The organism is Synergistales bacterium, from assembly GCA_021736445.1.
Taxonomy (GTDB): domain Bacteria; phylum Synergistota; class Synergistia; order Synergistales; family Aminiphilaceae; genus JAIPGA01.
Map to the genome: position 1 here is coordinate 1 of JAIPGA010000009.1, position 49,940 is coordinate 49,940.

At 62.2% G+C, this 49,940-nt stretch carries 45 protein-coding genes and 3 tRNA genes; 13 read left to right on the top strand and 35 right to left on the bottom strand.

Annotation, left to right across the window (positions count from 1 at the left end):
* Positions 1-39: 39 nt before the first annotated feature.
* The 4 genes from K9L28_02740 to K9L28_02755 all read right to left on the bottom strand — a co-directional run bounded on the left by K9L28_02740 (position 40) and on the right by K9L28_02755 (position 4,980).
* A complete protein-coding gene (locus tag K9L28_02740; protein ID MCF7935248.1) occupies positions 40-918 on the bottom strand; it encodes a phosphate butyryltransferase in 879 nt (292 codons plus the stop codon).
* Positions 919-948: 30 nt separating this feature from the next.
* On the bottom strand, positions 949-2,085 hold the full coding sequence (locus tag K9L28_02745) for a hypothetical protein (GenBank protein MCF7935249.1): 1,137 nt from the start codon (positions 2,083-2,085) through the stop codon (positions 949-951).
* Positions 2,086-2,376: 291 nt separating this feature from the next.
* Entirely contained in the window at positions 2,377-3,240 is an 864-nt protein-coding gene (locus K9L28_02750) for a 2-oxoacid ferredoxin oxidoreductase (GenBank protein MCF7935250.1), read from the bottom strand.
* A 12-nt stretch (positions 3,241-3,252) separates the two neighbouring features.
* Positions 3,253-4,980, bottom strand: a complete 1,728-nt coding sequence (locus K9L28_02755; protein MCF7935251.1) for a 2-oxoacid:acceptor oxidoreductase subunit alpha — start codon at positions 4,978-4,980, stop codon at positions 3,253-3,255.
* A gap of 290 nt (positions 4,981-5,270) precedes the next feature.
* On the opposite strand from K9L28_02755, the gene K9L28_02760 reads away from it, so the two are divergent.
* The 3 genes from K9L28_02760 (at position 5,271) to K9L28_02770 (ending at position 6,375) form a co-directional block, all read left to right on the top strand.
* Positions 5,271-5,975: a DUF554 domain-containing protein gene (locus K9L28_02760; GenBank protein ID MCF7935252.1), complete on the top strand. Its 705-nt coding sequence runs from the start codon at positions 5,271-5,273 to the stop codon at positions 5,973-5,975.
* Positions 5,976-6,080: 105 nt separating this feature from the next.
* The gene (locus K9L28_02765; GenBank protein MCF7935253.1) at positions 6,081-6,242 is read left to right on the top strand and encodes a hydrogenase maturation nickel metallochaperone HypA; all 162 of its coding nucleotides are present in this window, start codon (positions 6,081-6,083) and stop codon (positions 6,240-6,242) included.
* 58 nt (positions 6,243-6,300) lie between these two features.
* A tRNA-Val gene (locus K9L28_02770) sits at positions 6,301-6,375 on the top strand.
* 358 nt (positions 6,376-6,733) lie between these two features.
* Here K9L28_02770 and rimI read toward each other — a convergent pair.
* From rimI to K9L28_02845, 15 genes are all read right to left on the bottom strand, one after another.
* On the bottom strand, positions 6,734-7,225 hold the full coding sequence (rimI, locus tag K9L28_02775; GenBank protein ID MCF7935254.1) for a ribosomal protein S18-alanine N-acetyltransferase: 492 nt from the start codon (positions 7,223-7,225) through the stop codon (positions 6,734-6,736).
* Between the two features lie 14 nt (positions 7,226-7,239).
* Positions 7,240-8,535, bottom strand: coding sequence for an adenylosuccinate synthase (locus K9L28_02780; GenBank protein MCF7935255.1), 1,296 nt, complete (start codon positions 8,533-8,535; stop codon positions 7,240-7,242).
* Between the two features lie 18 nt (positions 8,536-8,553).
* Positions 8,554-9,570, bottom strand: a complete 1,017-nt coding sequence (locus K9L28_02785; GenBank protein MCF7935256.1) for a divergent polysaccharide deacetylase family protein — start codon at positions 9,568-9,570, stop codon at positions 8,554-8,556.
* Between the two features lie 6 nt (positions 9,571-9,576).
* Positions 9,577-10,839 carry a S41 family peptidase gene (locus K9L28_02790; GenBank protein ID MCF7935257.1) on the bottom strand — a complete coding sequence of 421 codons (1,263 nt, stop codon included), beginning with the start codon at positions 10,837-10,839 and terminating at the stop codon, positions 9,577-9,579.
* Between the two features lie 83 nt (positions 10,840-10,922).
* A complete protein-coding gene (locus K9L28_02795) occupies positions 10,923-12,182 on the bottom strand; it encodes a peptidoglycan DD-metalloendopeptidase family protein (protein MCF7935258.1) in 1,260 nt (419 codons plus the stop codon).
* A 94-nt stretch (positions 12,183-12,276) separates the two neighbouring features.
* Positions 12,277-13,167 (bottom strand): ABC transporter permease, encoded by an 891-nt coding sequence (locus K9L28_02800; protein MCF7935259.1) that lies wholly within the window; start codon positions 13,165-13,167, stop codon positions 12,277-12,279.
* On the bottom strand, positions 13,154-13,849 hold the full coding sequence (locus K9L28_02805) for an ATP-binding cassette domain-containing protein (protein ID MCF7935260.1): 696 nt from the start codon (positions 13,847-13,849) through the stop codon (positions 13,154-13,156). Before K9L28_02805 ends, K9L28_02800 begins: the two co-directional genes overlap by 14 nt.
* On the bottom strand, positions 13,849-14,817 hold the full coding sequence (locus K9L28_02810; GenBank protein MCF7935261.1) for a transketolase: 969 nt from the start codon (positions 14,815-14,817) through the stop codon (positions 13,849-13,851). The genes K9L28_02805 and K9L28_02810 overlap by 1 nt, the downstream gene beginning before the upstream one ends.
* Positions 14,814-15,665 (bottom strand): transketolase, encoded by an 852-nt coding sequence (locus tag K9L28_02815; GenBank protein MCF7935262.1) that lies wholly within the window; start codon positions 15,663-15,665, stop codon positions 14,814-14,816. The genes K9L28_02810 and K9L28_02815 overlap by 4 nt, the downstream gene beginning before the upstream one ends.
* On the bottom strand, positions 15,655-16,683 hold the full coding sequence (gene csaB / locus K9L28_02820) for a polysaccharide pyruvyl transferase CsaB (protein ID MCF7935263.1): 1,029 nt from the start codon (positions 16,681-16,683) through the stop codon (positions 15,655-15,657). Before csaB ends, K9L28_02815 begins: the two co-directional genes overlap by 11 nt.
* Positions 16,684-16,692: 9 nt before the next feature.
* Entirely contained in the window at positions 16,693-18,606 is a 1,914-nt protein-coding gene (locus K9L28_02825) for a DUF5693 family protein (GenBank protein MCF7935264.1), read from the bottom strand.
* Positions 18,603-19,220, bottom strand: coding sequence for a Maf family protein (locus tag K9L28_02830; GenBank protein ID MCF7935265.1), 618 nt, complete (start codon positions 19,218-19,220; stop codon positions 18,603-18,605). The genes K9L28_02825 and K9L28_02830 overlap by 4 nt, the downstream gene beginning before the upstream one ends.
* Positions 19,217-19,450 (bottom strand): DUF4321 domain-containing protein, encoded by a 234-nt coding sequence (locus K9L28_02835; protein ID MCF7935266.1) that lies wholly within the window; start codon positions 19,448-19,450, stop codon positions 19,217-19,219. The genes K9L28_02830 and K9L28_02835 overlap by 4 nt, the downstream gene beginning before the upstream one ends.
* A 13-nt stretch (positions 19,451-19,463) precedes the next feature.
* Positions 19,464-20,270 (bottom strand): undecaprenyl-diphosphate phosphatase, encoded by an 807-nt coding sequence (locus tag K9L28_02840; protein ID MCF7935267.1) that lies wholly within the window; start codon positions 20,268-20,270, stop codon positions 19,464-19,466.
* Positions 20,271-20,330: 60 nt separating this feature from the next.
* Entirely contained in the window at positions 20,331-22,070 is a 1,740-nt protein-coding gene (locus K9L28_02845; protein MCF7935268.1) for a ribonuclease J, read from the bottom strand.
* A 284-nt stretch (positions 22,071-22,354) separates the two neighbouring features.
* Between K9L28_02845 and K9L28_02850 the strand changes: the two genes are divergently transcribed.
* From K9L28_02850 to K9L28_02870, 5 genes are all read left to right on the top strand, one after another.
* Positions 22,355-22,429: transfer RNA gene (locus K9L28_02850), tRNA-Gln, on the top strand.
* 10 nt (positions 22,430-22,439) lie between these two features.
* Positions 22,440-22,515, top strand: a tRNA-Glu gene (locus K9L28_02855).
* A 68-nt stretch (positions 22,516-22,583) separates the two neighbouring features.
* Positions 22,584-23,123, top strand: a complete 540-nt coding sequence (gene lspA / locus K9L28_02860) for a signal peptidase II (GenBank protein ID MCF7935269.1) — start codon at positions 22,584-22,586, stop codon at positions 23,121-23,123.
* Positions 23,124-23,203: 80 nt separating this feature from the next.
* Entirely contained in the window at positions 23,204-23,692 is a 489-nt protein-coding gene (gene ybaK, locus K9L28_02865) for a Cys-tRNA(Pro) deacylase (protein ID MCF7935270.1), read from the top strand.
* Positions 23,689-25,839 carry an RNA-binding transcriptional accessory protein gene (locus tag K9L28_02870; GenBank protein MCF7935271.1) on the top strand — a complete coding sequence of 717 codons (2,151 nt, stop codon included), beginning with the start codon at positions 23,689-23,691 and terminating at the stop codon, positions 25,837-25,839. The genes ybaK and K9L28_02870 overlap by 4 nt, the downstream gene beginning before the upstream one ends.
* Here K9L28_02870 and K9L28_02875 read toward each other — a convergent pair.
* From K9L28_02875 to K9L28_02890, 4 genes are all read right to left on the bottom strand, one after another.
* The gene (locus tag K9L28_02875; GenBank protein MCF7935272.1) at positions 25,823-27,112 is read right to left on the bottom strand and encodes a Y-family DNA polymerase; all 1,290 of its coding nucleotides are present in this window, start codon (positions 27,110-27,112) and stop codon (positions 25,823-25,825) included. The two genes, K9L28_02870 and K9L28_02875, sit on opposite strands and share 17 nt — an antisense overlap.
* Positions 27,113-27,349: 237 nt before the next feature.
* A complete protein-coding gene (locus K9L28_02880) occupies positions 27,350-28,045 on the bottom strand; it encodes a cytochrome c biogenesis protein CcdA (protein ID MCF7935273.1) in 696 nt (231 codons plus the stop codon).
* 13 nt (positions 28,046-28,058) lie between these two features.
* Positions 28,059-28,289, bottom strand: coding sequence for a thioredoxin family protein (locus K9L28_02885; protein MCF7935274.1), 231 nt, complete (start codon positions 28,287-28,289; stop codon positions 28,059-28,061).
* A gap of 24 nt (positions 28,290-28,313) precedes the next feature.
* Positions 28,314-28,616, bottom strand: coding sequence for a hypothetical protein (locus K9L28_02890; GenBank protein ID MCF7935275.1), 303 nt, complete (start codon positions 28,614-28,616; stop codon positions 28,314-28,316).
* Between the two features lie 192 nt (positions 28,617-28,808).
* Here K9L28_02890 and K9L28_02895 point away from each other — a divergent pair, with 192 nt between their 5' ends.
* Positions 28,809-29,282, top strand: coding sequence for a hypothetical protein (locus K9L28_02895; GenBank protein ID MCF7935276.1), 474 nt, complete (start codon positions 28,809-28,811; stop codon positions 29,280-29,282).
* A gap of 7 nt (positions 29,283-29,289) precedes the next feature.
* Here the strand turns inward: K9L28_02895 and K9L28_02900 are convergent, their stop codons facing one another.
* From K9L28_02900 to K9L28_02955, 12 genes are all read right to left on the bottom strand, one after another.
* Positions 29,290-29,583 carry a hypothetical protein gene (locus K9L28_02900; GenBank protein ID MCF7935277.1) on the bottom strand — a complete coding sequence of 98 codons (294 nt, stop codon included), beginning with the start codon at positions 29,581-29,583 and terminating at the stop codon, positions 29,290-29,292.
* A gap of 201 nt (positions 29,584-29,784) precedes the next feature.
* Positions 29,785-30,789: a D-cysteine desulfhydrase family protein gene (locus tag K9L28_02905; GenBank protein MCF7935278.1), complete on the bottom strand. Its 1,005-nt coding sequence runs from the start codon at positions 30,787-30,789 to the stop codon at positions 29,785-29,787.
* 50 nt (positions 30,790-30,839) lie between these two features.
* Positions 30,840-32,033 carry a YgeY family selenium metabolism-linked hydrolase gene (locus K9L28_02910; GenBank protein ID MCF7935279.1) on the bottom strand — a complete coding sequence of 398 codons (1,194 nt, stop codon included), beginning with the start codon at positions 32,031-32,033 and terminating at the stop codon, positions 30,840-30,842.
* 16 nt (positions 32,034-32,049) lie between these two features.
* Positions 32,050-33,378 (bottom strand): aspartate aminotransferase family protein, encoded by a 1,329-nt coding sequence (locus tag K9L28_02915; protein ID MCF7935280.1) that lies wholly within the window; start codon positions 33,376-33,378, stop codon positions 32,050-32,052.
* 151 nt (positions 33,379-33,529) lie between these two features.
* On the bottom strand, positions 33,530-34,534 hold the full coding sequence (gene dctP, locus K9L28_02920) for a TRAP transporter substrate-binding protein DctP (GenBank protein MCF7935281.1): 1,005 nt from the start codon (positions 34,532-34,534) through the stop codon (positions 33,530-33,532).
* A 172-nt stretch (positions 34,535-34,706) separates the two neighbouring features.
* The gene (locus tag K9L28_02925) at positions 34,707-36,005 is read right to left on the bottom strand and encodes a TRAP transporter large permease (protein MCF7935282.1); all 1,299 of its coding nucleotides are present in this window, start codon (positions 36,003-36,005) and stop codon (positions 34,707-34,709) included.
* A gap of 76 nt (positions 36,006-36,081) precedes the next feature.
* Complete coding sequence (locus K9L28_02930; protein ID MCF7935283.1) at positions 36,082-36,654, bottom strand: TRAP transporter small permease; 573 nt, start codon at positions 36,652-36,654, stop codon at positions 36,082-36,084.
* 59 nt (positions 36,655-36,713) lie between these two features.
* Positions 36,714-37,841, bottom strand: a complete 1,128-nt coding sequence (gene alr, locus K9L28_02935; GenBank protein ID MCF7935284.1) for an alanine racemase — start codon at positions 37,839-37,841, stop codon at positions 36,714-36,716.
* Between the two features lie 51 nt (positions 37,842-37,892).
* Positions 37,893-39,305, bottom strand: a complete 1,413-nt coding sequence (locus K9L28_02940; protein ID MCF7935285.1) for a PLP-dependent lyase/thiolase — start codon at positions 39,303-39,305, stop codon at positions 37,893-37,895.
* Positions 39,306-39,313: 8 nt separating this feature from the next.
* Entirely contained in the window at positions 39,314-39,619 is a 306-nt protein-coding gene (locus tag K9L28_02945; protein ID MCF7935286.1) for a 2-amino-4-ketopentanoate thiolase, read from the bottom strand.
* A 370-nt stretch (positions 39,620-39,989) separates the two neighbouring features.
* The gene (locus K9L28_02950) at positions 39,990-41,162 is read right to left on the bottom strand and encodes an MFS transporter (protein ID MCF7935287.1); all 1,173 of its coding nucleotides are present in this window, start codon (positions 41,160-41,162) and stop codon (positions 39,990-39,992) included.
* A gap of 120 nt (positions 41,163-41,282) precedes the next feature.
* Positions 41,283-41,792 carry a rubrerythrin family protein gene (locus tag K9L28_02955; protein ID MCF7935288.1) on the bottom strand — a complete coding sequence of 170 codons (510 nt, stop codon included), beginning with the start codon at positions 41,790-41,792 and terminating at the stop codon, positions 41,283-41,285.
* 330 nt (positions 41,793-42,122) lie between these two features.
* Here K9L28_02955 and K9L28_02960 point away from each other — a divergent pair, with 330 nt between their 5' ends.
* The 4 genes from K9L28_02960 to K9L28_02975 form a co-directional block, all read left to right on the top strand.
* Complete coding sequence (locus tag K9L28_02960) at positions 42,123-44,111, top strand: alpha-1,4-glucan--maltose-1-phosphate maltosyltransferase (protein MCF7935289.1); 1,989 nt, start codon at positions 42,123-42,125, stop codon at positions 44,109-44,111.
* Positions 44,112-44,131: 20 nt separating this feature from the next.
* Positions 44,132-47,485, top strand: coding sequence for a maltose alpha-D-glucosyltransferase (treS, locus tag K9L28_02965; protein MCF7935290.1), 3,354 nt, complete (start codon positions 44,132-44,134; stop codon positions 47,483-47,485).
* Positions 47,472-49,409 carry a 1,4-alpha-glucan branching protein GlgB gene (glgB, locus tag K9L28_02970; GenBank protein ID MCF7935291.1) on the top strand — a complete coding sequence of 646 codons (1,938 nt, stop codon included), beginning with the start codon at positions 47,472-47,474 and terminating at the stop codon, positions 49,407-49,409. The genes treS and glgB overlap by 14 nt, the downstream gene beginning before the upstream one ends.
* The coding region (locus K9L28_02975) for a hypothetical protein (protein MCF7935292.1) at positions 49,406-49,940 on the top strand (535 nt) is incomplete at its 3' end. The genes glgB and K9L28_02975, both read left to right, overlap by 4 nt.

The window sequence follows — 49,940 nt, forward strand, 5'->3', positions numbered from 1 at the left end:
CGTCTCCACGGTGCCGTCGTCTCTCTACGAGCAGGGAGGTTACTGGTTCAGACGACTCGCCAGCCCGATGGAGCTCAATTTCGTCGCGGCGCTGTCGAAACGGCTGGTCATCACCACCGGGCAGCGCGCTCCCAGGAGCACCCCCGCTCCGGTATCGCGGGACAGAAAGAGCAGGACCTTGGCGATCATGTTGGCGGCTTCGATATGCGGAGCCACCAGGATATCCGCAGGCGGGCCCATCTCCCGGGGAGGAGCCACCGCCTGATCCAGGGAGAGCGGCCCGGTCAGCGCGCAGTCTGCGATCTGCCCGCGGCGGTTCATCTGGGCGAGGGCCGCTGCATCCAGGGTGGAGGAGGCCTCCGGGTCCACCTCGCCGGAGGCGGAGAGAATGGCTACATGCGGCTGGGCGACCCCAAGCTTCCGGAAGGCTTCGGCGGCATTCTCCACAATGTGTCGCTTGTTCTGCAGATCCGGATAGGTGGCCATCCCTGCATCGGAGACGGCCACCACCCGCCCCAGCCGTTTGATGGAAAACATGATCAGGTGCGAGAGGAATTGGCCGGTCCGGAGCCCCCAGTCGCGGTTCAGCACCGCCTTGAGCAGCGTCGCCGTCTTCACACGGCCCTTCATGAGAACATCGGCGTCTCCGGAGGAAACGGCCTGCACGGCCTTCGCGGCGGCGCTCTTTTCGTCAGGGGCATCAACAATGGGAAATGCCTCCGGCTCGGAACCTATTTCGGCGAGGGCCTCCCTGACGAGGCGGGCCTCCCCAAAAAGCAGAGGCGAAACCAGACCACCTGCAGCAGCCTCCCGAACGGCGCCGAGGACATCCTCTCCATAGGGGCCGACGACGGCCAAACGCTTGCGTTTGTGATCGCTTGCAGCGCACTGGAATGTATCGAAATGCTCGAATCCCACCGGAACACTCCTTTCGGCAGCACCTCTTGTTCAGGCCTGCATCCGCAGCCTCGGAACCACGGGGTGAAAGACCGATTCCGCCACAGCCAGCCACCGTTCGACAGCCAGGGCATTCAGGAGATTCTGCGCCGTCAGGCGGGAATCCTCGATGCTCCGGCAGGCGTCCACCTGTACTGCATCGGCGAAGACGGACTGCGGGAAGGACATCACCACATCATCGTCGGGAGGTGAACGCCTGGGAAGGAAGGAACAGAGGACAACCTCCTCTCCCCCGCCCTCGAACCGGGTGATCTCGGTTTTCCTGCTGTTGAGGTAGGTCGCCCCGGCACGGAAACGCTCCTTGCGGGTATAGCCTTTCTCTTTCAGCGTTTCCTGGGCCTCCGGCTCGAAGGAAACCGTAGAGGCGGCAAGCACGGGGAAGTGCCGGACATAGAGGCGGATACCACGAAAGAGGGCATCACCGGCATCCTGCACCGCATCCCGCGAAAGCTCCTCGCCATCGCCAAGCAGCGGCATCCAGAGCGCCTCAGCCAGGGCGTTCTCCCCGGAGCCCGAGAAATCGCTCATGCAGAAGAGGCCGGCCAGGGCGGTGAGCATGATCGGCCGGTACCAGCGGTCTGAGGCCGCCGCCGTAAGGGAGGCGACAATGCCCCGTTTGCGGAGCAGGGCGAGAGGGTCTTGCTCCCTGGTTGTGGCGATGGCTTCGCCCAGAGGGGGGCCCTGGTCCTCCATCTGGCGGGCGATGGCACGCCGCTCTTCTTCCATGAGACCGAAGCAGGGCACAAGCCAGGCCTCCTCCTGCTCGGGACGCTCCCGGACCTGGAGCCACAGCGAATCGCGCTTGTCCTCCCCCAGCACCCGAAGACGGTCGAGACTCGGAATAAGCCGCGGACAGAGGATACATTCGCCGAAGAGGCGGTACATCCCCCACAGCCGCCTCCGCAGGACGGTATGGGACATGGCCTGTTCGACCATCTTGGAAAGGCTCTCCACCACGGTCTCGGCCGAGTAGGCGTGTGTTTCGGAATGCCCTTTGATCTGGAGATCCTTCGCCCCTTCGACCCAAGAGAGACGGGTTGACTTCGTCCGTCCCGTGTCGAGGTTCTCGATAAGCAGATGTGGTCCCCTGCGCCCCGCTTTGAGCGCAAAGGCCAGGTGCTCATCCACATGAAACGTCGATAACAGCTGATTGGGAGAAAACACCGGCTCCCCCTCCCTTTGCAGAATACCGCGCCGATCTGATACCTCGAGTCCTGCTCTCATGAGTACTGTGTACCAATCGCCCTCCCCTTCTCCCGTGACGTAACGGAAATCGTTGCAAGGAACAGAGTCCCATAGCGTTTCTCCAACTATACCATATAGCTCAGTCTACAACGCCCATAAAAAGAGGGAAGGGGGGAAGGATCGACGATCCTTCCCCCCTTCCCCGGTTCCGCTGTCCCCCGCGGTCAACAGCCTTCAGACATAGGTCTCCTCAATAAAGCGCTGCACCTTCCCGGGGTCCGGACGCCCTTTGTAGAGGGCCTCGCGACGTTCTCCGTAGGGCGCGAGCTGGTATTCAAACACGGGACGTTCGCATCTGTAGAGGATCCCCAGGGCGAAACGCTCCTGCTCGAAGGCCTTCTCCAGCGCCGCCGTTCTGTCCCATGGATCGTAGGACTCCTCCAGATAGTAGGTATGATCCTTGAACCACTTGAAGGTGTTCACCTTGTTGAAGGAAACGCAGGGCTGGAAGATATCCACCAGGGCGTAGCCTTCGTGCTGCATGGCGGCCTTGATGGTCTCCTTGGTCTGCTCCACGTCGCCGGAAAAGGCCCGGGCGACAAAGGATGCGCCCAGGGAGACGGCCAGCGCAATGGGGTTCACCGGAGCGTTCACGACGCCCTCCGGTGTGGTGGGGGTCTGGAAGCCCAGCGGACTGGTCGGTGAAGCCTGGCCTTTGGTCAACCCGTAGACCATGTTGTTGTGCACCAGATTGGTGATGTTGGGGTTGCGGCGGATGGTGTGGAGAAAGTGATTGCCGCCCTCGCCGTACATGTCGCCGTCTCCGCCGATCGCCAGGACAGGCATGGTGGGATTGGCCATGCGGAATCCCGTGGCGTTGGAGATGGAGCGGCCGTGCAGCCCGTTGAAAAAGTGGGCCTTCATGAAGTGGGGCAGCTTGGCGGCCTGCCCTATTCCGGAGGCCAGGAGCACATCGGAGGGCTTCAAATCCTGTTCGGCCAGCGCCTTCTTCAGCGCCTCCATGATCTGGAAATCCCCGCAGCCGGGGCACCAGGCGACATCCACCACGTCCAGTTCGTATTCCTTGAGATCTCTCATCGATACCCCTCCTCACGCCAGGTGTTCCCGGAGTCCCGCCTGCACTTCCTCCACGGAAAACTGCAGGCCCTTCCAGGTCAACACCCTGTCTTCCACCAGGAATCCCGTCTCCTGACGCAACAGGTTGCACAGCTGTCCGGTGGCGTTGCCCTCCACCGCCACCACATGCTCCGCCTGCTGCAGATAGCCTTCCGTTTCCGCCGGCAGCGGATAGACCTGGGACAGGTGCAGCAGCGCCGTATCGGGAAGCTGCAGCTGTCGGAGCGCCTCCTCGACAATATGGAGCGTGGAACCCCAGCAGAGCACCAGCCGGGTGTAGTCCTTCGGCCCCACCAGCGTCGGCGGCACCGTTTCGCTGCGGATTCCCTCCATCTTTTTGAGGCGCTTGGCGTTCATCCGGGTACGCAGCTCGAAATCCTCCCACACGTGTCCCTCTTCGTCGTGTTCGTGGCTGTCCACCCCGACAATCCCCTCTCCGTAGCCGGGCACGCTTCTCGGAGAGACACCGTCTTCGGCCATCTCGTATCTCCTGTAGGAGGGACCGGCTTCCACGATGTGCCGTTCCACCTCCCAGGATCCGCACTCGGGGACATCCAGGTCGTAGTAGGAGTTGATGAAGTACTGATCCGTCAGGACAAAGACCGGCGTCTGATAGCGGTCGGCCATGTTGAGCGCCCTGTGGGTAAGACGCACCGCCTCCTCCAGGGAACCGGGGGCGTAGACCAGCCGGGGGAACTCGCCGTGGCCGCCGTAGACAGCCAGTTCGAGGTCACCCTGCTCGGTTCGCGTGGCCATGCCGGTGGCCGGCCCCGGTCGCTGGGCCAGATGGACCACTACGGGCAGTTCGGCCACCCCGGAGAGGCTGATCCCTTCGCACATCAGCGAGACACCGCCGCCGGAGGTGGTGACCACCGGCCTGGCGCCGGCGAAGGAGGCGCCGAGGGCCATGTTGATGGCTGCGATCTCGTCTTCCACCTGCTCCATAGCAACACCGAAGGTGTGGGCGTTCTGGGCCATGAAGGTCAACACCCCAGTGGCGGGCGACATGGGATAGCCGCAGCAGAAGTCGCACCCGCCGGAGACGGCGCCCAGCGAGACGGCGTGGGCACCGTCGAAGACCACCCGCTCTTCCACCGAGGGATCGGGCTGCAGGGCGAAGGCCAGTGTCCCTTCGGACGCAAGCTCCTTCCCGCGCTCGATCCCCATGCGGGCGGCCTGCATGTTCCTGTCCACCGTTTCCCGGCTCTTGTGGCCGAAACGCTTCCGGAAGTAGCGTTCCATGATCTCCTCCGGCGCCTCGAAGAGCCCCGCCATGACACCGGCGGCGATGACATTGGCGAAGACCCTCCCCCCGGCCTCCCTGGCCAGTGATGCCAGAGGGATATGGAGAAAGGTCCCCGGCAGTTCGGCAAACTCCTCACCCAGCGCCTCCCGGTCGCCGACAATCACCGTCTCGTCGTCCAGCCGAGCCCGGATGTTGTCCCGGATGCCGCCGCTCATGGGGATCAACACATCGATCCGGTCCACCAGTGCACGGACCGGCTGGGAAGAAACCCGGATCTCCGTGGAGTTGTTCCCGCCCCGCACCCGGGACATGTATTCACGGTTGGCGAAGACGTGATAACCGGCCCCCTTCACCAGCTTCACCAGCAGCTGCTCGACGGTCTGCACCCCCTGTCCGGCTGCGCCGCAGAGCACAATAGAGATGTCGCGCCTCTCTCCCACGGGAAATCGTGCCATGTGCTTCCCTCCTTGCATGTCATAGGTCATACTCGCCTTAGCCGTATGCACACACCGCTTAACTGTAATCTATTTGAAGTTTAGCAGCTGCAGCAATGGTGTCAATCGGCGCCACGCTGACCAGGTGTCCATGATACCAGGAATACCGCCCTGGCCGGAGAGATCTGTGGCCCGAACAGGCAGTCCCGGATCATCCCTCGCCCCGGAGGTATGACAGCGGGGGCTGTTTTTGCTACCATGCCGTATGTTTATCTCTGACAAGCGCTTCCATTTCGAAGGGGTGGGAAATTATGGATGAACTGATACGCGCTATCCCGATATTCGGCACCATCGTCAACGCCCTGGCCATCGTGGCCGGAGGCACCCTGGGGTTGCTGCTCCACAAGCGCTTTCCCAAGGCCTGGACGGAGATCACCTTTCAGGGCATCGGTCTCTTTACCATCGTACTGGGAATACGGATGGCCATCAGTTCCCAGAGTGTCCTGATCCTGGTGTTCAGCATTGTCGTGGGCGGGGTCTTCGGCGCTGCCGCCAAGCTCGAAGACCGTTTGAACACCGCCGTAGGGAGGATCCAGCGGCGCTTCGCCGCCTCCAGCGACCGTTTTGTCGAAGGGGTGATGACGCCTTTTTTGCTCTTCTGTACCGGTTCCATGACCATCCTCGGGGCCATCGAGGAGGGTCTGGGGGGCTTTCCCAACCTGCTGCTCGCCAAGTCGCTGCTGGACGGCATGTCTTCCATCGCCTTCGCCGCCTCCCTCGGTGCGGGGGTGCTCCTCTCCGCGGTGCCGCTGCTTCTCTTCCAGGGGGGGATCACGCTCTTCGCAGCCTTCCTCGAACCGATACTGACAGAGGCCGTGATCACCGAGGTAACCGCCGTCGGCGGGCTGATGCTTCTGGGATTGGGGTTGAACATCATGGAGTTGAAAACGATCCGGGTCCTGGATATGCTCCCCTCTCTGGTGGCGGCCGGCGTGCTGGCCTCCCTGTTTCTGTAGATCCGGGGGATGACAGACCTCTTGGCCGCACCTGCGGGGCGTGCTATACTTTCCCCGAACGTAGCTATTCACTGATGAAACAAGAGCAGGGAGGTGTGGTGAACAGTGCGCACGTTTCGTTGCCTTGAATGCAAGCACGAGTTCTCCGTTGAGGAGCTGCCCCCGATTCTCAAGTGCCCCAAGTGCCTGAGCCACTATGTGGAGCTCGTCTCCGGGGAACCGCTGAAGGGGAAACCCTATGGGGGCAAGAGCTACAGCGTCAAGTAAGACCGCTGGATTCCGTATTGCGCCAATCGGGAAAGCACGGTATAATGCCACCTGTTGCGGGCGACTAGCTCAGCGGAAGAGCGCTTCCCTCACACGGAAGAGGTCACAGGTTCGAGCCCTGTGTCGCCCACCAGGAAGAGACAAACCCCTGTGCCGCAAGGCATGGGGGTTTTTGTTCGCCTTGCGGAAATACCCCTCAAAATTGGCGACCGTTTCCCGTCCCGTTTTCTCCATTGTCAGAAAATTGACCCTTCTCCTCCTCGGGGCTTATTTGTCAACCCCTCCATGTCTCCCGCCGAACGTCTCTCCGAAACAATAACCCGTCAATTTTAATAGTCATTCTCCATCCTGACTTCCCTCACTTTCTCCTTTCAAATCCACTGTTTGCCCAGCTCCGGAGAGAACCCTCCCGCCTTTCCCCGCGGGGCACACGCCATTTCCGCCTGAGCCGCTCTGCGGACCACCGGAGCCAGGAGCCATGGAACCTTGTGCTACGACTCTTCCTCTTCTCCCTCCGGGGGGGTGCTGGGGAGCGGCAGGAGCGCCCTGAGGACCAGGGCGTCCTCGCCATCCTGCTTGTAATAGCCAACCCGCTTCCCCGCAGGCGCAAACCCGAACTGTTTGTAGAGCCTCAGTGCAGCGGAGTTGGAGGGGCGGACCTCCAGCGCAGCGTACCGGCAGCCGGCCAGCTCGCCGATTCCGCTCTGGGCGACAAGCAGCTGCCCACCGATCATACGCCCTCTGTAGGAGGGATCAACGGCCATCCTCAGAATATGAAGCGCCGCCCGCTCGATCCGGCAGGCGGCGTATCCTACAAGCTGCTCCTTCCACCAGGCACCGATGTACATAGCCCCACTTCCCCGGCTCTCCAGATCTCCACGGATAAGCCCTTTGTGCCAGGGATCGGGGAAGCAGAGGCTCTCAAGCTGATAGATACGTTCGGTATGCCTGGGGGTACAGAACCCCAATTCAACCCGGAGCACCGAGAGACCGGGCCCTACAGCCCTCTCCGAATCGTCTGGTCCCTCTCCGGCCCGACACCGATGAGGACCACCGGAACGCCTGCCTGTTCCTCGATATACCGCAGGTAGTCCCGGGCCCCCTGCGGAAGCTCTTCGAAGGCGGTGCATCCGGAGATGTCGTCATCCCAGCCAGGAAACCCGCTGTATGCAGGTGTGGTCCCGGCGAGGGCGACACTGTGGTTGGGGTAGACCGTTCCGCTTTGCTCTGCTCCCGAAGCAGGCGTATAGCCTTCAACGACCTTCACTGTTTCGAGACCCGTCAGCACATCAAGCTTGGTCAGGGCGATGGCGTCGATGCCGTTGACGCGGATCGCGTACTTGAGCGCCACCATATCCAGCCAGCCGCAGCGCCGGGGTCTCCCGGTGGTGGCACCGTATTCGCCACCCTGTTCCCGCAGGTACTGGCCGGATTCTCCTTTTTCCTCCGAGGGAAAGGGGCCGCTCCCCACCCTGGTGCAGTAGGCCTTGACCACGCCGATCACCCTGCCGACAGCGGAGGGCCCGAGTCCCGTACCGGTGAGCGCCCCCTGCGCCACGGGATTGGAGCTGGTCACATAGGGATAGGTTCCGTGGTCCACGTCGAGAAGCGTCCCCTGCGCGCCTTCCAGCAGTACGCCCTGCTTTCGGGAAAGGGCATCGCTGATGACGACGGAACAGTCGCCTACGTAGGGGGCCAGGCTCTTTCCCCAGCTGCGGGCTTTGTTGTAGATCTCGTCAAAGGACAGGGGGTCTTCCCCGAAGACCCTGGAGAGCATCAGATTTTTGATCTCAAGGTTTGTGGAAAGCTTTTCCCGCAGGGTGTCCGGAGAGAGGAGATCCTCAACCCGAATGCCCATCCGGTTCACCTTATCCACATAACAGGGACCGATGCCCCGACGGGTTGTTCCGATGCTGTGCTCGCGCCCGCGGAAACGTTCCTCGGCGCCGTCGAGGATCTTATGGTAGGGAAAGACCACGTGGGCCGCGCCGCTGACAACGAGCCGGGCCCGGTCTTTGCCCTGTTCCTGCAGTCCACCGAGCTCCTCCAGCAGCTTGTCGGGGTCCACCACCACCCCGTTGCCAATCACGCAGGTCTTGCCGCTGTAGAGCATCCCGGAGGGCAGCAGGTGGAAGATGTATTTCTCCTTCCCCACGATCACTGTATGTCCCGCATTGGCGCCGCCCTGAAACCGTGCGATGACGTCGACATCCCCCGCGACGGTGTCGACCACGCGGCCCTTCCCCTCATCGCCCCACTGTGCGCCAACAATCACCTCTGCACGTCCATCCACGAGTAACTCCTCCTCCGTCTATTGCTGCGAACATCGAGAAAACAGCTGGGGAATGGTCACGAATTCCACACTGTCGTACCTGTCGGTATCCACACTGGCCAGAAAATCGTAGGTCGCGGGACGGTTGTGGCAGATCACCACCACCCATCCCCGCCGCTCGGCCATGGAAACGGCCTTGTCGAGCTGGCGTTGCATAAAGGACCGCTCGGTATAGTGGTCGAGAAAAACGCTGTTGTAGGCCGCATCGAGGCCCTGGCGGCAGGCCACCTCGTAGGCGATGGAGCTCCCGCTGGTCCGGCTGTCCACAAAGGGGAGGTGCCGCGCTCCCAATTCGCACATCAGCGGCTCCATGAGCGCCCATGTGGATGTCGCCAGGGAACCGCGGTGATTGTTCAGCGCCACCGCTTCGGGCAGTTCGACAAAGGCTTTCCGGACGGCGGAACGGATATCCGCGGAGGCCATTCCCTCTACAATCCAGGAGCGTTTGTAGGTGCCGGCGTCCTTGTCGGTATCGCTGATCGCCTGCATCGGCAGATGGATCATGTAGGGGAGCTGTTTCTCCTCGGCCAGACGCCTGGTGGCCTCCGTCCCGCTGGTCCCCGGGATGATCGCCCAGGTAAGGGAGATCTCCAGCCCGGCGAATCTCCGGGCCAGCGGCAGATTGTACCCGAAATCGTCGACCACGATCGCCACCAGCGGCGTGCCTCCGCTACAGCGCAGGCCTGTCCCGCCGTTCTCCCGTGCATTCCCTTCCCGGGCGCTCCCGAGTTCCGACTCGATACGGAGATACTGTTTCTCCAGCAGCGTCGCATCCCCGGACCCAGGTGCTGCCCCTGTCGAGGCCCATCCCCCTAGTATATCTTCAGAGAGTGCGGTCTCCACCTCTCCGGCTGTCTGGGCGGTGCTCGTCTCCACAGGAATCCCTGAGAAGGAATGCAAGGTGAAGACAAGATAGGCCACCCCGGCCAGCAGCAGAACCAGGAAGAACGGCAGACGCTCTCGGATGTGATGCCAAAGGCTTCCGGAAGAGACCATCACGCGTTATCTGCTGTCTCCGGCACCTACTGGTGCTTCCCGTTCCGCCGGGTCCGTCATGTCGTCCGAAACCGGTATCGCCCCGTCGTCGACGATCAGCTCCATCTCCTCTATGGCTTCCTGGAGCTGCCGGTCCTCGCTGTGCACCCGCACGAAGTCGCCGCTGACGGTGATGTCCGGAGACAGACCGATCTCGTCGATGATCCGCCCTGAGGGGGTGTGGTACTTGGCGATGGTGACATAGAGACCGGAGCCTTCCGGCAGGGGGAAGAGGGTCTGCACCGATCCCTTGCCGAAACTCTTTTGGCCCATCACCAGGGCACGTCCGTTGTCCTTCAGCGCACCTGCGACGATCTCCGAGGCGCTGGCGCTTCCTTCGTTGATGAGCACAATCATGGGAAGATCGGTCACGCGGTCCGCTGTGGCATGGATCTCATCGTTGGCCTTCTTGACACGGCCCTTCATCCCCACGACCAGTCCTCCCTGGAGGAATGTATCCGCCACATCGACAGCGGAATCCAGCAGGCCGCCGGGGTTGTTCCGCACGTCCAGGATGAGTCCGCGGGCGTCGTCGCTTTCCACCTCGTGGAGCGCCGAACGGAGCTCGCCTGCGGTCTTCTGGTTGAAATGCACCAGTCGGATATAGGCGATGGCGTCCCGCAGCATCTCGAAGCGGACCGTCTTGATCTGGATCTGCTCTCGAACGATGTCGAAGCGGAGGAGACCCGTCTCCTCGCGATCATCCCGCCGCACCCAGATGGTCACCTCCGTACCGGGCTTGCCGCGGAGCGTGGAGACCACCTTCTGCTGGTCCCAGCCGGTGATCACCTCGTCGCCCACCTTGACGATCACATCCTGCGGTTTCAGCCCGGCGCGGTCGGCCGGGGTATCCTCAATGGGACTGATGATCACCGTTCTGCCGTCCCGTTCGGTGATGTAGATCCCGAGACCCCCATACTCGCCTTCCATCTCGATTTCCTCTTCCTTGAGCTGTTCCGGCGACACATACCGGGTATAGGGGTCCCCCAGCGAGGAGACCATACCCTTCAGGGCACCGTGCACCAGGACATCCTCGGAGATCGTTCCATCCTCATCGACGTGGTAGGTTTCCAGGATGGCCCGGGTCTGCTTGATCAGCCAGAGCGACTTGGCATCAAAGGGAACCACCTGCTCCAATGAAAAATCATCGGCCCTCAGCCCTCCGGTGAGGCCCACCAGGAGTGCGCCGATGACAATGCCTAGAATGACACCTCGTGTTTTCTTCCACATAACGACAACAGCTCACCTTCGCGAATCTTTGTATAGATATCCCATCGTTCGTTCCACTTGATCGCCCTTTCGGGCTGAACCGCTCATCTCCCCAGGTACCGCATGGGGTCGGTGGCGTCACCGTCCTTGCGCACCTCGAAATGCAGGTGAGGCCCTGTGGAGACACCGGTGCTTCCCACTTGCCCCAACACCGTCCCCTGGCTCACCCGCTGCCCTTCCCGGACACGGATCGAGGAGAGATGGGCGTACACGGTGGAGAGCTTGCCCCCATGCTCAAGGATGACGATCTGACCGTATCCGCGGAGCCAGCCGGCGTAGAGCACCTCGCCCGTTGCGGCGGCCCGGACGGGATCACCCTGGTCTGCGTCGATGTCGACACCGGTATGCCGCATCCGCGTACCGAATACGGGGTGCTGACGCATCCCGAAGGGGCTGGTCACCTCACCGCGGACGGGCCACGCCAGCGGACCGGAGGGTTTTTTCAGGACCGGGCGCGGGCGTTCGCCCCGCTCCATGGCCTTCTTTGCCTCCTCACGTCGCTTGCGTTCCAGGGCCTGCCGCTTCCGCACAAGGAGCTGGTGGATCTGCCGCTCCACCTGTTCTTCCAGCCGCCGCAGCTCCTGGACAGTGCTCTTGTGTTCCTCCCGTCTCGAACGCAGCTGTTCCAGAAAGGTGTTCCGCTTGTTCCGGATCGCCACAAACTCCTCTTTCTTCTTTTCCTCCGCGGCCCGCTGTCGTGCAAGGAGCTTCTGCTGCTTCACCAGCTCCGAGCGGGCGGCATCGAGCCTGTGCTTGTGCTCGATGCTCTCGTTGAAGAGCTCTTCGTCCTGCCGCACCATTCTGTTGAGATAGTAGGTGGTCTTCAATGCATCCTGCGCGTTCTGGGAGGCCAGGAGGAGGCTCAACTCGCCCATGTCGTCACCGTGTTTGTAGAGGGCGATGATCCGTTCGCCGAGCAACGTCCGGATTGAGGCGATCCGCTCCTCGGTATCGGCGATCTCCTTCTGCAGCTCCGCCAGACGTTTGCGGGTTTTCTCCTGTTTGAGCTCCAGCAGGGAGAGCCGCTGTTCGGCCAGAGCGATCTCGTCGGTCAGACGTTTGAGCTCCTGCAGCACATTCTGCTCTTTCTGCGTGCTCTCCTGAAGCCTGGCCTTGTGGTATTCCACCTTGCGTTCGATGTCGGAGAGCCGCTTTTCGTTGCGTGTGATCATGTCCCGCAGATCCTGGACCGAGGGGTCCGCCCAGGCGGTCCCCGCAGCAATGGTCAGGAATGCGAGCGCCACGCAGAAGAGAAGCATCAGGGGAACGGGAAGAACTGGTTCTCGGTTTGGGAAGGGTTTCATGCCAACACCTCCTTCGAGAGGAACCACACAACCGTGGTGTCGCTGCGGTCCCGACAATGGACAGCACCACGCACCCGCGCGGACCGCCGCCAGGTTATATCGGTTTCAGGGCCTTGCGGATGAACTTCTCCACCGCCAGCCAGCTGCTCACCCATCCCACTGTCGTGCCGCCTCCGAGCAACACGATACCGAGACGGAAAAGCAATACGGGATCACCTATGAGCTGCACAAAGGGAAGGGTCTGCTGGATGCCCCGCACCACCGTATGGTAGGCGCTCCCGAGCATCACCGTGGCGCCCAGGGCCCCCAGGGTGCCGAGGAGCATCCCCTGCAGCACGTAGGGGAGAGCCACAAAGGTGGTGGTCGCCCCGACGAGCAGCATGACACTGATCTCCTCGCGCCGGGAGTAGATGGCGATCCGTATGGTATTGAACAACACCAGTGCACTGGCTGCAATAGCGATGATGAGTATACTCGCCGACAATCGCGTTGCAAATTCCGACAGCCGGGACAGCTTGTCGGCCAGGGAACCGGAATACACCACATCCACCACCTCGGGGACAGCCAGAAGCCGCCTGGCGATCCCCTCCACCATGGCCGCTCGTTCCACCTTCACTTCCACACTCGGCGGCAGGGGATTCTCCTCGAGGATCGTCAGCGCTTCGGCGTTTTCGTCCAGGCGTTTTTGCAGTTCCATCATGGCTTGTTCGGGCACCACGGTGCGGACCGACACCACGCCGGAAAAACCGGATACCTGTCTGGCCACCCTGGAGAGTTGATCGTCCATCCCCTTGTCGAGGAAGGCGGTGATCTGCAGCTCCTGCTCCACCTGACTGACCAGGTAGCGGGTATTCAGCATGAAGAGTGCGCTGCTTCCCACTAAAAAGAAGACAGCCACCGCGGTGATAAACGTAAGAATGCTCAGTCCCCAGTGTCGCCAGAGCAATCGAAAGGTGTCTCTGAGGATATATCTAAAGGTCCCCATCAGCCTCATACCTTCCCCGCTTCTCGTCCCGGATCACACGCCCCTTGCTGAGCTCCACGACCCTCTGTCTGTATGAATTCACGATATTGTGATTGTGTGTCGCCATGATAACAGTGGTGCCGGAGGCGTTGATGGACAGCAGCAGCTGCATGATATCCTCGGCGGTGTGTTCGTCGAGATTGCCGGTAGGCTCGTCAGCCAGGAGAATGGCCGGCGAGTTGACCACCGCCCTGGCGATCGCGACCCGCTGCTGCTCTCCCCCGGAGAGCTGTGGCGGTCTCAGAAACCGGCGCCGCCAGACACCGACGCGGTCCAGCACCTCACCGGCTCGCTCCTTGACCTCCGCCGGGGGCACGCCGATGACATCCAGCGCAAAGGAGACATTCTCGATCACAGTGAGATAGGGCAGCAGTTTGTAGTCCTGGAAGACCACGCCCAGATCCCGGCGGTAGAGAGCCAGATCGAGGGCGCCCATCTTCCGGAGGTTGAAGTTGCCCACCGAGAGCACCCCAGTGCTGCTCACGGCCTCCCTGGTGATGAGCCGCAGGAGGGTGGTCTTCCCGGAACCGGTGGAGCCGATGAGGTAGACAAACTCACCGCTGGAAACGGTAAGATAGACATCCTCAAGTGCGCAGATATCGGGATCGAAGAACTTGCTCACTCCAGCAAAACGGATGTCCATCACGTACGCCTCCGCATGGCCCACACCTGCCCGACCGCTCCGACGATCTCCTGCGCCGTCAGCGCGTAATACTCCCGCAGCTCCTCCACGGCCCCGCTCTGGCCGAAGGTGTCCCCTATCGCCACGGATCGGACCGGCACCGGATACTCGCTGCAGACAAGCTCGGAGACGGCGCTGCCCAGGCCGCCGACGACACTGTGCTCCTCGGCGACGACACAGCAGCCGGTCCGCCGTACGGAGCCGATGATATCCTGCCGGGGCAGGGGCTTTACGGAGTAACAGTCCAGCACATCGGCTTCTATCCCCTGCCGGGAGAGCGTTTCGGCCGCCTCCAGAGCCACGGAGACCATAATACCACAGGCGCAGAGGGTGACATTGTCGCCCGTCCGGAGCGATCTGGCACCGCCGGGGCCGACGGCAAGGGAAGCGTTCCCGGCCCCCACGGCATCGGGGAGATCACGGAAGGCACTGAGCCGCACATAGGAACAGCAGGGTTCGGCCACCAGCCGCTCCAGCAATCCGGAGAGCTCGCTTCTGTCGGAAGGGACCAGCACGGAGACCCCCGGCAGGGCCCGGACAAGGGCGATGTCCTCCACCACCTGGATCGTCCCGCCGACGGCCCCGTTGGAAAAACCGGGTGTGACGCCAAGCACGATCATGGGATGGGCGGGCAAGGCGATGGAACCGCGGATCTGGTCGTAGGCCCGGGTCAGAAAGAAGGGCGTCGAGGGACCGACCACCGTCAGCTTGCCTTCGCCGGCCAGACCGGCGGCGACCAGCGCCAGATTCTGTTCGGAGTACCCTACATTGATGTACCGTTCCGGGAAACGGTCGGCAAAGAGCGCAAAGGACTCTTCGTAGATATGTCCCCCGTCAACCACATAGATGTCGGGCTCTTCCTCTGCAAGATGGGTCAGCATCTCGTCGCATTCGTCGATCACCGATATCGCCTGGTCCCGTCTGCTCACGCTCCGTCACCGCCCTCTCTCTGCCTGCGGGATTCGATCTCCCGAAGCGCCCAGTCCACATCAGGCCTGCCGTTCAGTGTCAGCATCCGCCCGGCATCCCGGTCACCGAGGCCGCAACCGAGCCTGACGTCTGCAAACAAAACCAGGGGCATCCCGCCTCCGGCGGACGCGCCCTCTTTTTCCGTATAGACACGCTCCATGTCGGAGAAGTCGTGGCCGTCCATATCCGCCGTGGGACAGCCAAGAATCCGGCAGTGCTCCTTCAGGATGGAGCCGGCGGAATCCCGGGCGTTTTCGGCTCCTTCCACCTGTGGGAGGGTCACCAGAAGCACAAGATTGCCGAGGCGCCGCTGGAAAGAGAAGCGGAGGCTTTCCCAGAACACCCCCTCCTGGGTCTCCCGGATATCGAGAAGACAGGCCACGGAAGGCGAAGGGTCCACATCAGCCAGAGACAACGCGATGCCCGCGGCGATTCCCGGCCCCTGGCCGTGGAAGCCCGGGGTCGCATCGATGCCCGGCGTCCGCCGCATGGTGGGCACACCCTGGAGCATGGCTCCCAGTCGCGCATAGCTCCAGAGCTCCGACCTCGGGAAGAAGCCCCGCCCCGCCAGGACAGCGTACAGCGAAGGACAGGCAAGCACATCGCTCAACACAAAACGGTCCCGCCCCCCCTCAAGCGGCGTCTCGGGGGCAACCCGCAGCCTCTCCCAGTAGAGAAACACCAGGATGTCCACCAGGGCCAGCGATCTGGAGAGATCCCCCGTCCCCGCGAGGGAGATCATCCTTACAACATCCTTACGGACCTCCGCCGCAATGTTGCTCAACTCTCTGCTGCGTTCAGCCTCCATCAGCCATCCCCTCCCGCACACTCGTCCAGGCCTGCCCAAGCACCCTCTCTACCTGACGTGCAGCCTGTTGCGGATCAACGGAGGCGCTCTGCGGATTTGGAAGCGCCCCACGCCCTTCCCAGAGCGGTATTCCACAGCTCCCGGCCAGGGCACGCACCTTGGGGTCATAGGGAAGGACTGTCACCGGACGGGCGCACAGCACCGAAAAGAGCACAAAGTGCAATCGCATCCCCGCCGCTCTGTCACCCATCGCCCATATCCCGGCAATCTCCTCCGGCCCGCGCACCGACTCGATCGTCTCGACGGAAAGCCGCCCTTCATCGGCGAAACGTTCCATCAACGCCGCATCCTCCGGCGACAGCGCCACGGCGACAAGAGACAGTCCACACTCTTTCGCGTACCGCTCCACCACATCGGCGCACAGGGCCTCGTACCGCCCGTCCCAGGGGCGCAGATTGACCAGCAGGTTTCCCCTGTCCGCCTCGCCCCGGTCCATCGCCCCCAGCAGAAACGCAGGATCGGGAGCCAGCTCCCCGCTCATTCCCATGGACGCAAGCAGCTCCAGAGAGGGGCGATCCCGGACACACCGGGGACTGCAGGAAACGAGGGTTCCCCTGGCAAGCCACCGCCCCAGCCGGCTCCGCAAGGGGCCGATGGACTGCCCGAAAACCCACGGACGGCACCCTGCCCTCCGGGCCAGACGAACGACCCCCCAATAGTAGAGGCAGGAGCGGACGCTGGTGGCATCCTGCAGGAGTCCGCCGCCGCCCAGCAGAAGCGTCCGGCTCGAACGGAGCGCCTTCCACACCTCCCGGGGACGCCACCTGTTGACGGCCGCGACACCGAACCGTTGGGAGATCGCCCCGGGGTCGGCGCTCAGAACACACTGTCTGCGGCGGGGAATCCCCAGCCGTTCCAGCCCGCCGGTGAGCGTCGCCGCCAGCACCTCGTCGCCGAGGTTGCCGAAACCGTAGTAGCCGCAGAGGGCGACATCAAAGGAACGACGCTTGCGGGGCATGAGCACCGGTCAATTCAGAATCGGCCGTTGCCAGCGCCGCCACAGCGGCAGTGCGATCCACCACAGCACAGCCGCCAGGAGCAGCCCCAGCAGGACACCGGAGACCACACCGTTGCCCACCCGCCAGAGGGTAAAGTACAGCGGCGTGTGGAAGTGGCAGAAGCTGTTCACCGCCGAGGCAAAGGCGAAGACAGACACCACGCGGAAGACCTCCCGGTAGCGCGGCCAGAGATCCTTGCGTCGGAAGAGGTACCAGAGCACCAGCGCAGGGTAGCCCAGGAAGAGCTCCTTGTTCCTCGGCCGGGCCACCAGCAGCTGCTCCAGTTTCTCGCGAACCGTCACTTCCCATCCCGGAACGAGCGAGACGTTCCCGCTCCGGAGCACCAGGAAGGCCACGCCTCCCAGCAGGGCACCCAGCAGCACGAATTCGCCCCACACAGGCGGCCGGGACAGCACATGCCCCAGCGATTCCGGGTGGATGCGCCGTTTCAGATCCGAAAAGAGCACCAGCAGAGGAGGCAACAGCAGCGTCAGTTTGACCCCCGAGAAGGTGCGCAGTCGCAGCATATACTCCGGCACCCCGAAGAAGGCCGCCACCGTACAGCCTCCCACCAGGAGGACCACCATCGCCATGGACAAGGCCAGGGTCGGTCGGCGCCACCCGTCGAGGGCGAAGAGCGCAGCCTCGGCGGCCACCAGGGCTGTGGCCAGTGCACCGACGAGCTTCGCCGCCTGACTGTTGTTGTAGACCGCCAGCCCCAGTCCGGCGGCGATAACCAGCAACACCACAAACCCGCCGATCTGGAGCGGCTCCCGTTCGGTCATGGCATTGCGCCAGAGATACTCCATGGAGCAGAAAATCAGCACCACAGCCAGGGCGACGGCTGCAAGCAGTGAAGTGGAACGATCCTGCAGGGTCTCCGGCCAGGCGGAAACGTAGCCACCTGCCTCCAGCTCCCCCGTGACGGCGGCGATATCCTCGGCGAATCGATCCAGACGCTCCCCCGAAGCGATGGCGTAGGGACGCATCAGCAACAGACGCACCGAACGTTCCCGGGCGGCGCGGATCATCCGCTCCACCAGATCCCGGCGTCCCAGCCTGCGGCTCAGCACCTCCTCTTCGGTGACGCTGTGCAGGGGAAGCACCCGGGGATAGCCGCTCCATACCAGGGAATTCGCTCCCCACTGGCGGGAAAACTCCACGCCGGCCACGGCGACCCCGATCTCCCCGGCCATGCGACCCAGAGCGGCGGCATGGGGGTAACCGGCCGCAACGGCACCGGCCGGAGCGAGACAGCGGATCCCCTCGTAGCGATTGCAGAGATCACGTATCTGTCGCACCACGGCGTCGGTGGGGACACCGGCGGTCTGCATCGGACGATAGATCACCGGGACATCCAAATCCGCGCACTGCCGGAGCCCGGCGATATCGGGGAGCACCCCCGCTTCCAGAAGCATCCTGTAGGAAAAGGGGAGGATGAAGGCCTGCCCCCCCTCAAAGGGCAATTCCCGGAGCGCCGGGAACTTCATCTCCAGATACCGTCGCACCTGAGGCAGGAGTGCCTCTGTTTCCTCCGGAACGGTCACCACGGCCCGATCGCTCATGCCGGGCTGTTCGTGGTCGGGCAAGGCGGGTGCTACCCTGCTGTAGGGATCAAAGCGGATCGGCAGTGCCCCCCGCTGGAGCTCCCGGCCCGTGAGCTCGTAGACATTGAGCCCCTCCAGGCCTGCATCCTCCAGCTTGCGGTAGGTCTCCGGAAGAGAGAGCCCTTCCTCGGAACCCATCTCCCGGAGATCCTTCAGATCCGCCACCACCGCCACCTGCATATGGTCGCCCTCTTCCTGCCAACGCTGCAGCAGCGCAGGCAGCGACAGGAGCAGGGCAAGCCCAAGGGCCAGGAAAAACAACACTCGTCTGTTCATGCTTCACTCCTCCCGGCGGCCAACTGCCATGCCAGGCTATATCCCGCCTGCTCCAGCAGACGGCTGGCCACAGCCAACGGCAGACCCACCACATTGTAAAAACACCCTGACAGCGACTCCACGAGAAGGCCCCCGAGAGCCTGTATCCCATAGGCGCCGGCCTTGTCGAAGGGTTCGCCGCTCGCTACGTAGGCAGCAAGCGCCGCTTCCGGGAGATGGCGGAAACGGACCAGGGTCTCGCCATAGTCCGACCGCATCCTTCCGTCGGCTCCGATCACCGCAACACCGGTAACGACGCGGTGTTCCGCTCCGTTCAATCGCCGCAGCATCGCCAGCGCCTCGCTCCTCTCCACGGGCTTCCCCAGGAGCTCTTCTCTCCAGATCACCATCGTATCGGCGGCCAGGACGGGGCGGAGGGTGTTCCCGGCGGCGACCTGCTCAGCCTTCACACGCGCCAGACGGACCGCCGCGTCGACGGGAGCCTCTGTCGGAGCGGTGCTCTCGTCGATCCCCGCAGGCTGCACCGCCACGGTCCATCCGAGCCGCTCCAGAAGCTCCGCCCGCCTCGGGCTGGCCGAGGCCAGCAACAGCGGCCGCCCGCCGCCGGGACTCATCGACTCAGCCATATGCCGACCACCGCCCCGATCAGGGTTCCCAGGTTGACCCGGAAGGAGATGGAGAGACCGCACCGCATAAAGACGAGGTCCAGTTCCCGGAGGTCGAACCCCACTGCGGGCAGGGGCGAGAAGTAGGGGAAGAGCAGCCCCAGGCGATGGAGCAGCAATCCGGCGAGGGTTCCCAGAACAATGCAGACCACAATGACCAACCAACGTTTCGTTCGCACAGGCAGCGTCCTTTCATCGCATGACGGACATCGCCAGAGCCAGGCCGCCTATGGCAAAACAGTACCACGCAAAGCCGCCCCATCGCCCGCCGATGACAACCTTGCGGAGCACCATCAGGGAAAACAGTCCCGACACCAGGGCAATCACGGCACCCGCTATCCAGCCGGAAGGCAGGCTCGCCACAAAACCGCTCACCCCGGCGGTGTCGGTCAGTTCGAGCAACAAACCGCCCGCAATGGCGGGCAGAGAGAGCAAAAAGGAAAACCGGAAGGCGTCGTCCCGCCGGACACCCAGAAAGAGGGCCGTGACGATGGTGATCCCCGAACGGGAGATGCCGGGTATGACGGCGAATCCCTGGACCAGTCCGACCACAAGGCCAACTACCAGACCGATCCGCCCGGCTCCGGAGGACGGGGACAACCGGCTCCCTGCAAGCAGCACCGCCCCTGTACCGAGCAAGGCGGCTCCGATGGCCGCGAGACTGCCGATCCACACCTCGACAAAGGGTTTCAGAGCGATGCCCACGACTCCCGTCACCACCGTGCCGGCAAGGATCGCCCATCCCATCCGCCAGCCTTCGGAGTCCCTTGCCCCGGAACCTCCGAAACCGGAGCCCCACTGCACCGCCAGAGCGATCAGGTCCCTACGGAAATAGAGGATTGTCGCGGTCATCGTCGCGACATGCAGGAGGATATCGAAGGAGAGAGGGGGCTCCGACCAGCGCAACAACACCTGGGCCAGCCCCAGATGACCGGAACTGCTGACAGGCAGGAACTCCGTAAGCCCCTGCACCAGACCAAGCAATGAGGATTCTATCACCGGCGATCCACTCCATAACGTCTGTGCTGGATTTGTGCTTGCGTACGAACAGTGTCGATGCTACTCCTTCACCACGGAAATCATAGGCATCACGAGCGGATTGGAACGCGCGTTCTTGCGCAACAGGGAGCGCAGTCTTCCCCGCACCTCCTCGGCGAGCAGCTCGGGGGAGCGATCCTTTCGTTCGGCCACCCGGCCGACCTCCCGGGTCACGGACTCCTCGAGCATCTCGTAGAGCTCCCTGGCATCCCCCTTGTGGACATATCCGCGGCTTTCGAACCGCGGTGTGCTCTTGAGTCGCAACTGTCTGTCCACAGCAATGGAAACCACAATGACCCCGTCTTCGGAGAGATCCCGCCGCTCTTTGAGGAGACTGTCTTCCATCTCGCCCAACGCCTTCCCGTCCACCAGGATAGCGCCTGCGGGCACCGTCTGCTTGACACCGGCGCGTTTTCCGGTGATCCGCAACACATCGCCGGCCCGCATGACAAAGGCGTGTTTCGCAGACACCCCCACCTCTTCGGCCAGCTGTGCGTGCCGCACCTGATGACGGTACTCGCCGTGGATCGGCACGAAGAAATCGGGACGAACCATGCTGAGCATCATTTTCAGCTCCTCCCGGGCGGCGTGGCCGGAGACATGGATCTCCTTGTTCTCCTCGTAGATCACCTCGCAGCCACAGGCGAAGAGCCTGTTGATCGTCCGGCTGACCAGCTTTTCGTTGCCCGGGATGGGGGTAGCGTTCACCACAACCAGATCCTTGGATCCGACGTTGAGATGGCGGTGCTCCCCCTTGCTCATCAACACCAGCCCCGAGAAGGGTTCTCCCTGGCTGCCGGTGGTCAGGACCGCCGTTCTGTTGGGAGGGTGGTTGTTGGCCTCGTGCATAGGGAGAAACATGCTGTCGTCCACGTTGAGATAGCCCAGCTCCCGGGCGAGCTCCACGTTTCTGATCATGCTGCGCCCCATCAGGGCCACCTTTCTGTTGAACTGGGCCGCGGTGTCGAAGACCTGCTGGACCCGATGCAGATTGCTGGCGAAGGAGGCCATGATGATCCGCCTGGACCGGTGCAGCCGGAAAATCCGCTCCAGTGTCCGTCCCACCACACGCTCCGAAGGGGTGAATCCGCTCCGTTCCACATTGGTGGAATCGGAGAGCATCAGCATGACACCCTCGTTGCCCAGCTCCGCGAAGGTGCTGTAGTCGGTGATGCGGCCGTCGATGGGCGTGGGATCAAGCTTGAAATCCCCCGTATGGACCACCTTGCCGAGAGGCGTATCGATCGCCAGCCCCACACCGTCGGGAATAGAGTGGCACACCGAGATGAACCGGATACCGAAGACGCCGAGCTGGATGGTATCGTTGGCGCTGATCTCGTGCATTTCTGCTTTGTATCGGGGAATGGCCTCCTCGAACTTGCTGCGCACCAGTCCCAGGGTGAGCTTGGTACCGTAGATGGGACAGTCGATCTTGGGAAGCACAAAGGGCAATGCACCGATATGGTCTTCGTGGCCATGGGTCAGCACAAGCCCCCTGATCCGATGTTTGTTTTTCTCCAGGTAGGTGATATCGGGGATCACGTAGTCGATCCCCAGCATGTCCTCGTCGGGGAACATCAATCCCGAATCAATGATCATGATGTCCTCCCCGTATTCGAGGAGGTACATATTCTTCCCGATCTCCCCGACTCCTCCCAGCGGAATGAAGCGCAGCTCCTCCTGCTGCTTGCTCCGCGACGAACGACGGCTCTTCTTGCTCTTCGATCCAGTCTGTGTATTCTGTTCGCTCTGCTTCTTCATGGAACCTCCAGTATCTATGTGTGATTCGTTTTTCGCATCCGAGACAGCGTATCATCCCGCCAACGACACAACGACTCAAGGGGCAGCCCCGAAGGCGCCCCTTGACAGAACAGATTCATAGTACTGTCCGGGAAACCGCGGGTCAAGGAAGGCGGGCACTCTCCTTTACAAAATTCGGGGAGAGATGCCCGGTACCAACTTTTTTCTCTCCATGGGTTGCACACTCCGCAAAGGCATGATAGTATATTTCGCGCTCTAGGGGCAAGAAAAAAGATGAACGGCACTGGGGTATGGTCTAATTGGCAGGACGCCTGACTCTGGATCAGGTAGTCGTGGTTCGAGTCCACGTACCCCAGCCAGATTTTGAGTGGTCCCTTCGTCTAGTGGTCTAGGACGGCGGGTTCTCAGCCCGTTAACAGGGGTTCGAATCCCCTAGGGACTGCCAGGTTTCGAGCGGCGGCTTGCGAGCCGCCGCTTTTCCTATCTTCGAACAATCGCGAAGGGATGGAGCCGATGCCCCTCTTCCCTGTTTCGAACCCGGAAGCACCGCCACATCTGTCCCGCTACCAGAGAGCGCTGCTGCTCCTGCCGCTGTTGGCGGATCAGGCGAGCAAACTGCTGGCAAGCAGGCTGCTGGCCTCGTCGTCCTACCCGGCGTCCGGGAACGCTCTGGTGTTTGCGCTGCACCACAACAGCGGCGCCGCCTTCTCCCTCTTTCACAACCCCGACAGCCCCCTGTTCCTCGCCGCGGCGACCGCAATCCCCCTCCTGCTCGTCACCTATCTGATCCGGACCCGCACAGGCCGGCTCCCCTCCGGGCTCCTGCTGCTCTGGGGAGGGGCGCTGGGGAACATGGCCGACAGGCTCTTCCGGGGGTATGTGGTGGATTTTATCGCTCTCAACATCCCCTGGAGCGGCTTCCTCTACTTCAACCTCGCCGATCTCTGGATCATTGCGGGATCCCTGGCTCTCGTCCTCCCCTTTGTTCTGCCCTCCCCAAAAACGTGGAATGATACCAATTCGGAGAGAAAAAGGCACCAATCGGACATGTAACGGCATTGCGCGGATATGCTATCCTTAATCCACCCAATGCAGGCGCTGTGTACTGTTGCCGCCGAGAGGTGATCAAAAATATGAAAAAAACGAACGCTCTTCGCTTTCTGGAAAAACAGGGCATCCCTTTCACATTGCGAAGCTATGAGGTAGACCCCGACAATGTCGGCGCCGATTATGTGGCCGCGCAGATCGGCATACCCATCGAACGGGCCTGCAAAACCCTCGCCACCAGAGCCGACAGGGAAACGGTGCTGCTTGCCGGTCTGCCGGGCCATGCCGAGCTGGACCGGAAGAAGCTGGCCGCCTTGAGCGGACACAAGAAGGTGGAGATGCTGCCCCTCCGGGAGGTGGAGCAGGTGACGGGGTATATCCGCGGCGGCGTCTCGCCGATCGGATGCAAACGGGTCTTCCCTGTCTACCTGGAGGCCTCCCTCCTGCAGCACGAGACCATCTGTGTCAGCGCCGGCAGGCGGGGACTCCAGATCGTCCTGGCCCCGCAGGCTCTGGTCGACCTGCTCGGTGCGATCACCGGGGATATCTGCAAGTCCGCTGGAGCAGCACAATGACCGCCCGCCACCGGACCATCGCCGAGGAACTGCTGCTGGAACACTGGCAGGTGGAAGCCGTCCTCCGGCTCATGGACGAGGGCTGCACCATCCCCTTTATCACCCGGTACCGGAAGGAGGCCACCGGGAGCCTTGACGAGGTGGATATCACCAGGATACGGGACAGGAACGACGCTCTGGCCGCCCTGGACGAACGGAAGGAGCGTATTCTCCGGTCGTTGCGGGAACGGGAGCTTTTGAGCGACGAACTGGAGCGGGCCATCGCCGGGGCCGGCACACTGCAGGTTCTGGAGGACATCTATCTTCCCTACCGACCAAAGCGGACGACCAGAGCCGCCCGGGCCAGGGAACGGGGGCTGGAGCCTCTGGCCCTCCTGCTGTGGGAACAGAGCGGACACGACCCCGTGGAGAAAGCCAAAACCTTTGTCGACAGCGAAGCCGGGATCGACGATGAGGATGCCGCTCTGGACGGCGCCTGCGACATCATCACCGAATGGATCAGCGAAGATCGGGGGATACGGGAGAGGCTGCGGTCGCTCTATGGGAGCAAGGGGATCGTCACCTCGAAGGTCAAGGCCGCCAAAAAGAACGACCGGGAGGCACAGACCTTCCGGGACTATTTCGAATGGGGCGAGGGCATCACCCGCATCCCCTCGCACAGGGTACTTGCGCTCTTCCGTGGAGAGTCCCAGGGTGTTCTGACGGTGAAGATCGGGGTTCCCGAAGCGGAGGCGCTCCAGCTGATCGAACACGATATCGTCACCGGCCTCGGCCCCGACTCGGAGGAGATCCAGTCGGCGTCGCGGAATGCCTTCAAGCGCCTCCTGGCCCCGGCGATGGAAAAGGAGATGCGCCGACAGCTGAAAACGGAGGCCGACATCGAGGCCATCGACGTCTTCTCCGCCAACCTGAAGAAGCTGCTCATGGCCCCTCCTTTCGGCAATCGCCGCGTCCTCGCCGTGGATCCCGGCCTGCGGACGGGATGCAAGGTGGTCTGCCTCGACGAACAGGGGGGGCTGCTCCACCAGGAGGTTCTCTACCCCCTGAATGGAGACAGCCAGGCCAGGGAAGCCGCCGCACGTTTCGGCGAACTGGCTGGACACTACCGTCCCGAAGCCATCGCCATTGGAAACGGCACCGGCGGGCGGGAAACAGAACAGTTTTTCCGGAACAGTGTCTCCCTTCCGGAGGGTGTGGTGGTCAGCCTGGTCAATGAAAGCGGGGCCTCGGTCTACTCCACCTCCGAAGCCGCCCGGAGGGAGTTCCCCGATCAGGACGCCACCGTCCGGGGCGCCGTTTCCATCGGGCGGCGCCTCATGGACCCGCTCGCCGAACTTGTGAAGATCGACCCCAAATCCATCGGGGTGGGACAGTACCAGCACGATGTGGACCAGAAGGCGCTCCGATCCGCCCTGGACGACACGGTGGAGCTCTGCGTCAACGCAGTGGGGGTGGCCGTCAACACCGCCAGCCCGGAGCTCCTCGCCCGCGTATCGGGACTCAGCGGAAAGAAGGCCGAGGCCATCGTCCGCTTCCGCGCCGAAAAGGGGCTCTTCGCCTCCCGGCAGGCGCTCAAAGCCGTCCCGGGCATCGGCCCCAAGGCCTTCGAACAGTGCGCCGGCTTCATCCGCATCCCCGGCGGCGACAACCCGCTGGACGCCGGGGCCGTACACCCCGAAAACTACCCCATTGTAGAAGCCATGGCCGCCGATCTGGGATGCACCGTCAGAGAGCTTCTCGACAGCCGGGCACTCCAGCAGCAGATCGACCCGAACCGGTATATCACCGCCGATGTCGGTCTTCCGACACTGCAGGATATCCTTGAAGAACTGGCACGGCCCGGAAGAGACCCCCGAAGCCCCTTCGCCGCCTTCGCGTTCGACCCGCGCGTCCGCTCCATCGACGATCTCGCTCCGGGGATGGTGCTGCCCGGCATTGTCACCAACGTCACCTCCTTCGGGGCCTTTGTCGATGTCGGCGTCCACAACGACGGGCTCATCCACATCAGCGAACTGGCCGACCGCTTTGTGCCCCACCCTTCGGAGGTTGTGAGCCCCGGCGACCGGATCCACGTGCTCGTGCTGGATATCGATACCGAACGCAAACGGATCTCCTTCTCCAAAAAGGGACTCAACCGAGAGGGATGATCCGCTCCGAGGCGCTTTCGGCGCTCCGCTCCGTGTTGACCCGTTCCGCACCACCGGGGTGGTCCCGACGCATGGCCCAGCTCCGGCGTCCGGGCTCACCCGACCCCGCCAGCCAGATCAGTTCTTCACCGGAGGCGTTGATGCTGTCCACGACGCGCATCAATCGGCGCTGCCTGCTCCGGTCGGCCACGGCGAAGAGTCTGGGCTGTACGGCCTGCCGCGGAACCAGAGGAGCGAGGACCACCGAAACCTTCTTGAAGCTGTATCCGCTGCGGTAGATCTCCTCTATCCCCCGCAGCGCCGCCTTCACCAGCGTGGGCGTATACTCCGTCGGTTCGGCGAGCCTCACATCGATGCCCTGAGCGTACTGGGGTGCCTCCCTGTCGAACCGGTTCGTCATGATGGCCACCTGCACACAGGTGGCCATCATGCCATCCCGTCGCATCCGTTCGGCGGCGTCAGCCACATAGGCCGCCGCTGCCTCGGCGAGGTCCCCGTACGAGGAGAGCGGCCTTCCGAAACTCTTGGCCACAGAGACGGACTTCCGCGGCTCCCGCCGCTCTCTGAGCGCGTAACAGGGGATCCCGCGCAGTTCGTAGGCCATCTGCACGACCCGAATCCCATAGCCCTTGAGCGCCGCTTCTTCATAATCCCGCAGTGCCTCGGCAGTGGTGAGCCCGATCTTCCGGAGACCCCGCGCCAGACGTCTCCCCACCCCCCAGATCTCTTCAACGGGGGTCTGGCGGAGAATCGCATCCCGCTCCCCGGCATCCCGGGGCAGCACAAAAACCCCCTGGGACAGTCGGTTCCTCTTGACGTGATGCACCGCCACCTTGGCCAGGGTCTTGGTATCGGCGACACCGATCGAAAGGGGAACCCCTGTCTGCCGCCACACCGCCCGACGGATATCGCGGGCATAGCCGGCGGGGTCTTTCCTGGCGAGGATGTCCAGAGAAAGAAAGGCCTCATCGATGGAGTAGACCTCCATAAGGGGAGAGAAACGACGGAGCACATCCATCACCTGACGGGAGACACGGTTGTAGAATGCGTGGTCCCCGCTGAGGACAGCCACATTGTGGCGTTCCAGAAAGGGGCGTACCTTGAAATATGGGGTGCCCATGGCCACACCCAGGGCCTTGACCTTCGGCGAACGGGCCACGATGCAGCCGTCGTTGTTGGAAAGCACCACCACCGGTCGATCTCGCAGAGCGGCGTTGCGCACCCGCTCGCAGGAGACATAGAAGTTGTCGCAATCGCACAGCGCGATCAGCAATGTAATCACCTCGCCTTGAAGTAAACATACAGTAGGCTGGGCGCGCTGTCAATAAGTAAACTTTTTCGAGAAATTGTAACATTTTGGTGCGAAGCGCTTACGATCCGTCCATGTAGGGAAAAGAAGGTATACGTAATGGCACGGGAACAAGGAGTCCCGTGCCATTACGGAAGGCTCTCATGGAGGAAAGCCGACTGCGCCCCGATATGACGTGCCATCCAGGGACGCAGAGGGAGATCAGGCTTCGTAGATGAAATAGACCCCGGCGAGAATGATCAGGACACCGCAGACCCGGTTGATCCACAGCGTTCCCCTGGAGCGTTCGTCCCACTGCATGAACCGCTGTACGAACCCGGCGAAGGTCCCCACGGCGATGATCACCAGGGCGACACCGGCGGCGTAGGCGAACAGCAGCAACATGCTGAATACAGGCTGCGTGGCCACGATTTTCAGCACCAGCACCATCACCGGCGCCACATAGGCGAAGGAACAGGGACCCACCGCCAGCCCCGAAACCAACCCGAGGACCAGAGCGCCCATGGCGCCTGAGCGCTTCGTTTCGACAGCAGGCTGAGCAAACCAGGGGATGGTGATGACCTCCAGCAGGTGCAGCCCGACAACAACAAGGATGGCGGCCACAAGGTAGTTGAGATAGCTGCCGATCCCCGAAAGAAAGTGCCCCGCCGTAGCGATCAATCCCCCGATAAGCAACAGGTTCACCAGTATGCCGACCCCGAACAGCGAGGAGAGCAGCAGAGCCTTCCGGGGATTCTCGGCGCTCTGGCTATCCACGTAGCCGACGATGAGCGGGATCGCCACAATGTTGCAGGGGCTGAGGATGATGCTCATGCCGCCCCACAACAGCGCCGCGCCGATGGCGATCCCGCTGGACTCCTGCAGGGCCACGCTTATCGTGCGAATGAAAGCATCCATCGTACCAGCTCCCTTAGGATTCGTTCTCCGGAGGCTCCACGCCGAGCTTCTTCAGACCCACCCGGAGCTCCTCCAGTTTCGCCATACCCTCGTGTTTCCCGATCGCCTTTCCGGACGGGTCAAGGATAACCAGGGTGGGCACCACGCGGACGTTGTACCGCTCGGCCACTGCCTGATTCTCCCACACGTCGACCGTCTGTACCTCCAGTGCACCGCTGAATTCCTGATCCAGATCAGAGACCACCGGCCCCATAGCCTTGCAGGCCGGTCAGGTGGCCGTTTTCAGATAGAGGAGTCTGTAGGCCCCTTCGTCGGCCGCTGCGGATTCCGTCCCTGCTTCAGTCGGGACCGCGGTCCCATCCGATGCCACCTCGCCCGAGCCGGCATCGGCCGACGCTGTCGGGACCTGTGCGGCAGTGGGCAACGCCTGCGCGTTCTCCTGCTCCGCCACGGGCTGCTCTCCGGCGACGTCAGCCTGTTCCGCAGGATGGTCCCTGTTTTTCAGCACCAGGGCGCCGCCAACCAGCAGCGCCACCCCTACAAGGACAAGGGCTTTCCCCTTTGTCTTCATCGCTGTTCCCCCCTGTTCTGTGTACCTCTCGTCCGATTTGTGGCACAATACAGTGGAAATTATACCTTGCTGGTGTTTCCGAGGTCAATACGTACCCCTACGGGTATATAGGGCAAGGGAAAACAAAGGACTCTCCTCCGGAGGAAAGCAGCCGGCTTCCTCCGGAGGAAGCCCCCCAAGGAGGTGGATGGTATGGTGCGGATTCTTGCAGCGATGCTCTCGCTGCTCCTTGTCCTGGCCCCACCGGCGGCATCCTGGCAGCTGACCGAACGGGCACAGAGCATCTACGACTCCCTCCCCACATCAACGGTATCCCCTGTGGAAAGCTGGCTCTCCTGGGCCCCCTCTTCCCTGCGGGAGAAGGAACGGGAGAGCCTTGGCGCGCTGGCCGGAGCCTGGATCATCTGGGGATACACCCAGGGCGAGGGGTTCCATAAGGCCGCGTTTCTCTCCTATCTGGAGCAGGAAGAAGGAGACATCGTCCACGGCAACGTCTTCGCGCGCGGCGGGGTACGGATGTCTGTGGACAACCTCGCTGAAGAGGGAAGTGCAGACCAGGAATGGGTGGCCACACTCCTCGCGCCGGGCATGCAGCCCACGGCTCTCGCCTGTTCGCTCTATGCGGGGCAGAGCCCTCTCTTTGACAGCATCAGTCCGGACCAGTAGGCGGTGTTCACTCCCCGGCGTCGTCACGCTCCCATTGCAGCAGACCATCCTGCCCGCTCCGCAGGCTTCCCCCGGCTATCTCGTCCAGGTCGACGCCATACACCGTGCCGGCAAGCAGAGCCATCAATGCGGCGCCGTGCACGAATCCCATTGCGTAGTCATCGCTCGCCTCGCTGGGGCGATGGGTAAAGAGGCTTCCCAGAGACCGCTCCGCCACGGCGGGTTCGTTCATGGAACGCGCCAATGCTGCGGCAGCCTCTCTGGCCAGATCCAACTCCCGCTCGCTGAATTCTACGGGCATAGCCGCACTCCCCTCTCCAGGGCATTCTCCGGTCCTCCGCAATTGTACTGAGGACTTCTGTGCTGTTTTCCCGATAGAGAGATCGGCGGGGCTGATGTATACTCTTTTCGGTAACCGCCTCTCCTTCCTATCCCTTTGCCGCCGGAGGGCCGGGATGATTCCCGGCCCTCCTTTTTTAGCGCCGTGCAGGACGACCTCCCTCTACCCGCCGCAGGCGTCCACAAGCTGCCGACGGTAGGGGAAGAGGCCAAAGGCACCGCCGGTGTGGATGAATACCACCGTATCTTCGGGACCGAAGCGTCCGGCACGGATCTCCCCGCGCAAGCCGAACAGCGCCTTGCCCGTATAGACAGGATCGACGATGATCCCCTCCAGCTCGGCCACACGCCGGATGAAGACAAGCTGTTCGTCGGTGGTCGCCCCGTATCCGGCCCCGATATACCCGTCATAGACGCTGTAGTGCCCATCCTTCAGCTCCGGAATCTTCCACTGGGCGGTCACCTCCTCGACCAGGCCATCCACCTTCTCTCGTACTGCGGACGCGGCAAAGGCCACACTCATGCCCACAGCTTCAGCCGCAAGCCCGCTGTAGCGCAGTCCGGCGGCCATGCCGGCGAGCGTTCCTCCCGAACCGGTAGCCGCCAGGACATAGTCCGGCTTGATCCCCTGGTGCGCGCACTGTTGAGCCATCTCCTCCATGGCATTGATATAGCCGAGGACACCGGTGGCGTCAGATGCACCCAGAGGAATCACAAAGGGGACCTCGCCCTTGGCGCGGTATCCCTCGGCGACGCTCTCCATCCGTTGCTCCATGTCGAGCAGGCCGGCATCCGGTTCGTAGGTGCATGCCGCACCGAACAGAAAATCGAGAAAGTTGTTCCCTTCAGGAACGGAGGGTTTCTCGCCATTGAGGACAAGATGGCTTTTCATCCCCAGTAGGGCTGCAGCGGCCGCCGTGGCCCGACAGTGGTTGGACTGGACCCCGCCGCAGGTGATCAGCACCGTGGCGCCTCCGTCCCGGGCCTGTTTGCCGACGTATTCGAGCTTTCGGATCTTGTTGCCGGAAATCGCCATTCCGGTCAGGTCGTCCCGTTTCGCGAATATCCTCGGCCCTCCCAGTTCCGCTCCAAGGCGCGTCAACTCGTGGAGCGGCGTGGGAAGCCTGCCGAGATGGATACGATTCTCCAGAGGGAGTCTGTTCCGCATGGTCTTCCACCTCCTATGGAGTGCATGTCACAGGATGCACCGTCGCCGTTCTAGGACAGGGCAAGCAACCGTCGTGCTATGCCGTAGAACCCGCAACAGGCCTGTTTCAGCTGCTCCCGTTCGATGTACTCATCCTTCACATGGGCCATGGTCTCCGGAGATGGCCCATACCCTACAGTGGGAATCATTCGCTCTCCTGCATAGTGGCTGCCGTTGGTGCAGAAGGCGTAGTGCCCGATGGCCGGCTCCTGTCCCTGATCACGCAGTCCCTGAAGCGCCGCCGTCACCACGGGATCGCCCTCGTGGAACTGCCAGGCCGGCGCGAAGCGCTCCGCTTCAAGGGCGGCTCCCGTGTAGCAGCGGTCCCGTCCGACAGCGATGGACGCCGTGGCGTTGAGTTCAGGTCTCTCCGCCGAGAGTCTGTCGATGATCTCCCGGATGTCGGCGAGCACCGCTTCCCGGTTCTCCCCGGGAAGCAGCCTCCTGTCGAAGGTGACCCGGCAGTGATGGGGCAGCACACTGGCTCCGGGGTAGGGCGCCGAACAGATATCGGTAGGTTCAAGGATCCCCTTTCCCAGAAGGGGGTGTTCCGGAGCATCGTAGCCGTGTTCCATCTCCACCAGCAGGGCCGCCATGGTCCGCACCGCGTTGATCCCCTTCTCCGGGCTGGAGGAATGGGCATTGACGCCGGCGGTCTCCAGCACCACCTCCGCCCGCCCCCGCTGGCCTATCTTGAGAGAGAGCCCCGAGGGTTCGCCGATCACCACGAAATCCGGTTCCACAGCAGCAGAGATCTCCCGGGAGGCCACCCCTTCGAAACACTCCTCGTGCACGCTGCCGGCCACACAGAGCCTCCCCGGCAGGGTGTTCCCCAGGTCTTCCCTGAGAAAGGCCGCTGCGCAGATCATGGCGGTCAGACTGCCTTTCATATCGCTGGTGCCGCGCCCGTAGATACGGCCGTCCACCTCCTCGGCGCCGAAGGGTTCCCTGCTCCAGGCGTCCCTGTCGCCGATGTCCACATGGTCCATATGTCCCTCAAAGAGGACCGTAGCGCCGGGATTCCCGCCATCGATGGTCCCCACTACATTTCCCAGACGATCACGCTCAACACTGTCGAAACCGAGACGCCCCATGGCGGCGGCTACGATATCGGCCACCGCACTCTCCTGCCCTGAAGGGCTCGGCGTGCGCACCGCCTTCCCGCACAGCTCCACAAGCTCCGTTTCCCGTTGCTGCTGCAACATCATACAACCCACTTGATTACCACCCCTTTACTGTCTCCAAAACGGAATCGGGGATCTCGTCCCGCAGATAGGCCTCGATGGCGCTGCGGATGATCCGCAGTCCCGTATCGAGTTCGCGTTCGGCGATCACCAGCGGCGGCTGGATGCGGAGCACCGACCCGCTGAAAAAGGAGAGGATCAACCCGTTCTGCCAGGCCCAGTAGCAGATCTTGGCCGCCGCTTCGGTGTTCCGCTCTCTGGTGGCCCGGTTTTTCACCAGGTCTACACCGATGGAGAGCCCTCTGCCCCGGACATCTCCAATCAGCTCAAACTCCTCCTGCATGTTTCCGAGCTCCTGCATCGCACGGGCACCGAGGCGTTCGGACCGTTCCACCAAGCCCTCCTCCTCGATGACATCCAGCGTAGCGAGCGCAGCACGGCAGCCCACCGGATGCCCCGCACAGGTGAAGCAGTGGGCAGGCGGCTGCCATTGCTCCATGATCTCCGCTCTGGCGACGATGGCGCTCAAGGGCATGCCGGAGGCGATCGATTTGCCGAGGATCACGGCGTCGGGCACCACGTCGAAGTGCTCGATCCCAAACCATCGGCCGGTGCGCCCAAAGCCCTGCTGGACCTCTTCGGAAACGAACAGTATCCCGTGTTCGTCGCAGAGCTCCCGCAGGCGTTGCAGAAACCCCTGCGGAGGAATAACGAGCCCCGCATCGCCCTGGATCGGTTCGACGATCACCGCGGCGACCTCTTCCGGCGGGATATAGTTCGCAAAGGCCTCCTCCAGCCGGCCGATATGGTAGCGGGCGGCCTCCTCCTCGGACATGGGGACCGGCGTCCGATAGGGATCGGGCGAAGGAAAGTGGTACACCTCCGGGAGCATCGGCCCCATCCTGCGCCGCATATTGAGACTCAACGCACTGAGCGTCATGGCTCCGTAGGTGGTGCCGTGGTAGGAGCGCTGAAAGGCGATGATCTTGCTCCGGCCAGTGTACCACCGGGCCAGCTTGATCATCCCATCGTTGGCATCCGACCCGGATAGCCCGTAGATCACCCGTTTCCGGAAATCGCCGGGGGTAACGCTGCAGAGGCGCCGGCTGAGGCGCACCAGAGGCTCGTGGTACATATAGACGGCCGTATAGAGGAGCAGCTCTTCGGCCTGCTCCTTCACCGCCTCCACAACCCTGGGGTGGCAGTGTCCCGTATTCAGGGCGGCGGCGCTGGAGAGGAAATCGATATAGCGATTGCCGTCCATGTCCTCCACCTCGGCCCCTCTCCCCCGCTTCACCGCCAGCGGATAGTAGGGCACCCGCGATGCCGCCGCAACAACGCTCTTATCCTCTTCGACGAGTTCCATGCATTTCCGGTACCGATCATCCTGCACGCTGCTCCCTCCCTCGCGCAAAGCTGCACCCCAAAGGTGCAACAAGGCGGGGTGGACGCACCCCGCCTTGTGTCCTGCTTCGATCCTATTGTCGGCTCACAGTGGAATCTACGCGAAGAGACCCCTAGTTCGTCTCGACAGCCTTCATGACACGCTGGAAGAGCTCCTCGCCGAGCATCTCCTCCAACTGGGGCCATACGTCCTCGCGGACGGCAGTGGCGCAGGCTTTCAGCTGCTCGTCGCTCAGCACGATGACCTCCCAGTCGAACTCGTCGGCAAGGATCTGACGGTAGTTGGCATCCTCGGTTTTCACCATCTCCCAACGCTTGTTGGAGATCTCCGTGGCTGCTTCCTGGATCTGCTGCTGCAGCTCTTCGTCGAGTTCGTTCCACTTCTCCATGTTCATGACGATCCAGTGCTGCTCAAAGTAGTCGTTGTACTGGATCCACACATTGTTGACGTCACGGAACTGCCAGGCCTGGAAGGGAGGTCCGCCCATCTGGCCGTCGACGATCCCCGTCTGGATGGCGCTGTAGCACTCTGCGTAGGGAATGGGGGTGGGGATGTAGCCCAGGCGCTGGTAGGTCGCCTGGCAGGCCTTCAAAGGCATAACGCGGATCTTCATGCCCTTTTTGACATCGGGATCGCCGGGAGAGGGGGGCGCCTCTGTGAGGGAGACACCGGCCATGCCGATGGGGAACACCGCGAGCGCCTTGATGTCGTGTTTGGCCCAGAGATCCTTGATGATGTCGTAGGCCCAGCCGCCGGGAGCGTAGGCGTCGCGGGCTTCTTCGAGGCTGCTCACCACGTAGGGCATATAGTAGGCGAAGTTCAGTTTCGAGTCGTAGGCCGCATTGGCGATCTGGAATCCCATGTTGACGTTGCCGCGCATGATCAGCTCGAAGGTCTCTGTCCAGTCACCCAGCTGGTTGTTCGGGTAGATCTGCACCTCCACACGGCCATCGGTCTTTTCCTTCACAAGGTCAGCAAACTCATGTGTCAGTTTGTCATAAGGCGTATCCACAGGATTCGGGTGCCCCGCTCTAAAGGTATACTCCGCAGCAGAGGCCACTCCAGCAAAGGCAACCACCAAAACAGCTACAAGTAACAGAGTGAGAAACTTTCTCACGAAAAAACCTCCTCTCCACTTCTCTTGCCACTTCTCCACATGGACCACTCATGCGCCGCTTCACTCCACATCAATCATATGCACGCCCGGGCATCACTCCCTTCCGGAACCCTGTAGCAGTAGCGATACCCGCGGAAGTTCGCTTCCCGCCGGCACCGCCGAAACGGACCGCCTAGTATCCCATGAGAAGCCGGGGAAGGAACATCGCGAGATCGGGAACATAGGTAGTCAGCAGAACAACCGGCAGCTGCGCGAGCAACATGAAAGCCAGCGCCGGTTTGACGTACTTGTCGAAGGAGACGCCTCCGATCCGTCCGCCGAGGTAGAGTATCGGCGCGCAGGGAGGGGTCACGTTGCCGAGCCCCAGATTGGTGCCGATGATGGCGGCGAAATGGACGGGGTGGACACCGATCTCGATCATCAGGGGCAGGAGAAGCGGTGCGGCCAGCATGGTTCCGCTGAAATCGTCCATCATCATTCCGATGATGACCAAAAATACGTTGACCAACATAAGGATAACATACTTGTTATCTGAGATGCTCATCAGAAAACCGGCCAGCTGCTGTGGGATCTGCTGCATCGTGTAGATCTTGGCGAGGATGGAGACAAAGAAAAGCATCAGCACGGCCACACCGGTGGTTGTGGAAGAGGTGACCAGCGCTTTGCCCAACACCCTGGCGTTGAGCTCCCGGTGGATGAAAAAGCCCACCAGCATGGCGTAGCCCATGGCAATGGCGGCCGCCTCGGTGGGGGTGGTGATGCCGCCGTAGATCCCGCCGAGGATGATCACCGGCATCAGAAGGCTCCACATGCCGTGTTTGGTGGCGTAGCCGATACGCCCCATCTTCTCGCGGAAGGAGATCTGCGGTTCCACCTTGATCTCGGGGTGCCAGGAGGCGTAGAAGTAGTTGACCACACACATCAGAATGGTGGTGATGATACCGGGGATCACCGTGGCGAGGAAGCAGGCGGCCACAGACTGCTGGGTCACCCAACCGTAGAGGATCATGGGAACGCTGGGCGGAATGAGCTGCCCCAGCACGGATGCGCAGCTGATCATGGCCACCGAATAGTGCTTGGGGTATCCCAGCTCCTTGAGCTGGGGGATCATGATGCTGCCGATACAGGCCACCGCAGAGGAGCAGGTCCCCGAGATGGCGCCGAAGATGGCGCAGGCCACGATGGTCGCCGCACCCATGCCGCCCTTGAGCCTCCCGAGGAAGGCCAGCGCGAAGGTGATCAGGCGTTCGGCGATCCCCGACGACGACATCAGCGCCCCGGCCATGATGAAAAAGGGCACCGAAAGCAGCGTGAGGGAATTCAGAGCATGGAATCCCGCGGGCAGAAGAAAGTCAAAGCTGAAGCCGTAGGCCATCCCCATGAAGATCGCGGCCGACATAAAGCAGAAGGGCACGGGGAGACCGATAATAATCAAACCGATCAGGAGGGCCAGGTTCAAGGCAATAATCATTGGTCCTCTTCCTTTCGCTCAGAGCTGGACCACCACGAGCAATCCAGGTGGACACCGTACCGCAGGGGCGAGGCCATCACTCCTCGGCAGAACATGTCGCCGCACCCTCCTCGGGAATACAGACATCTTCGCCGATAAACTCGGCAGCAATCGGCTTCTTGCCGATGGCCTGCATGAAATAATCGATAAATTCAACACAGAAATAAAATACCATCAGAATAGCGCTGATAAAGATGCTGCCCTGGGAATAGACCATGGGAATACCCAGGGTGAAGGAACGCTGCATCTTGGTGATGCCCCAGTAGACATATGACCATCCCCAGAAGACCATCATGACGGCGAGCACTACCGAGAGAGCGGCCGTAAAGGCCTTGATCCACACCAGCCTTCTGGGGTTTTTGATCATGGCATTCATGACATCTGCCTTAATGTGCGAACGCTCCGCCGTGCCCCAGGAAGCCCCCATGAAGTAGAGCCAGAACCCCACCAGGGTGGCCACCTCCTCAACACCCATGATCGGCAGGGTAAAGACATAGCGAAGAAACACCTGCACGAGAACGAGCGTCAGGATTGTCAACGAGGACACACACATCACTACCTTCTGAATGATGCCGAGAACGTACCAGAATCGCGTCTCTGTAATATTCATGTCCTTCCTCCTCCTTGCACTGTACTCCTGTTTTGCACGACACCGTTATTCTCCTTTTCTCACGCACCCCCCTCTTCTCTGTAGACTCTCGGGACGCGCTTGCCGATCTGCACGGGAATCACGCAGACCAGCGTGTCGAGCTTGTCGGCGATCTCCTCCAGCTTGATCTCCTCGTCTCCCTGCCGACCGATCAGCACCACCTCGTCACCCACCTCAGCTTCGGGAACCTGCGTGACATCGATCATCATCTGATCCATACAGATACGGCCCACCAGGGGTGAGCGCATTCCACGCACCAGTACCTCGCTCCGGTTGGAGAGATCCCGGGAATAGCCGTCGGCATACCCCACCGGGAGTGTGGCGATACGCGATTCACAGCGGGTGATGTAGGTGAGCCCGTATCCTATACTTCTCCCCCGGGGAACCGTTTTGAGAGCCGAGATCTCTGTTTTGAACTGGAATGCCGGCTGCAGGTCAACGGACCGGATCGTTTCGTGGGAGGGATACATCCCGACCATGGCATGGCCCGGCCGGACGGCATCCAGGGCCATCCCGGGAAAGGCCAGCGTTCCCGCCGTATTGCAACAGTGGCGCATGGAGAAGGTGATCCCCTGTCCCTTCAGCTGCTCCAGCAATCCGGTGAATACCTCGAACTGATGCCTGGTGAAGGCCAGGTTGCGCTCGTCCGAGGAGGCAAAGTGGGTGTAGATGCCCTCCAGTTCCAGGCCGGGGAGCGAACGAAACGCCGTAACCATGGCCGGGACATCCTCGGGAACGTATCCGAGCCGACCCATGCCCGTGTCCACCTTGACGTGGGCGTAGGCCGTCTTCCGCTGCCGCTGTGCCGCCTCGGAGAGCGCTTCGGCCATACGCCGGTCCGTAAGGGTACAGCGCAGATTGTGTCTGACATACTCGTCGGCGGCGTCAAAGGGCGGGGCACCCAGAACAAGGATCGGTTCATCCAGGCCATCCTCCCTGAGCTCCAGGGCTTCGTCTGGTGTGGCCACAGCAAAGTAGGAGGCGCCGGCCTCACGAAGGGCCCGGGTCACCTCGCACACCCCAAGGTTGTAGGCGTTGGCCTTGACCACCCCGATCACCGTCGCGTCGTTGCCTACATGCCGCTGCACCGCCTGGAAATTCCTTTTCACGGCGCCGAGATCCACTTCCAACCAGGTAGGTCGAATCATGTTCTATTGTCCCCTCCACTCCCCAAAGATGGTCACCTCGATGGCACGCGGCTACTCGACGGTAATCCCCCTGTCCTCCATATAGCTCCGCACCACATGGCCGGCAAGGTTGGCATCCTCGGCCAGGAAATCCACGTCGGCAACGGTGACGGATCGACGGTCCCCGAGGCTCTCGCAGGCACGCTTCAGATAGGAGGAACGCAGTCGGTTCAGGTCCATCTCACGCACTGCAAGCTGCTCCGGCCTCTCGGGCACCACAATGACGCTGCCGGCCTTCTCCTCGGCCGGGTCGCCCCGGCGCACCTCCACCCCCATGGTCCTGGCGAAGCCAAGCTGGGCGTAGGGATGCTTTCCCGCTCCGGTGTATTCCGTCTCGTTCACGACGATCACGGCATCCTCAGGCATCTCCCGGGCCAGTACAAAGGCTGCCGTGAGCGAGGTGTTGCCCGCGGGGCCGCGCTCCAGCCCTTCCAGCTGGGCCAGGGCCTCTGTGATATAGAAGACGGAACCCTGAGGGACGGTGACGTAACGGTCGAGATAGCGCAGAACACGGGCGGCGTTCTTCGGCACATCGGAGCGATCGGGCCAGACAGCGAAGGGGATGCCGAATCCGGTGTGTCCGGTGGTGAAGGACTTGCGGTTGAAATCGCGGTCGGAGGCCATGTGGAGTCCTTCCAGGCTCACACTGGCCCCGACGATCTCCACGCTGTCGCAGCCGGCCTTCCGGGCGCCTCTGGCCGTTCCGGTGGTGATACCGCCGCCGGCATGGGTGCTGACAATCATGTCCGGATCGCGTCCGGTACGTCCCCGGGTCTGTTCGACAATCTCGGCACCCAGCGTCTCGATGCCGGCGACGGAAAAGGGGGTGTAGAGGGAGGCATTGAAATATCCCGTCTCTTCCAGCACCCGCAGGAAGACATAGAAAAGTTCGGGACCGACTGACAGCTGAAGGACCTCGGCGCCGTAGGCCTCGCAGGCCCTTCCTTTTTCCGCGATCTCCGGCTGCTCGAAGCCCCGGCTGTCGAAGATCTCCTGCACAATGATGCAGCCCAGCATTCTCCGCGCCGCCTGACTGGCGACCGCTGCGCCGTAGTTGCCGCTGGTGGCGGCGATGAGACCGGGATAGCCTTTGGCCGCCGCATGGTAGGAGGACACAGAGGCACGCCTGTCTTTGAAGGAACGGGCGGGGTTGTTGGCCTCGTCCTTGACGAAGATTCGGGCACCTCGGCCGGGCTCGGCAAGCTGCCGGGCCAGCCGGGTGAGATTGTGCATCTCGATCAGCGGGGTGTCGCCCACGTTGACCTCCCGCTGGATACGGCGCACCTCGTCCAGTGGATAGCCGATCTGCTCCATCATCCCCTCGTAATCGAAGGAGAGACGCCCCGTAGCAAATCGCCCGTAGTCGATCCCTACAGAGCGGAGCATGATATCATGCTTCCGCGCCATCACCGAGGCATAGTCCATCGGCTTGTTCACGAGACAGGCCCCCTCTCGTGCAATCGGGCCCGAAGCTCTTGACCGACGGGGAGCAACTCCGGCGGGATCTCGCCGAAGGTGATCTCATAGGGAGGATTGGCGGCCACCAGCATCCCCTGAAGGGTCCTGCCGGTCATGGTGCGTATGGAGACCTGATCGCCTATGCCGGCCTCCTCGGTATCCAGAAAACCCTTCACCTTCATCTCAAGCGGCACGGCAGCCGTGTCCTCAGGCACCTGGGGCGCCCGTTCCCCAGCGGCAAGGATCACCTGATAGATCTGGACAAAATCCCCTCGATGCATCCGTTCCGGCATGGTGTTCCCTCCTTATTTTCAACACTCATCAACAGCCTCACCATATGGCGCCACGATGAAGGCTACGGTATTCTTCATGGAAAACCTGGAGAGTTGACTGTGGAATACGGAAGCAATGCAAGTATATCTGTTCGGTGCTGCGCCGGGAACGCTCCTGCCACATGGACGACAGCCGCCGGCGATCCGCCCCTTCCGCTGCACCTGGCAGCCGCTCGCGGCAGAGCCTGCCGGCACCACCGGACCCCTCTCTCTCATACTCTCCCCAGCTTGGTGTGGTCATTGTATATGCGCCCATCATCCCTGTCAACGAGCAAAAGGCCTACATTGTTAATAAAATATCAATGTGTCCGCGACCCATTTATTCTGCTTCACAATGGACGGGATAGGCAACGACCAGGACCAACCCCAGTACCGCAATACCTCCACCGGCAAGAAAGGGCCCCCACATGCCACAGAGGACATAGGCACCGCCCATGAGAACCGGCCCGACGGTCTGCCCTATCCGAAGCGCCGCCCCGAGGAAGGCCATCGTAACCCCCCGATACCGCTGAGAGGCGATACCGGCCAGTCTGGCCTGGGTACAGGGGACGGCGATGCCTTGGGCGGTTCCCAGGGCGAGGCCGGGGATCAGCGCCAGCCAGAGGGAAGGCATGGCGGGCAGAACCAGTACGGCAGAGAGAACCAGCGCAAAGGCCGCGGCCAGCAGACGCCGTACATTGGAACAGGCCATCAGACGCCCCAGCTGTGAGGCGGCGACCACCGTACCCGCCGACACGCCGGACATGAACAGTCCCACCGTGACAGCGGTGCCGCCAAAATTCCGCTCCACCAGAAAGGGAATATAGGAGAGGGCGACACCGTAGAGGTTGACAAAGAGGAGCACGCTGATCAGGTAGAGCAACAGCTCCTCCCTGCCCAGCGTTCCGATCCCCTCCCTGGCATGCTGCATCGCCCGCGACCAGGGCATCCCCTCCGCGCGTTCCGGCAGGACGGCGGCGACCATCAGGGCCACGGGCAGAGCGGCAAGCGGTAAAAGGAAGGGGGCATTCCAGCCAAGCATCCCCAGAGCCCCGCCAATGGCGGGATAGGTGGCGGTGCCGACGCTGAGAAGGCTTGCGTTGATACCCATGGAGCGGTTGAGCCTCCGGCCGTTGAACAGGTCACCCATGATGGTCAGATTGACCACCGGGAGCGGGGCCGCACCGATCCCCTGCAGGAAGCGAAGCGCCAGAATGTGGGCGAAGCGGTCGGTGAAAAAGCAGCCCGCGCCGGCGAGCGCGAAGAGCGCCAGGGCGGGGATAAGGATACGTTTCCTGCCCACCACATCGGCAGCGAGCCCGGCAAGCGGCGCAAGCACGATACCGGGCAGGGTGAAACAGGTAATGAGGAGACCCGTCCGTTCGGGACGTATCGACAGGGCGCGGGCCAATGACGGGAAGACCGGTGTCACACTGGCCACACCCATTACCGCAATCAGCGTCACCATCACAATCACCGGGAGATACGGTCCTGTCTGCTGCGGTTGCCCCACTGTTCCACCCGTCCTTTCGCAGCTGTTTCACCAGAGCATACCATGAGAACGGGAGCCGCCGGTACCGACGGCTCCCGTTCTCATTCCGCATCCCCACCGATGGCAGCTGTCAGGCTGCGGCTAGGCAACCACCGTGTACTGCTCCGGCTTTGCGCCGCAGATGGGGCAGCGCTCCTCGGGTTTCCCTTCGGAGATGTGGCCGCAGACAGGACAGAGATAGTAGTCCGCAGCCTCTCCGGAAGCCCCGCTTTCGACATCCTCCAGCGCCTTCCTGTACAGCTCGGCATGGACCTTCTCGGCCTCCCGGGCCAGCTGGAAGGAGCGCCGGGCCTGGGCGTTGTCGCCTTCCTCATTGGCATCGTTGAGGAAATCCGGATACATCTCCGAATACTCGTAGGTTTCCCCGGCGATGGCGTCTTCAAGATTCTCGGCAGTGGTCTTGACCATTCCCATGGCCTTGAAATGAGCCAGCGCATGGATGGTCTCCGCCTCCGCCGCGGTCCTGAAGAGCTTGGCAACCTTCGTTTTTCCCTCGGCCTCCGCCTTCTGTGCGTAGGCGATATACTTTCTGTTGGCCTGGGATTCGCCGGCAAAGCCTTCCGCAAGATTCTTCTGTGTCTTGGAACCCATGGGTACCTTCCCCCTAATTTGAAATTTTTTCAAATATACCAGAGCCGCCCCTCCTTGGCAACCGCACACCGCCCTATCGGAAGCGTTGTGGATACTCCACACAACACAACCAGACTGTACCGGCTCTCCCCTTCTTTGGTATAGTTTGTGGGGGAACAGCATACAAAGACGCTGCACCGCCTTTCTGTCCTTCCTCCCTGTTATGCAAAGCAATCCCACGGTTCCTTTCTCTACAGCGTACCGCCCCGGAAACACGGAGCATATGGGCAGGCATCGAGGGGACAGAACAGGCATAAGGATTCAGTGCAAAGGGGTGAACGCAAGGTGATGATACACAAACTACCTGGTCGGCAGCGTGTGGTGATCGAGGCGGTCAAGCCGGAGATCGACTGCGGGCGCTTTCCCATCAAACGGGTCCACAATGAACGTGTCACGGTACAGGCAGCGGTCTTCGCCGACGGCCACGACGAGATTGCCGCCCAGCTCCTCTACCGCAACGAGGGCGGCCACACCTGGCACTCCCTTCCCATGCAGCGCGACCGGGGAGACAGCTTTTCCGCTTCTTTCCAGGTGGAAGGCCCCTCCTCATACTCCTACACAGTACAAGGGTGGGTGGACCGCTTCGCCACCTGGCGGAAGGACTTCGCCAAGAAACGACAGGCCGGACAGCCGACGGAGAAGGAGCTGGAGATCGGCAGGAAGTTGGTGGAGAGCGCCCTGCCCTACGCAGGTCAGGAACGGGCGGACAGGCTGAAGGAGCGGCTCGAAAGCATAGAAGGAGCCGCCACCGGGGAGGAGCGGGCCGCACTGCTGATGGACGAGAGTCTGGCCACACTGGTGCGTCCCTGCGTCGCGCCGGAGCGCATCACCACCTATGAACGGACGCTCCGTGTCCTCGTGGAACGGAAGCGCGCCGCTGCAGGCGCCTGGTACGAATTCTTCCCCCGTTCGGCACCGGCCGAAGGCAGGGAACACGCCACATTGACCGATGCGGCCAGGCTGCTCCCCGAGATCGCCCGGATGGGCTTCGACGTGGTCTATCTGCCGCCGATTCACCCTATAGGACACACAAACCGCAAGGGAAAGAACAACAGCGTCACCGCAGAACCCGGCGATCCGGGAAGCCCCTGGGCCATCGGTTCCGGAGAAGGGGGACACACCAGCGTCCACCCCCGACTCGGCACGGAGGAGGACTACCTGGCTTTCACCGAACAGGTGCGCGAACAGGGCATGGAACCGGCCATGGATCTGGCGTTCCAGTGCGCGCCGGATCACCCCCTCATTGCGGAACACCCGGAATGGTTCAAGTGGCGCCCCGACGGCACCATCCAGCACGCCGAAAACCCGCCCAAGAGGTACGAAGACATCGTTCCCTTCGATTTCGAGTGCGACGCCTGGCAATCGCTCTGGGAGGCCGCCAGGGATATCGTGCTCTACTGGGCGGAACGGGGCATCCGGATCTTCCGGGTGGACAACCCCCACACCAAGCCCTTTGTCTTCTGGGAATGGCTGCTGCAGGAGACGCGCCGGGCATACCCGGATCTGATCTTCCTCTCCGAGGCCTTCACCCGGCCCAGCGTCATGAAACGTCTGGCCAAGCTCGGCTTCAGCCAGTCCTACACCTACTTTACCTGGCGCAACACCAAAGAGGAACTGGAGGCATATGTCACGGAACTCACCGCAACGGAGACCGCCGAGTACCTGCGGCCCAACTTCTGGCCCAACACGCCGGACATCCTCCCCGAATACCTCCAGTACGGCGGCAGGGCGGCCTTTGTGATCCGACTGGTGCTGGCGGCGACGCTCTCGTCCTGCTACGGCATCCTCGGTCCGGCCTACGAACTGATGGAAGACCGCGCACTCCCCGGGCGGGAGGAATACCTCGATTCGGAGAAATATCAGATCCGGCAGTGGGATCGGGAGCGTCCCGACCGGCTCAACGATCTCATCGCCCGGATCAACGACATCCGAAGGCACCACGCACCGCTGCGTCAGACCAGGAACATCACCTTCCTGGAATCGGCGAACGAGCATATCCTGGCCTATATGAAGACAATCGAAGCGAGCGATGAGCTGATCGTGGTGACGGTGAACCTGGATCCGTTCCACCACCAGGAGGGAGGAATCCGCATGCCTCTGGAGCAGCTGGGGATGGGATTCGACCAACCCTATCTGCTCCACGACCTGCTCGGTGAAGAGCGGTACTTCTGGCAGGGCGACTGGAACAGTATCGGCCTGGACCCCCAGGTGCTTCCGGCTCGGATCTTCCTCGTCCGGAAACGAATGCGGAAAGAAGAGGACTTCGACTACTTCATGTAGTCGGGGCAGGGAGGATCAGCATGGCACAGACCGCAACGGCACCGATTACCAAAGAAACGCTCTGGTACAAAGACGCCGTGATCTACCAGCTCCATGTCAAAAGCTTTGCCGACAGCAACGGGGACGGCATCGGCGACTTCCGGAGGCTGGAGCAAAAGCTGGGGTATCTCCGGGATCTGGGGGTGACGGCCGTCTGGCTGCTGCCCTTCTACCCTTCTCCCCTGCGGGACGACGGCTACGATATCGCCGACTACTACGGCGTGCATCCCGACTACGGCACGTTGCGGGACTTCAAACGTTTCCTGCGCAAGGCCCACAGCATGAACCTCAAGGTCATCACCGAGCTGGTGATCAACCATACCTCCGATCAGCACCCCTGGTTCCAGCGGGCCCGGCAGGCACGGCCCGGAACAACGCGGCGCAACTTCTATGTCTGGAGCGACACACCGGACCGGTTCAACGAAGCGCGGATCATCTTCCAGGATTTCGAGACCTCCAACTGGGCCTGGGACAACGAAGCCAGGGCCTACTACTGGCACCGTTTCTACTCCCATCAGCCGGACCTGAACTTCGACAACCCGAAGGTACAGAAGGAAATCATCAAGGTCATCGATTTCTGGCTGGGTATGGGGGTGGATGGTCTCCGGCTGGATGCCGTACCCTACCTCTTCGAACGGGAGGGAACGAACTGCGAGAATCTGCCGGAGACCCACCACTTTCTGAAGAAGCTCCGGAGCCACGTGGACGAACGCTTTCCCCAGGCCATGTTGCTGGCGGAGGCCAACCAGTGGCCCGAGGACGCCGTCAGCTACTTCGGCGAAGGCGACGAGTGCCATATGGCCTTCCACTTCCCCATCATGCCCAGGCTCTTCATGTCCCTGTGGATGGAAGACCGCTTCCCCGTTATGGATATCCTGGAACAGACGCCGCCGATCCCCGACAGCTGCCAGTGGGCGCTCTTTCTGCGCAATCACGACGAGCTGACACTGGAGATGGTCACCGACGAGGAACGGGACTACATGTACCGGGTCTACGCCAAGGACCGTCAGGCCCGGATCAACCTGGGCATACGGCGCCGCCTTGTCCCCCTGCTGGGGAAGAACAGGCGGCTGGTGGAGCTGATGAACGTGCTGCTCTTCTCGCTCCCCGGGACACCGATCATCTACTACGGCGACGAGATCGGCATGGGGGACAACTACTTCCTGGGCGACAGGAACGGCGTTCGGACACCCATGCAGTGGTCGCCCGACAGGAACGCCGGCTTTTCCATGGCCAATCCTCAGAAACTCTATCTTCCACTGATCCTCGACCCCGACTACCACTACGAGGTGGTGAACGTGGAGAACCAGGAACACAACCTCTCCTCTCTCCTCTGGTGGACACGGCGGGTCCTCTCCACGCGGCGACAGTACCGCGCCTTCAGCCGCGGCGGGACCTCCTTTCTGCGGCCCAAAAACCACAAGGTCATCGTCTTCATCAGGGAATGCGAGGGAGAATCCATACTGGTGGTGGTGAACCTCTCGCGCTTCGCCCAGGTGGTGGAGCTGGACCTCTCGGACTATGCAGGATGCTCGCCTGTGGAGGTAATGAGCGGAGCCGGATTCCCGATTATCAAAAAGGACGAGCCCTACGTGCTCACTATGGGCTTCCACGACTACTTCTGGTTTCTCATCAAAGAGGAGGAAGAGCGCGACGCGTACCAGGCCAAACCACAGGATCTCCCCCAGTTGCAGCTGGGCACGACCTGGAACAACAGACTGCCCGGGAAATTCCTGGAGAGCCTCTCCAGCGTTTTGCCGGCCTACTTCAGGAACGCCCGCTGGTTCGGCGGCAAGAACCGCACCATGCGACGGACCGTCATCCAGGAGGATATCCTGCTGCCCGGCGAGGAGGGCAGGCACCACATCCTTCTGGTGCGGGTCACCTTCACCGAAGGGCTCTCCGAGAACTATACCCTTCCACTGGCGGTAGCCCTGGGGGAACAGGGCCACAGGATTCAGGAACAGTCACCGGAATCCATCATCACCAGAATGGACTATCGGGGAGAAACGGGCTATCTGATCGACGGCAGTTACGACGACACCTTCCGCCGCGACCTGCTGGCCTTCCAGTCGCGACGGCACCGGACCAGAACACGGGAGGGGTCGTTCTTCTCCCGGCCCAGCACACAGCTACGCTCCATGCTGCCTGAAGGCGAATGGAAGACCTCTCTCCTCAGGGCCGACCAGAGCAACAGCTCCTATCTGCTGAACGACGCCCTCTTTTTCAAGCTCTTCCGCAAGGTGGAAGAGGGCATCAATCCGGAGGTGGAGCTGCTCTCCCACCTCACCGAGAAGACCCGTTTCGCCCATGTCCCGCGGTATGGAGGGACACTGGTCTATCGACATCCCAAAAAAGGCGACTTCTACCTGGGGCTGCTGCAGAACCAGGTACCCAACCACGGCACAGCCTGGACCTTTATGCTGGAGCAGGTAGATCTCTTTCTGGACTACCTCCTCTCGCTGGGACCCGAACAGCAACCAGACTTCCCATCGGGGAAACCGCTTCTCGATCTGCGGGGAGAAAGCAGGGGATACCATGAGCTGCTGGGAGAGTTCTGTTCCGAGATGATCTGGCTGCTGGGGTGCCGAACCGCTGAGATGCACCTGGCCTTCTCTGCGTCCCCGAAGGACGGCGCCTTCGCGCCGGAGCCCTTCTCCAAGCTCTACCAGCGGGCGATGTACCAATCCATGCGGGGGCTCGCCAGGAAAACGCTCCTGGCGCTGGGAGACATCCAGGGGCATCTGGACAGGGAGGTCGGAGAGCTCGCCCAGCAGGCCATGGACCAGGAAGACGCCATTCTCGGACGGATGGCCCGTATCCTGGAGCATCGGATCGATTCCTCCAAGATCCGGATCCACGGAGACTACCATCTCGGTCAGGTGCTCTTTACCGGCAAGGATTTCGTGATCATCGACTTTGAAGGGGAACCGGCCCGGCCGGTGAGCGAGCGGCGCCTCAAGCGCTCACCCTTTCGGGACATCGCCGGCATGATCCGCTCCTTCCACTACGCCTCGCAGACGGTGCTCCTCAAACGGCAGAGCATGCTGGCCGTAGAGAGCGACGAACTCCAGCGATGGGCCAGCCAGTGGTACCGGCTGGCAGGCGCCATCTTCCTGGATGCCTACCTGGAGACCGCCGACAGGAGCATCTTCATCCCGGACGACAAAAACAGTCTGGCTGTCCTGCTGGACGCCTTCATCCTGGAAAAAGCCGTCTACGAGGTGGGCTACGAGATGAACAACCGACCGGACTGGCTCGCTGTGCCCCTGAAGGGCATCGGCCAGCTCCTTTCTGCAGAACCGCAAGGGGGAAACGACCATGACAGACAGTAACAATCAGCAGGTCCTCTCTGGACACTCGCTCCTGACCGAACAGGACATCTACCTCTTCAAGGAGGGACGGCACACCCAGCTGTACGATAAGATGGGCGCCCATCCCTGCACCTTCCGGGGCAGGGATGGGGTGCAGTTTGCCCTGTGGGCGCCAAACGCCAGGGCCGTGTCGGTGGTCGGCGAGTGGAACCGGTGGACACCGGGGACACATCAGCTGACTGCACGCGGGGACGAATCGGGCATCTGGGAGGGGTTTCTCCCCGATGTCGGCCCGGGGGAACTCTACAAGTACCACATCGAGTCGCGCTACAACGGCTTCCACGTAGACAAGGGAGACCCCTTCGCCTTTCGCTGGGAGCTCTCTCCGAGAACGGCATCCATCATCCACAGCCTGGAGTTCCCCTGGCAGGATGAACGGTGGCTCGAGACCCGGCGGGACAGCAACACCCTGGAAGCACCCATGTCGGTCTACGAATGCCACCTGGGGTCCTGGATGCAGAAGGAGGGCAGCGAACGGCACCTCGGCTATCGAGAGATAGCGCCGCTTCTGGCGAGCCATCTCCACGACCAGGGCTTCACCCATGTGGAGTTCCTCCCCATCATGGAACATCCCTTCTACGGCTCCTGGGGCTACCAGACACTGGGCTATTTCGCCCCCACCAGCCGCTACGGCACCCCCGAGGAATTCATGTATCTCGTCGACTACCTCCACAACGCCGGGATAGGGGTGCTGCTGGACTGGGTGCCCTCCCACTTCCCCGGCGACGAGCACGGGTTGATCTACTTCGACGGCACCCACCTCTATGAACACGCCGATCCACGCAAGGGATTCCACCCCCACTGGAAGAGCTATATCTTCAACCTGGGGCGCAACGAGGTGCGGAGCTTCCTGCTCAGCAGCGCCCACTTCTGGATCGATCGCTTCCACGCCGACGGACTGCGCATCGACGCCGTGGCCTCCATGCTCTACCTTGACTACGGCCGGGAAGGGGAGGACTGGATCCCCAACGAGTATGGCGGGCGGGAAGACCTGGAATCCATCGCCTTCCTGAGAGACCTCAACGAGTCGCTCTACCGCGACCATCCCGGCATCCAGACCATCGCCGAGGAGTCCACCGCCTGGCCCATGGTCTCCCAGCCTGTCTACGTGGGGGGACTGGGCTTCGGGATGAAGTGGAACATGGGCTGGATGCACGACACGCTGGACTACTTCAACCAGGATCCCATCTTCCGCAAGTACCACCACGGCGAGCTGACCTTCAGCATCATGTACGCCTTCAGCGAGAACTTCATGCTCCCCCTCTCCCACGACGAGGTGGTCCACGGCAAGGGTTCGCTGCTGGGGAAGATGCCCGGCGACCGGTGGCGTCGCTTCGCCAACCTCCGGCTGCTCTACGGCTACATGTTCACCCATCCCGGGAAGAAGCTGCTCTTCATGGGCGGCGAGTTCGGCCAGGAGAAGGAGTGGAACCACGAGGAAGGACTGCAGTGGGAGCTCCTCGAGGATCCCATGCACACCGGACTGCTCCAGTGGCTGCGGGAGCTCAACACCGCCTATCGCGCCAATCCGGCTCTCCACGCCGGCGACTTCGACCCCGAAGGCTTCCGCTGGATCGACTGCGACGATGTGGAAAACAGCGTCTTCACCTATCTGCGGAGCACCCCTCGGGCCCAACCCATTCTGGTGGCCTGCAACTGCACCCCCATGCCGCGGCAGAACTACCGCATCGGCGTCCCCTCCAAGGGGCGCTGGAAGGAGCTGCTGAACAGCGACGGCAAGGAGTACGGCGGCAGCGGCCAGGGGAACTTCGGCGGCGTGGCGACGACCCCGATCCCCTACCACGGCTACAACCAGTCGCTGACGCTCACTCTGCCGCCGCTGGCCACGCTGATCATGCAGCTGGAGGATACGACGGAGTCATGAGCATCGGCGCCCGGCTGACCGACCAGGGAGCCACCTTCTCCCTCTGGGCGCCCTGCGCCGAGCGTGTGGAGGTGTGCTGCCGGAACGACGCGGGCCAATGGACCGAAGCGCTCGCCCCGCAGACGGAGGGATACTGGGGACACGCCATCCCGGGACTGACCGCCGGTACCCGGTACATGTACCGCCTCGACGGCGGTCCCTGGCGGCCCGACCCGGCCTCCCACTTCCAGCCGGAGGGGGTGCACGGCCCCTCGGCACTGGTGGATCATGGCTTCGACTGGCGGGACAAGGTCTGGCGCGGTGTTCCCATGGAAGAGATGATCATCTACGAACTCCACACCGGCACCTTCACGCCGGAAGGGAGCTTCGACGCCGTCATCCCCAGGCTCGACGACCTGCGGGAGCTGGGCGTCAACGCGATCGAGCTCATGCCGGTGGCCCAGTTCCCGGGAAGGCGGAACTGGGGCTACGACGGTGTGGATCTCTTCGCCGTCCAGAACAGCTACGGCGGCCCCCAGGGCCTCAAGCGGC

Excerpts from the sequence above, each read along its gene's own strand:
- K9L28_02750 (MCF7935250.1), bottom strand. The coding sequence starts at position 3,240 with ATGAGAGATCTCAAGGAATACGAACTGGACGTGGTGGATGTCGCCTGG.
- K9L28_02755 (MCF7935251.1), bottom strand. The coding sequence starts at position 4,980 with ATGGCACGATTTCCCGTGGGAGAGAGGCGCGACATCTCTATTGTGCTC.
- K9L28_02760 (MCF7935252.1), top strand. The coding sequence starts at position 5,271 with ATGGATGAACTGATACGCGCTATCCCGATATTCGGCACCATCGTCAAC.
- K9L28_02785 (MCF7935256.1), bottom strand. The coding sequence starts at position 9,570 with ATGGTCTCTTCCGGAAGCCTTTGGCATCACATCCGAGAGCGTCTGCCG.
- K9L28_02790 (MCF7935257.1), bottom strand. The coding sequence starts at position 10,839 with ATGTGGAAGAAAACACGAGGTGTCATTCTAGGCATTGTCATCGGCGCA.
- K9L28_02795 (MCF7935258.1), bottom strand. The coding sequence starts at position 12,182 with ATGAAACCCTTCCCAAACCGAGAACCAGTTCTTCCCGTTCCCCTGATG.
- K9L28_02800 (MCF7935259.1), bottom strand. The coding sequence starts at position 13,167 with ATGGGGACCTTTAGATATATCCTCAGAGACACCTTTCGATTGCTCTGG.
- K9L28_02805 (MCF7935260.1), bottom strand. The coding sequence starts at position 13,849 with ATGGACATCCGTTTTGCTGGAGTGAGCAAGTTCTTCGATCCCGATATC.
- K9L28_02815 (MCF7935262.1), bottom strand. The coding sequence starts at position 15,665 with ATGGAGGCTGAACGCAGCAGAGAGTTGAGCAACATTGCGGCGGAGGTC.
- csaB (MCF7935263.1), bottom strand. The coding sequence starts at position 16,683 with ATGCCCCGCAAGCGTCGTTCCTTTGATGTCGCCCTCTGCGGCTACTAC.
- K9L28_02825 (MCF7935264.1), bottom strand. The coding sequence starts at position 18,606 with ATGAACAGACGAGTGTTGTTTTTCCTGGCCCTTGGGCTTGCCCTGCTC.
- K9L28_02830 (MCF7935265.1), bottom strand. The coding sequence starts at position 19,220 with ATGAGTCCCGGCGGCGGGCGGCCGCTGTTGCTGGCCTCGGCCAGCCCG.
- K9L28_02845 (MCF7935268.1), bottom strand. The coding sequence starts at position 22,070 with ATGAAGAAGCAGAGCGAACAGAATACACAGACTGGATCGAAGAGCAAG.
- lspA (MCF7935269.1), top strand. The coding sequence starts at position 22,584 with ATGCCCCTCTTCCCTGTTTCGAACCCGGAAGCACCGCCACATCTGTCC.
- ybaK (MCF7935270.1), top strand. The coding sequence starts at position 23,204 with ATGAAAAAAACGAACGCTCTTCGCTTTCTGGAAAAACAGGGCATCCCT.
- K9L28_02870 (MCF7935271.1), top strand. The coding sequence starts at position 23,689 with ATGACCGCCCGCCACCGGACCATCGCCGAGGAACTGCTGCTGGAACAC.
- K9L28_02880 (MCF7935273.1), bottom strand. The coding sequence starts at position 28,045 with ATGGATGCTTTCATTCGCACGATAAGCGTGGCCCTGCAGGAGTCCAGC.
- K9L28_02890 (MCF7935275.1), bottom strand. The coding sequence starts at position 28,616 with ATGAAGACAAAGGGGAAAGCCCTTGTCCTTGTAGGGGTGGCGCTGCTG.
- K9L28_02895 (MCF7935276.1), top strand. The coding sequence starts at position 28,809 with ATGGTGCGGATTCTTGCAGCGATGCTCTCGCTGCTCCTTGTCCTGGCC.
- K9L28_02900 (MCF7935277.1), bottom strand. The coding sequence starts at position 29,583 with ATGCCCGTAGAATTCAGCGAGCGGGAGTTGGATCTGGCCAGAGAGGCT.
- K9L28_02905 (MCF7935278.1), bottom strand. The coding sequence starts at position 30,789 with ATGCGGAACAGACTCCCTCTGGAGAATCGTATCCATCTCGGCAGGCTT.
- K9L28_02910 (MCF7935279.1), bottom strand. The coding sequence starts at position 32,033 with ATGTTGCAGCAGCAACGGGAAACGGAGCTTGTGGAGCTGTGCGGGAAG.
- K9L28_02915 (MCF7935280.1), bottom strand. The coding sequence starts at position 33,378 with ATGGAACTCGTCGAAGAGGATAAGAGCGTTGTTGCGGCGGCATCGCGG.
- K9L28_02925 (MCF7935282.1), bottom strand. The coding sequence starts at position 36,005 with ATGATTATTGCCTTGAACCTGGCCCTCCTGATCGGTTTGATTATTATC.
- K9L28_02930 (MCF7935283.1), bottom strand. The coding sequence starts at position 36,654 with ATGAATATTACAGAGACGCGATTCTGGTACGTTCTCGGCATCATTCAG.
- alr (MCF7935284.1), bottom strand. The coding sequence starts at position 37,841 with ATGATTCGACCTACCTGGTTGGAAGTGGATCTCGGCGCCGTGAAAAGG.
- K9L28_02940 (MCF7935285.1), bottom strand. The coding sequence starts at position 39,305 with ATGGACTATGCCTCGGTGATGGCGCGGAAGCATGATATCATGCTCCGC.
- K9L28_02945 (MCF7935286.1), bottom strand. The coding sequence starts at position 39,619 with ATGCATCGAGGGGATTTTGTCCAGATCTATCAGGTGATCCTTGCCGCT.
- K9L28_02955 (MCF7935288.1), bottom strand. The coding sequence starts at position 41,792 with ATGGGTTCCAAGACACAGAAGAATCTTGCGGAAGGCTTTGCCGGCGAA.
- treS (MCF7935290.1), top strand. The coding sequence starts at position 44,132 with ATGGCACAGACCGCAACGGCACCGATTACCAAAGAAACGCTCTGGTAC.
- glgB (MCF7935291.1), top strand. The coding sequence starts at position 47,472 with ATGACAGACAGTAACAATCAGCAGGTCCTCTCTGGACACTCGCTCCTG.